The following is a 55,127-nucleotide window of genomic DNA, read 5'->3' as shown; positions in this document are numbered from 1 at the left end:
GACTGCCGCCCGGCTTTCAAGCATCAGGCCGAGCGCGCCTTGGCGACGGCTTGTCTCAGTTCGGACACCGGCATGCCGCGCCGGTAGAGGCTGCCGCCGATGACCAGAGCGGGGGTGCCACGCAGTTTAAAGGCGGTTGCCTGCGTATCGGTGCGCAAAAGCGCAGCGTCGATGTCGGGTTCACGGATGGCGAGATCGGCCCGCACCATCGCCACATCGACCCCGACCGAAGCCAGGATATCGTTGGTGCGGCGTTCCGAGAGGCCACGCTGATTGGTCATCAGCGCATCCACCGCCGCGGCATAATGTTCACCTGTCAAAAGCGCCACGCGCGCCGCGTCGCGCGAGACGTCGCCGAAGATCGGCCAGTCCTTCATCACCAGCCGGATGCCGCTGTCTTCCGCCATCAGTTTCTTCAGTTCGACGAAGACGAGCTTGCAGATCGGGCACTGATAGTCGACGAACTCGGCAATGGTGACGTCGCCATCGGGATTGCCGAGCGCTGGAATGACCGGATCGAAGGCGATTTCGGTGACGGTCGGCCCGGTGGCTGCCCAAGCGGACAATGGAGCCAGAAGTGCAAAGCTTGCCGCGCCCTTCAGCAAAAGGCGCCGGTCGATCGGCTGCTTGGACATGCTCGTCCCCTGGTTGCGCGAACGGGTCCCCACCCGTCCCCTACGATGCGCGCCCCGTCTTAAAGGATGCTTAAGCATGATCTTGTGGCACTTGCGTGGCAAATATTCGCGGTTGCTGAAACCGTGAGGCAGCGCCAAGCGTATGGTATGATGCGTCCTCAGACAGCGATCTGTTGGGGACAATGGAGACAGGCCATGCGCCGCATCGCATTCGCAGTCGTTTCATTGCTGTTCGCGTCAGCCCTGTTTGCGTCGGCAGCCCTTGCCGGCGATGCCGAAATCAAGGCCGGCCAGGCCGTCATCGATGGTCAGCTCAAGGCGCTCATCGCCAATGACGGCGCCAAGGCCTACAGCTTCGCCGCTCCAAACGTGAAGCAGATTTTCCCGACCGTTGACGCCTTCATGAACATGGTGACCAATGGCTACGCGCCCGTGCGCCAGCCAAGAAGCTATTCCTTCGGCAAGGTCGAGCAGACCGGCCCCGGTTCGATCATCCAGCAGGTACTGATCGTCGGCCCTGACGGCAAGGACTACGAGGCGGTCTATACACTGCAGCAACAGCCCGACGGCAGTTTTCAGATCACCGGCTGCAGCCTGCGGGCGTCGAATTCGCTGAGTACCTGAGCACAAGGTCTCAGTAGCGTGCCCTCCCGCCTGACATGTCAAATACCGCACCAGTGTTGAAGCTGCTCGCTTCGGAACACAGCCAGAGCACCAACCCTGCGACTTCATCGACGGATCCGAGCCGCTTCAAGGGGCTCGCACCGATCATGTCGCTGACGACTAGATTGCCAAGTCGTCTGATAAGGTCGGTATCGATCGGACCAGGCGCGACGCAGTTGACACGAATGCCGGTGTCGCAAACCTCTCTCGATAGTGCCTTGGTGAATGCGATGACGCCAGCGCTCGCCGCCGAGTAGGCAGCAAGGCTCGGCAAACCCTCTTTGCCGGCAAGTGATCCCATATTGACTATACAGCCGCTACCGGCCTTGCGCATGAGCGGCAGAACCTGATGCGTGACTTCCAACGTGCCCAGAAGATTGACGCCGACGATACGCTGCCATTCTGCCGGATCGAAGGTTTCGAAGTCGCGGTACGGGCCAAGATAGCCGGCATTGTTGACAAGGATATCGACTCGGCCGGTTCCGGCGGCGATCTGCGCCACGGCGGCCGCAATGTCGGCAGCTTTGGTCACGTCCACCGACCGGCCGCGGGTTCCCTCAATCGGTAGTGGATTGGCGTCCCATACCCACACGTCAGCTCCAGACCCAGCCAACTGTGTGACCACTGCTCTGCCGATGCCCCTTGAGCCACCGGTTACCACCGCCGTTTTGCCTGAAAAGTCGTATGTCACGGACATGGGCGATCCCTCGAGCACAAATCTGCGCGCGGACTGCCGTTACGTCAATTGCCGCGGACAGAGAGCTAAATCGCCGGAATATCGCCCCTCGCCCAGCCCTCTGAAATCTCGGCCGTGCGCGCGTCGAAGGCCTGCGCTTCGATCGCGGCGCGAATGTCCTGCATCAGCTTCTGATAGTAGGACAGGTTGTTCCAGGTCAGCAGCATCGCCCCCAGCGCCTCTTGCGAGCGCACGAGATGATGGAGGTAGGCGCGTGAATAGTCCCGCGCTGCCGGGCAGTCGCTTTCCTCGTCCAGCGGACGCGGGTCGTCGGCGTGGCGGGCGTTCCTGAGATTGACTTTGCCGCGCCTTGTATAAGCCAGGCCGTGGCGGCCGGCGCGGGTCGGCATGACGCAATCGAACATGTCGATGCCCCGCGCAACCGATTTGACTATGTCGTCGGGCGTGCCGACGCCCATGAGATATCTAGGCTTGTTCTCAGGCAGTTCCGGACAGGTGATGTCGAGCATCTCCAGCATCACGGCCTGCGGCTCGCCGACAGCCAGTCCGCCGACGGCATAGCCCTTCAGCTCCATCGCGCTCAGCGCCTGTGCCGAGCGCACCCTGAGCGCCGCGTTATCGCCGCCCTGCACGATGCCGAACATCGCCTTGCCCGGCTGGTCGCCGAACGCCGTCTTGCAGCGCTCGGCCCAGCGCAGTGACAGCTCCATGGCGCGCTCGATTTCCTTCAGCTCGGCGGGCAACGCGGTACATTCGTCGAGCTGCATCTGGATGTCGGAATCGAGCAGCCCCTGGATCTCGATCGAACGCTCCGGCGACATCTCGTAAGGCGCGCCGTCAATATGCGAGCGGAAGGTGACGCCCTTTTCCGTGAGTTTCCTGAGTTTTGACAGCGACATTACCTGAAAACCGCCGCTGTCGGTCAGGATCGGATGCGGCCAGCGGGCGAATTCATGCAGGCCGCCGAGCCGCGCCACGCGCTCGGCGCCGGGCCGCAGCATCAGATGATAGGTGTTGCCCAGGATGATGTCGGCGCCGACGCCGCGCACCTGGTCCATATACATGGCTTTGACAGTGCCGCCGGTGCCGACCGGCATGAAGGCCGGCGTGCGGATCTCGCCGCGCGGCATGTCGATGACACCGCGCCGTGCCTTGCCGTCAGTGGCGAGGACCTTGAAAGTGAACGTCTCAGCCATTGAATTCCTTGTCATGGACAGGCGCGTCCGGCACCTGTCTGTCGAGCGACTGGCGGTATTGGATGCAGCCGCGCATGAATTTGGGCCAAGGGGGCACGGCGATCGACGGCTCGGTCTTTTCCGGCAGCAGGTCCCAGAGATCAGGGTGGTGCCAGCAGAGATCGTGGCCGGTGGTGTCACGGTGCGCGCGGATGCCGGCACGCAGTTTCTTCACTTCGGCGATCAGGCTTTCGCGATCAAAGGCTTGCAGGTCATCATCCATCGCTCATCTCCGCTCGATAAAGCAGGCTTGCGTCTCCGTAGGAGTAGAATCTGTAGCTGTTCTCGATGGCATGCGCATAGGCCGCCCGCATCGTGTCGAGGCCGCTGAAGGCCGAAACCAACATGAACAGGGTCGAGCGCGGCAGATGGAAATTGGTCATCAGCAGGTCGGCGGTCTTGAACCGATAGCCGGGCGTGATGAAGATGTCGGTCGGGCCTGACCATGCCGCGAGCGTGCCATCCGGCCTTGCCGCGCTCTCCAGCAGGCGCAGCGAGGTCGTACCGACAGCGATGACGCGCCCGCCCGTCGCCTTGGCAGCATTGAGCGCGTCTGCGGTTGCTTCGCTGACGGAGCCGGTCTCGGCATGCATCTTGTGGTCGGCGGTGTCGTCCGCCTTGACCGGCAGAAAAGTGCCGGCGCCGACATGCAAGGTGACGAAGTGGCGTTCGATGCCCTTGGCGTCGAGCGCGGCAAACAGCTCGGGCGTGAAATGCAGGCCGGCAGTGGGTGCTGCGACCGCGCCCTCTTCCCTGGCGTAGATGGTCTGATAGTCCGTCAGGTCGCGCGCGTCGTCATCACGCTTGGAAGCGATATAGGGCGGCAGCGGAATGTGGCCGACGGCGCGCAGCGCTTCGTCGAGGAACGGGCCGGACAGGTCGAAGCCGAGCAGCGCTTCACCGGCCTCGCCCTTCTCGATTACCGTGGCGTCGAGCTGGCCGAGGAAGCAGGAATTGCCATCATGGCCGAAATGGATGCGGTCGCCGGCAGCAATGCGCTTGCCCGGCCGCATGAAGGCCAGCCAGCGGTCCGGCGCCATGCGCATGTGCAGCGTGGCCTCGACCTGCGCCTGCGCTTCGCCGCGCCGCCTGATGCCTTTCAGTTGCGCCGGGATGACCTTGGTGTCGTTGAAGACCAGCACGTCGCCGGCCTTGAGCAGGGACGGCAGGTCGCGCACCGTCCTGTCCGAAAGCCCCTGACCCGGCCTGACCACCAGCATTCTGGCGCTGTCGCGTGGCTCCGCCGGGCGCAGCGCGATGCGCTCTTCCGGCAGGTCGAAGTCGAAGAGATCGACGCGCATCAGAAAAGCCGGACGAGCAGCGCTCCGGCCAAGAGCAGCACCGCACCGGCGACGCGGCCGAGCGAAATCTCGCGCACCGCGACGCCGAGGAAGCCGATGCGGTCGATCAGCATGCCGGCCAGCAGCTGGCCGGCAACCAGGAACGCCATCAGGGCGGCCGCGCCAATGCGCGGTGTCAGAATGGTCGACAGCGTGACATAGAAGCCGCCGAGCATGCCGCCGGCGACGAACAGCCAGGGCGCCGGCGCCTTCCAGTCGAGCGAGATGTCGTTCAACTTCACCACGGCAACGGAGATGATGCCGAGCACGACCGCGCCCGACAGGAAGGAAAACGCCGCCGCCGCGACCGGAAGCCCCAGGCCGCGCGCCAGCTGCGAATTGATCGGTGCCTGAATGGCGATGAAGGCGCCGGACAGGATGCCGAGCAGCGACCAGACCACGCCCATCATCGCTGTCAGTCCTTACTTGACGTCGGCCGCGACCTTCAGCGACACGATCTTGTCGGGATCGACCACCGGCTCGCCGCGCTTGATCTTGTCGACATTGTCCATGCCTTCGATGACCTGGCCCCAGACCGTGTACTGGCGGTTGAGGAAGGCGGCATCGTCGAAGCAGATGAAGAACTGCGAATTGGCCGAGTTCGGGTTCTGCGAACGCGCCATCGAGCAGGTGCCGCGGCCGTGGTTGGCGTTGGAAAACTCGGCCTTCAGGTCGGACTTTTCCGAGCCGCCCATGCCGGCGCGGGAGGGGGCAAAGGTCGGCTTCGACGAGTTGCCGAACTTCACGTCGCCGGTCTGCGCCATGAAACCTTCGATGACGCGGTGGAAGACGACGCCGTCATAGGCGCCTTCGCGCGCCAGTTCCTTGATGCGGGCGACGTGGCCGGGGGCCAGATCGGGAAACAGTTCGATGACGACCTTGCCCTTGGTCGTTTCCATGATGAGCGCGTTTTCGCGGTCCTTGATCTCAGCCATGTCGGATATCCTTTATCTCAGAAAAACAGATTGATTTGATAGACTACTTGTCGGCGGCGATGCGCACTTTGATCATGCGGTCGGGGTTGCTGACGGTGCCATTGTCTGCCTCGTCGCCCTTCTTGATGTGATCGACCAATTCCATGCCGCTGACGACATTGCCGACGATGGTGTACTGGCCGTCGAGGTTCGGCGCCGGCGCGAACATGATGAAGAACTGCGAGTTGGCGGAGTTCGGATCCTGCGAGCGGGCCATGCCAAGCGTGCCGCGCTTGTAATGTTCGCTCTGCGAGAATTCGGCAGGCAGGTCAGGCAGGTCGGAACCGCCGGTGCCGACGGCCTCGGGGCTGAACCCCTTCTTCATGTTGCCGAACTTGACGTCGCCGGTCTGCGCCATGAAGCCATCGATGACGCGGTGGAAGGCGACATTGTCATAAGCGCCTTCGCGCACCAGCTTCTTGATCTGCGCGACATGCTTGGGTGCCAGGTCGGGCCGCAGCGCGATGGTGACGTCGCCATCCTTCAAGGTGACGATCATGGTGTTTTCCGCATCGGCGGCGAAGGCCGAAACGGATGCGGTCACGAGACCGGCAAGCACGACGAGGAACGAGGCGAGCTTCTTCAGCTGCATTTGAGTCTTTCTCCGGAACTTTATTTCGCGAATTTGGCGGTGAGCGCGCCGGCAACGGCGGCCGGCACGAAGGGGCGAATGTCGCCGCCCATCGAAGCTATCTGGCGTACAAGTGTGGCGGTAATGGTTCTGACTGACGGGCTGGCGGGCAGAAAAACCGTCTGCAATTCAGGCGCCATTGTCTCGTTCATACCGGCCATCTGCATCTCGTAGTCGAGGTCGGTGCCGTCGCGCAGGCCGCGGATCATGATCGAGGCGCCATGCTTGCGGGCCGCGTCGATGACCAGCCCGTCGAAGGCGACGACCTTGATGCGGGCCCCGTCGCGGCCGAACTCGGCCTTGGTCGCGGCCTCGATCAGCTTCACCCGTTCCTCGAAAGAAAACAGCGGTGTCTTGCCGGGATGGGTGCCGATCGCCGCATAGACAGTGTCTGCAACGGCCAGCGATGCCTTCAGGACATCGAGATGTCCGTTGGTCAGCGGGTCGAAGGAGCCGGCATAAAGGGCGGTGCGTTCGGTCATGGCAGGCTTCTAGCGGGCGAGCGATCGGAAGGCAAATGCGATTGGGAACATCTGCGTGAACCTTTTCGCAGACATGAACGACAGATGAATGCGTTGATCACGAAGACTTCACACAGCGTTCACTAGTTTGCACTTCAGAAGATGAAACCAAAACCCCATCTAACCGTTGTAAGGCGCAGGAGAACACGCAAATGCTGATCTACATGCTCGCCACCGCAATGACCGTCGCCATGCTGATTGCCACCGCATTCGGGCTGCATCAGGAAGCAGAGCGTGTCCGTGTCAGGACAAAGCGCTTCGAAGGCTTCGGCGCTCGCTGGCCCCACCGTCACCACTAGTCTTACCGGCCAAGTCTTGATCGCGCCGGCCCACCGGGCCGGCGTTGCTGTGTCTGAGCCTATCCGACCCTTTATTCGGCATTGCCCGGTGCGGCATCCCCGGCGTCCGGACCGGCCTCGGCCGTTCCCTCGCCGCTTTCTTCGACATCCTCGTCCGATTGCGGCTCCGAGATCCGCTCGACCGAGACCACCTTCTCGCCTTCGGCAGTGTTGAAGATGGTGACGCCCTTGGTGGCGCGGCTGGCGAAACGGATGCCGTTGACCGGCACCCGGATGACGGTGCCGCCGTCCGAAACCAGCATGATCTGGTCGTCATTGCCGACCGGGAAGGTCGCCACCAACTGCCCGATCTCGGCTGTTTTCGACACGTCGGTGGCGCGAATGCCCTTGCCGCCGCGCCCGGTCAGGCGGAAGTCGTAGGAGGACGAGCGCTTGCCGTAGCCATACTCGGTCACCGTCAGCACATACTGCTCATGCGCCTTGAGGAACTCGTAGCGGTCGTCGGAAAGCTCCGCCTCCTCGCCGATCTCCTCATTGGTCAGTGCGATCTCTTCTTCCTCGCCGGCCGTCTCCAGCCGCCGCTCCGCCGCCGCCCGCTTGAGGTAAGCGGCGCGCTCCGCCGGTGAAGCATCGACATGCTCGATCACCGACATGGAGATGATGCGGTCGGTATCGGCCATGCTTATGCCGCGCACACCGACCGAATTGCGGCTCTGGAAGACGCGCACGTCGCCGACGGAGAAGCGGATGCACTGGCCGGAATTGGCCGTGAGCAGCACGTCGTCATTGTCGGTGCAGGTCTCGACGCCGAGGATCTCGTCGCCTTCCTCCTCCAGCTTCATGGCGATCTTGCCGTTACGATTGACCTGGACGAAGTCGGACAGCTTGTTGCGGCGAACGGTGCCGCGCGTGGTGGCAAACATCACGTCGAGTTCGCCCCAGCTGTTTTCGTCCTCGGGCAGCGGCATGATGGTTGTGATGCGCTCGCCCTGCTCCAGCGGCAGCATGTTGATCAGCGCCTTGCCGCGCGACTGCGGATTGCCGATCGGCAGCCGCCAGACCTTTTCCTTGTAGACGATGCCGCGCGAGGAGAAGAACAGCACCGGCGTATGCGTGTTGGCCACGAACAGCCGGGTGACGAAATCCTCTTCCTTGGTCGACATGCCGGAGCGGCCCTTGCCGCCACGGCGCTGCGCCCGATAGAGCGACAGCGGCACGCGCTTGATGTAGCCGGAATGGCTGACGGTGACGACCATGTCCTCGCGCTGGATCAGGTCCTCGTCTTCCATGTCGGCGCCGCCGTCGGTGAGCTCGGTGCGGCGTGGCGTGCCGAACTCGTCGCGCACGGCGGCAAGCTCGTCCTTGACGATCTGCTGGATGCGCGCGCGGGACGACAAAATGTCAAGGTAATCAACGATTTCGGCGCCGATCGTGTTCAACTCGTCGGCGATCTCGTCGCGGCCGAGCGCGGTCAGGCGCTGCAGGCGCAGTTCAAGGATGGCCCGTGCCTGTTCCTCGGACAGATTGTAGGTGCCGTCCTCGTTGATGCGATGGCGCGGATCGTCGATCAGAAGGATCAGCGACTCGACATCGCCGGAAGGCCAGCGGCGCTCCATCAACTGCTCGCGCGCCGTCTGCGGATCGGGCGCGGTGCGGATCAGCTTGATCACTTCGTCGATATTGGCGACGGCGATGGCGAGACCGACCAGCACGTGGGCGCGGTCGCGCGCCTTGCGCAGCAGGAACTTCGTGCGCCGGCTAATCACCTCTTCGCGGAAGCCGACAAATGCCTTCAGCATGTCGGTCAGCGTCATCACTTCCGGCTTGCCGCCATTCAGCGCCACCATATTGGCGCCGAAGGAGGTCTGCAGCGGCGTGAAGCGGTAAAGCTGGTTGAGGATGACGTCGGCGACGGCATCGCGCTTCAGTTCGATAACGACCCGGTAGCCCTGGCGGTCGCTTTCGTCGCGGATGTCGGAAATGCCTTCGATGCGCTTGTCGCGCACCAGCTCGGCCATTTTCTCGATCATCGAGGCCTTGTTCACCTGGTACGGGACTTCGGTGATAATGATCGATTCACGGTCGTTGCCGCGCTGTTCGACATTGACCTTGCCGCGCATGACGATGGAGCCACGGCCGGTCGCATAGGCGCTGTAGATGCCGGAACGGCCAAGCACGATGCCGCCGGTCGGGAAATCGGGACCCGGAATGATCTCCATCAGCGCCGGCAGGTCGATCGCCGGATTGTCGATGATGGCGATGGCGCCGTTGCATACTTCGGCCAGATTGTGCGGCGGAATGTTGGTGGCCATGCCGACGGCGATGCCGCCGGAACCGTTGACCAGAAGGTTGGGGAAGCGAGCCGGCAGCACCTTCGGCTCGGTGTCGGAGGCGTCATATGTCTCCTGGAAATCGACGGTTTCCTTGTCGATGTCCTCGAGCAGCTCATGCGCGACCTTGGTGAGACGCGATTCAGTGTAGCGCATCGCCGCCGGCGGATCGCCGTCGATCGAACCGAAATTGCCTTGCCCGTCGATCAGCGGCACGCGCAGCGACCAGTCCTGCGCCATGCGCACCAAGGCGTCATAGATCGAGGCGTCACCATGCGGATGGTATTTACCCATCACGTCGGCGACCGGGCGGGCCGACTTCACATACTTGCGGTTCCAGTGGTAGCCGCTCTCATGCGCGGCATAGAGAATGCGGCGATGCACCGGCTTCAGGCCGTCGCGAACGTCCGGCAGCGCACGGCTGACGATCACGCTCATGGCGTAAGAGAGATAGGAGCTCTGCATCTCCTCGATGATGGAGATCGGCTCGATGCCGGTGGGGCCGCCGTCGGCGCCGCGCGGTGTCTTTTGGTCGGTCAAATTGGATCACAATCTAATCAGGAATCACTGACCGCTTATATAGGAAGCCGGCCAGAAACTCCAATGTCCGCAGCACTTTTCCAAAGACAATTTCGGTGGTAATTTCAAATGGATACCGCTGATTGCGACGATTTGGCAAAAGCATATTTCGCCGCCGCCAGAGCAAAAGCCTGCGATGGACCGTTTTCCCCGGCCGGGAGCCTCAAGCACGATGAACTGGACCCGGTGGCTGCCTTTGCGAGCGCTGAGCGGTTGGCGGCCCCGGGACCTCAATGGCGATCTGGCCGCTGGGTTGACGCTGGCGGCAATCGCCATTCCCGAACAGATGGCGACGGCGCGGCTTGGCGGCTTTGCCCCCGAGATCGGCTTCTTCGCCTTTGTCGCGGGATCGCTGGCCTTTGCCCTGTTCGGCGCCAACCGCCATCTGTCGTCCGGCGCGGATTCGACCATCACGCCGCTGTTTGCCGGAGGCCTGGCGCTCATCGCCGTTGCCGGCTCGGCGCATTACCTGGCGCTGGCGGCGATGCTGGCGCTGATGGTCGGGCTGCTGGTGGCTTTGAGCGGCATCTTCCGGCTCGGCTGGATCGCCGACCTGCTCTCGGTGCCGGTGACGACGGGATTTCTGGCCGGCATTTCGGTCCATATCATCGTCTCGCAACTGCCCGGATTGCTCGGCCTGCCGCCCGAAAGCGGCGAAACCCTGCGCCGCGTCGGTGAGATCGCCGCCAATCTCCACCTTACCAACCCGTGGAGCCTGACGCTCGGCCTTGGCGTCTTTGCCATCGTCTTCGGTGCCGAACGCATCAGCGCCCGCATCCCCGGCGCCCTGATCGGCATGGTGCTCGCCACGCTTGCGGTTGCCGTGTTCGACTTGAAGGCGCGCGGCGTCGAGGTGCTCGGCGCCCTACCCAACGGCCTGCCGCGGGCTGGCCTGCCGACAGTGAGCCTGAACGATGCGCAGGCGCTGCTGTCGCTGGCCCTGTTGATCGCTATCGTCGTCATGGTGCAGACGGCGGCCACCAGCCGCTCCTTTGTCGGCGAGGCGCCCGACATCAACCGCGACTTTGTCGGCGTCGGCGCCGGCAACATCCTGTCCGGCCTGTTCGGCGCCTTCGCGGTCAATGCCAGCCCGCCGCGCACTGCAATCGCCACCCAATCGGGCGGCCGTTCGCAGTTTTCAGGTCTGATCGCCGCGGCGATCGTCTTGGCGCTTGGCGCTTTCGGCGGCGGCCTGCTTGCCGATGTTCCGCAGGCAGCCCTTGCCGGTGTGCTGTTGTTCGTTGCCCAGCACATTTTGCGCTGGAAGGTGTTTGCCAGTGTCTACCGGCAGGCGCCGGTCGAATTCCTGCTGATCCTGGTCACCATGACGGCGATCGTCGTGCTGCCGATCGAAACCGGGGTGGCCGTCGGCATTGGCCTGTCGCTGCTGCATGGGCTGTGGAGCGCGACACGCACGCAGGCGATCGAGTTGGAGAAGGTTCCGGGCACGTCGGTGTGGTGGCCGCCCGGCACGCCAACGGCGGGCGAGCAGCTGCCCGGCGTGCTGGTCGCGGCATTCCAGGCGCCGCTCTCGTTCGTCAATGCCGACCGCTTCAAGCGCGGCGTCTGCGACCTGATCGATGCGAGGGCCGAAAACATCAAGCTGGTGGTGCTGGAGGCCAGCAACATCGCCGAGATCGACTACACTGCGGCACAGGCATTGATCGACACCATCGCCCACTGCCGCAAGGCGGGTGCGATCTTTGTCATTGCACGGCTGGAATCGCTGCGCGCCCAGGCAGCGCTGGCGCGTTTCGGTATTGCCGACATGGTCGGCAACGAGCGGATTTTTCACAGCGTCGACGCCGCCATCAAATCACTTGGTCCGGGCAAACAGCAGCAGCAGGAGCAGGATGGAGTGCCATGATTGACCCCCGAGAACCCATTGTCACGCCGGTCCCTGTCGAGGAACTGAGGCCGACGCAGATAACAGTCGGCATGAGGGAAGTTGCGCTGAAGCGCCAGATGATCCGGGCACAGGACGCCAAGAAGAAGACCGGCGCTTTTCTCGGCAAACACATGGTGCCGGTGGTTTTGGGTCCCAAAAATCGTAACTACGTTACCGATCACCATCACCTCGCCCGCGCCCTGCTCGAGGAAGGCGTCAAGGACGTGCTTGTGACCGTGATCAGCGACCTGTCCGCGCTCGACAAGGACGCGTTTCTTTTCGTGCTCGACAATCGCGGCTGGATGCACCCGTTCGACGAGAACGGCCGGCGCCGCGACTACTCGGCAATTCCCAAGACAATCGGCGAACTGGTCGACGATCCTTACCGCAGCGTGGCCGGCGAATTGCGCCGGCAAGGCGGCTTCGCCAAGGACACGACGCCGTTCAGCGAATTTTTGTGGGCAGATTTCCTGCGCCGGCGGATCGACCGGAACGCTGTGGCGAAAAACTTCGACAAGGCGATGAGGGAAGCATTGGCGCTCGCCAAGGGCAAGGATGCGGACTATCTGCCGGGCTGGTGCGGGCCAACCTCGGACTGAGGTCAGAAGGCTGCGAACGCTGATGGTGACGGCAAGGCGCTGCCTGACCGGCGCGCGCGATAGCCGCCCGGCGTCTCGCCCATGACGCGCCGAAAACGGCGATTGAAGGTGGACAAGTCGTTAAAGCCGGCCTCGAAGGCAATTGCCGAGATGGGCTCATCCGACATGCGCAGCCGCACCGCCGCGCGGTGCAGCCGGGTCCTGAGCAGGAACTGATAGGGCGTCATGCCGGCGACTTGCCGGAAGGTGCGCAGGAAGTGATAGGGGCTGGTCGCCGTCGAGCCGGCAAGCTCGGAAAGCGAGACCGGCCGGTCGGCATTGAGCTCGATCTGCCGCACCGCCTCGGCGACCCGCTTCTGGTCGCGCCGGCTTGGTGGGCGAGCGGCAGGCGCGGCCCCATTGGCGACCGCAAGGGCGGCGCCGCCGACGGCAAGAGCCGCGGCGGCAATGCGCAGGCCAAGCTCCTCGAAGGCATCGATATCCGCCGTCTCGCGTGCCGCTTCGGCCTCGGCCAGCAGCGCCGCCAGCGCCGGCAAGGGCGGCAGATGCGGCACCCCGAACGTCAGCTTCGTCGCGCCAGCCACGTCGCTGGCAATGCGGTCGAGATGGGCCGGAGCGAAGTGGAAGGACAGACAGCGGTCGCCGGCGCCATGCTCGTGCCCGCATTCATAGCAGGCGCCGACATTGCCGAGCAGGACGGACCCCGGCGCCAGCATGGCGGCGCCCTGGCTGGTGCGGTAGCGGAAGCTGCCGCTGGTGACGGCGGCAATGCAGACGCTGCGGTGCTCTTCCTCAAACGGGCGGTCGCCGGCGCCGGCGGTGCACAGCACGTCGGACACATACCAGTCCGGCCCCGAAGCCAGTTTTTGCTCGCTCGTCGTCATGGCTTGAAAGATAGCAATTTTTCCCAAGCGCAACACCCTGCCCCGGCCTATCGCTTGCAGCCTCCTGACACCACGAAGGCAGCAGCATGACCTATCAATCCTCATTCACAGAAGCCCTGCACAGTGACGGCCCCGTCCCCGACCTGGCTGAAAAGCTGGATCTCTACGGCCGTTTTGTCGGCGCCTGGACCTTCGACGCAACGCGCATCCTGGAAGACGGCAGCAAGCTCACCGGGCGCGGCGAGGTGCATTTCGGCTGGGTTCTGGAAGGCAAGGCGATCCAGGATGTGTGGATCCTGCCCGCGCGCGACGCCGACCCTTCGCCCTCGCTCGGCAAATGGACTTTCTATGGCACAACGCTGCGGGCCTATGATCCCGGCGCGGATGCCTGGCACATCTTCTGGAGCGACCCGCGCAACCAGTATTACAGCCGTCAGCTCGGTCGTGCCGAAGGCGACACGATTGTGCAGGTCGGCGCCGACGGTACCGGTTCCTCGGTCCGCTGGAGCTTTTCACGCATCACAAAAGACAGTTTCCGCTGGCTCGGCGAGCGTTCGCACGACGACGGGGCGACATGGCGGCTCGAAGTCGAGTTCCTAGCGCGCCGCGTCGCCCAGGGCTGACAGCGCAACATATTGTAAAAAAGGTGAAAAAACATGCTTGACCATGTCTCGATCGGTGTCCGCGACACCAATTTTTCGAAGCCCTTCTACGATGCCGCGCTGAAGCCGCTCGGCTATTCCTGCCTCAGCCAGTCGCCGGGCTCGCTGGGCTATGGCGCGCAAACCGCCGCGCTCTGGGTGAACCAGGCTGAGCAGCCGGTGCCATCAGACAAGAAGTCTGGCCTGCATTTCTGCTTTGCCGCGCCGACAAGGGCCAGCGTCGACGCCTTTCACGCCGGGGCCTTGCGCGGAGGCGGCAGCGACAATGGCGCGCCGGGCCTGCGTGCCGACTACGGCGAGAACTACTACGCCGCCTTCGTCATCGATCCCGATGGCTATCGCCTGGAGGCCTATTGCAGCGCTGCCGGCTAACCTGCCGGCTTCCAGAACTATCATCCTGGCAGTTCCCACCGACCGGGCTTTGCTCTACCACTATGGTGGCGCAGGGGTCCGGCCCGGCGGGAGGGGTCAGCGATGCCGAGTTTCGACAGCCTGTTCAACGCCTTCGTCACCATTCTGGTGACCATCGACCCGCCTGGTCTCGCGCCGCTGTTCCTTGCGGTGACACGCGGCATGAACCGCGAGGAGCGCCAGCAGGTTTCCGTGCGCGCCTCGATCATCGGCTTCCTGGTGATGGCGTTGTTTGCGGTGGCCGGCGCCTCGATCCTGTCGGTGTTCGGCATCACGCTGCCGGCCTTCCGCGTCGCCGGCGGGTTCCTGCTGTTCTTCATCGCTTTCGAAATGGTGTTCGAGCGCCGGCAGGACCGCAAGGAGAAGATCGGCGACGTCGCCATCACCAAGGACATGATCCACAACATCGCCGCCTTCCCGCTGGCGATCCCGCTGATCGCCGGTCCCGGCGCGATTTCGGCGACTGTGCTTCTGTCCGGCTCGTTCCAGGGTTTTACCGCACAGGCGGCGCTGGTCGGCATCATATTCGTCTGCCTTGCCATCACCTATCTGGTGTTCGTGCTGTCGGAACGCATCGACCGCATCCTCGGCCAGACCGGCCGCTCGATCCTGACCCGCCTGCTCGGCGTCATCCTGGCAGCACTCGCGGTGCAGTTCGTGGCCGATGGCATCAAGGCGCTGATGGCGGGGTGAACGGCTCCGCCTACTGCCTACTGCCTACTGCGCCGCCGTATCGACCACTTCGAAATCGTGGGTGATCACAGCGGTCTTGGCCATCATGGCACTGGCCGAGCAGTATTTTTCGATCGACAGGTTGATCGCGCGCTGGACCTTGTCGTGCGACAGAGCGCGGCCCTTGACGATGAAATGCATATGGATGCGGGTGAAGACTTTTGGGTCGGTCTCGGCCCGGTCGGCGTCGAGTTCGACGGTGCAATCCTCGATCGCCTCGCGACCTTTTTCGAGGATGTGGACGACATCATAGGCCGAGCAACCGCCGGTGCCGATCAGCACCAGTTCCATCGGGCTTGGGCCTGGCGTCTTGCCTTCAGGACCTGAGGCGGTTCCCAGCACCAGCTTGTGGCCGCTGCCGGACTCGCCGACGAAAGTGCGCTCTTCGACCCACTTGATCCGTGCTTTCACGGCAATCTTCCTTCTAGAAATGCGTCACTAGCCGAACACGACCGCATGCATGATCCGCCCCGGCAGCAGCGTGAACACGCCGGCGCCGATCAGCGCAAAAACATAGAGCGAAATCATGACCCTGCGATGTTTGGCGACGCGATGCATATGTGCGTGCCAGACCGCCAGCGGCACGGTGATCAACACGATGATCGACAAAATATGGATTGGGCTGAACGGGCCGATGAGGCGGATCTGCTGGATCCAGAAACTGGAGATGGCGATGACCAGCATCAGCGCCGCCCAGGCATAGCCCATCGCACGGTGGCGCGTCGTGCCTTTCGGCAGCGCCAGCTGGGCGCCGCCGATGACCAGCGCGGCAAGGGCCGCGAAGGCGTGCCAAGGAATGGGAGGGGGCGCCGATAGAAGCGGTCCGAGCGACATAGCGCCCTCTCCCTAGATGCTATCGCTCACTGCTCAGAACGGGATTTCGTCGTCCAGTTCACGCGACGAGCCGCCACCGCCGCCGCCCCGTGCGCCACCACCGTTGCCACCGCCGCGGTTGAAGCTTTCATTGGGGCTCGACTGGCCGAAATCCGAGCCACGGCTCGCGCCGCCGCCACCGGCATAGTTGCCGACCTGGCCGCCGCCCTCGCTGCGTGAATCGAGCATCTGCAGCTCGCCGCGGAATTTCTGCAGCACGACTTCCGTCGTGTATTTGTCGGCGCCGGTCTGGTCCTGCCATTTGCGTGTCTGCAGCTGGCCTTCGACGTAAACCTTCATGCCCTTCTTCAGATATTGCTCGGCGACCTTGGCGATCTGATCATTGAAAATGACGACGTTGTGCCACTCGGTCTTTTCCTTACGCTCGCCGGAATTCTTGTCGCGCCAGCTTTCCGACGTGGCGATGCGGATGTTGACGACCGGGTCACCGGAATTCAGGCGGCGGATTTCAGGGTCCGCGCCGAGGTTTCCGACCAGAATGACCTTGTTGACGCTACCCGCCATGACACTTCTCCGCGCTCATCCGAAACAAATTTTAAGTCGCTCACCTTACAGGCTGCGGTCAATGTCCGCCTGCTGTGGCTGCCTTTACCCACAAGGTTTTTGTTCTCTTTTCGTTCTATATCGCATCACCCTCATTTGTCAAGGAATGGCACCAATCGAGGGGATGCGGCAGGCAACTGATATGGGATGAAAAACACCGCTTGCCAAATCAATAAGTATCGACTTATGCTTTTGTCATGATCGAAGCAGAGATTTTCCGCGCCCTGGCCGATCCGACGCGCCGCGCCGTGTACGAGCGGCTCGCCGGCGGCGAGATGAGCGTGTCGGAATTGCGCACCGGCATGAGCGTGTCGCAGCCGGCAGTGTCGCAGCATCTGGCCGTGCTGCGCGGCGCCGGCCTCGTCAGCGAAAGGCGGGCCGGCCGTAACGCCTATTACCGCGCCGATCCGCAAGGGATCGAGCCGCTGCTCGGCTGGATCGAACGCTACCGTGCATTCTGGCCGGACCGCATCGAAAGGCTGAAGGCCGTTTTGAAGGACATGGACCAATGAACGATGAAAAGCAGGCGCAGACCGCCAAGGATACCCTCGCCTTCGAATGCGATCTGCCGGACGCACCGGAAAAGGTGTGGCGGGCGCTGACCGTGCCGGAGCTTTTGGCGGCCTGGATGATGCCGAACGACATCAAGCCGGAAACCGGCAGCCGCTTTGCCTTTGCAGGACCGGTGGCGCCGATCGAGTGCGAAGTGCTCGATGCCGAACCGGGACGCCTGCTGCGCTACTCCTGGCGCGAAAGGTCCCACACCGGCGATGCCAACAGGCTGGACAGCATCGTCACCTTCACGCTCGCCCGCACCGTTTCAGGCGGCACGCATCTGCGCATTGTCCATGACGGGTTTGTGCAGGCGGCAATGCCCGTTGCGATGGCGGGCGCCGGCTGCCGGCTTTCGCTCAACGCATACAAGCCCAAACCGCCGATCGCCGCCAACGCGCCATATTTACTGATGTGCGCGGCCTGAACCGAAAAAATCAAATGGAGACAATGAGATGAGCGGCTTTGCCAATCTGGTGCCGATGGTCATCGAGCAATCGAGCCGCGGCGAACGCGCCTTCGACATTTTCTCGCGGCTGCTGCGCGAGCGCATCATCTTCGTCAACGGCGAGATAAATGACGGCATGTCGGCGCTGGTCTGCGCCCAGCTGCTGTCGCTGGAATCGGACCATCCCGACAAGGAAATCTCGCTCTACATCAACTCGCCGGGCGGCGTGGTCAGCAGCGGCTTCGCCATCTACGACACGATGCAATATGTCAGTTGCCCGGTGTCGACGGTGTGCATGGGCTTTGCCGCCTCGATGGCTTCGTTCCTGCTGATGGCGGGAACGCCGGGACGTCGCATTGCGCTGCCCAATGCCAGCATCGTGCTGCATCAGCCCCTGGGCGGCTTCCAGGGCCAGGCCTCCGACATCCAGCGCCATGCCGAAGGCATTTTGCGCACCAAGCGGCATATGACGGAGCTCTACGCGCAGCATTGCGGCCGCACCTATGAAGAGGTCGAACGCACGCTCGACCGCGATTTCTTCATGACCGCGAAGGAAGCCAAGGACTGGGGCCTCGTCGACCATGTTTTCGATACCCGCAAGCAGGCGGCGGCCTAAGCTGATTTGAGCGGAATCCACACACGTCAATCGAATGCAGATGTACCAAATCAAGAAAGCAATTTTCATCACCTATCAATGAATTCGGCGTTAGTTGCCTCCGTTGAACTATGAATAGAGGCACAAATGCCAAATCCTGCCAATCCAAACAAACGAGCATTCCGCGCTATATTAGCTATAACGGGAATATGCATGGCATTTTTCTTACTCGTTAATGTTCCCGGGGGGTATGGATGTTGGGCACGTGGCGGCGACGTGCGAATCGAAGGCGTATCCATTCGCTGCTACATGGATTTTAGCAACTGGCAACCAGGCGAGCCGGCGCGTCCTGCGTCAAACTAATATGGAATCACTTGAAGCCAGAGGCGAGTATGCGGCCCAATTACCGCATTGAAGGCTGGCCGGCGGCGTGCCATTTCAATGCAGCGGGTCTGGCCTCGCATCGATCGCGACATTATAGTTCTGCAATGCGCTACCGCCTGAACAGACTGATGACAGCCATAGCGATCACCGCCGCGACCGCTAGCGGAGCTTTTGCCGGGGACAGCACGTCCCAGCCGCCGAAAGGCGCCCTGCCCGGAGTGACCAGCGACTACCGCATCGCCAAGCCGGCGCCGCAGCCCGAGCCCGACGACGCGCTGCCTGCCGGCGAGAACGGCACCTTCAAGATCGGCAACACTGATGTCAGGATTTCCGGCACCATCACTGTGGATGTCGGCACGGGTGGGATCAAGCCGTCGCGCCGGTAGGGCTCGATCCTTCCGGGCCAACGCAGCCGACGCCGAAGTTGGTGGCTTCCGGTAAAATCGGCAGGCGATACCCTCACGCCAAAGCCAGCCCCAAAGAGCAGCCCCGCCGTTGCTTCCGCAAACGGTCGGGGCTTTTTTTGGATTCCAGATCCAACTTGCCGGTAGTGTTATACCGACTTTTATCTCGGATGCTTCGCGGCATTCAGCCGACGATCCGACTATCCGTCTCTGATTTTTGTGGGATTCGGCAGGTCACGGTTTGTCGGGTGGTTTTTGCATTGAAGCAATGCGTTCTTTTGGACGCATACACTCTTATGGCTTGAAACTACCCTGGCACTTATGCCCGCCGCGGCTCCAACGAGATGTGGAGCCTCAAAGGACTATCCGGTGGCGTCATGCTCCGCTCCTATGTCCGTTGCGACTGTTGTCGTCCGAAGCGCTAATCGCACCTGCCTGCGGCGTCTCGCAGGCCGCCTCTGGGCGGCGAGGCCATCGAAAGACGGCCGGCTTCGTTTGACTTGTGGAGACTGCGCCCCTGAGTCGGCGACGTCAACCGTTGAATAGCCGGTTACCGAAAAATGTGATCGCCGGGAGCTTACGTCAGGGTCAGTTCTTGAAACACCCTTGTCAGGTTTCTGCACAGCTTTGTCAGGAGCGTGTTCGGCCTTTGTTCTTTCCGCTTGCCCCGTCGCGCGAAAGACGGTTAAACGGTTTTGGTCGAGAAGTGTGGCGTCTCTCGACGTGGCTGCAAAAATACCTACATAGGGGATTGGCCGGGAAAACCCGCCGATCCCATGAAATCCAGACTGAGGCGGCGACCGGCTATGGCCGACCATAAATACCTTTCCATTCGCGGGGCGCGCGAACACAATCTCAAGAATGTCGATCTCGACCTGCCGCGTGACAGCCTGATCGTCATGACCGGCCTGTCGGGCTCCGGCAAATCCTCGCTTGCCTTCGACACCATCTATGCCGAGGGCCAACGCCGCTATGTCGAGAGCCTGTCGGCCTATGCGCGCCAGTTCCTCGAAATGATGCAAAAGCCTGACGTCGACCAGATCGACGGCTTGTCGCCGGCCATCTCGATCGAACAGAAGACGACGTCAAAGAACCCGCGCTCGACGGTCGGCACCGTCACCGAGATTTACGACTATATGCGCTTGCTGTTCGCGCGCGTCGGCATTCCCTATTCGCCGGCCACCGGCCTGCCGATCGAGAGCCAGACGGTCAGCCAGATGGTCGACCGGGTGCTGGCGGTCGAGGAAGGCACGCGCCTGTTCCTGCTGGCGCCGATCGTGCGCGGCCGCAAGGGCGAGTACCGCAAGGAACTCCTGGAGCTGCAGAAAAAGGGCTTTCAGCGCGTCAAGGTCGACGGCGTCTTCTACGAGATCGCCGACGTGCCGGCGCTGGACAAGAAGTACAAGCACGACATCGACGTCGTCGTCGACCGCATCGTCGTGCGCGGCGATCTTGCCACGCGCCTCGCCGACTCCATCGAAACGGCACTGAAGCTTGCCGAGGGGCTCGCCGTCGCGGAATTCGCCGACAAGCCGCTCGACGCCAGCCAGACCGGCGAGGACTCGGTCAACAAGTCGAAGAACGAGACGCATGAGCGCATCCTGTTCTCGGAAAAGTTCGCCTGCCCGGTGTCCGGCTTCACCATTCCCGAGATCGAGCCCAGGCTGTTCTCGTTCAACAACCCGTTCGGCGCCTGCCCGACCTGCGACGGTCTCGGTAGCCAGCGCGCCATCGACGCCAGCCTGATCGTGCCGGACGAGAACGTCTCGCTGCGCGACGGCGCCGTCAGCCCGTGGGCGAAATCGACCTCGCCCTATTACGCGCAGACGCTGGAAGCGCTGGGCAAGGCCTACGGCTTCAAGCTCGGCGACAAGTTCAAGGATCTGACCGAAGAGGCAAAGGAAGCCGTCCTGCGCGGCACTGGCGAGCGCGAAGTCACCTTCCAGTATGATGACGGCTTGCGCTCCTACAAGACGACCAAGACCTTCGAAGGCGTCATTCCCAATCTGGAGCGGCGCTGGAAGGAAACCGAATCCGCCTGGATGCGCGAGGAGATCGAGCGCTTCATGTCGGCAACGCCCTGCCCGGTCTGCAAAGGCTATCGGCTGAAGCCGGAAGCGCTGGCGGTGAAGATCGCCGGAAAACACATCGGCGAAGTCACCGAACAGTCGATCCGCAGCGCCGACAAATGGTTCACCGACCTGCCGGCGCAGCTCAACGACAAGCAGAACGAGATCGCGGTCAGGGTGCTCAAGGAGATCCGCGACCGGCTGCGCTTCCTCAACGATGTCGGTCTCGACTATCTGACGCTGTCGCGCAATTCCGGCACGCTGTCGGGCGGCGAGAGCCAGCGCATTCGCCTGGCGTCGCAGATCGGCTCGGGCCTCACCGGCGTGCTCTATGTGCTCGACGAGCCGTCGATCGGCCTGCACCAGCGCGACAATGCCCGCCTGCTCGACACGCTGAAGCATTTGCGCGACATCGGCAATACGGTGATCGTCGTCGAGCATGACGAGGACGCCATCCTGCACGCCGACTATGTCGTCGACATGGGACCCGCCGCCGGCATTCATGGCGGCGAGATCATCGCCCAGGGCACGCCGCAGCAGGTGATGGCCAACCCCAATTCGATCACCGGCAAATACCTGTCGGGCGCGCTTGAAGTGGCCACGCCTGGTGTCAGGCGCGAGGCGAAGAAGAACCGCCGGCTGAAGATCGTCGGCGCGCGCGGCAACAATCTGAAGAACGTCACCGCCGAAATCCCGCTCGGCACCTTCACCGCCGTCACCGGCGTGTCGGGCGGCGGCAAGTCGACCTTCCTGATCGAGACTTTGTTCAAGGCGGCGTCGCGCCGCATCATGGGCTCGCGCGAGCATCCAGCCGACCACGACCGGATCGAGGGGCTGGAATTCCTCGACAAGGTCATCGACATCGACCAGTCGCCGATCGGACGGACCCCACGTTCGAACCCGGCCACCTATACCGGCGCCTTCACGCCGATCCGCGACTGGTTCGCCGGTCTGCCGGAAGCCAAGGCGCGCGGCTACCAGCCGGGCCGCTTCTCGTTCAACGTCAAGGGCGGCCGCTGCGAGGCCTGCCAGGGCGACGGCGTCATCAAGATCGAAATGCACTTCCTGCCCGACGTCTACGTCACCTGCGATGTCTGCCATGGCAAGCGCTACAACCGCGAGACGCTCGATGTCGTGTTCAAGGGCAAGTCGATCGCCGACGTGCTCGACATGACCGTTGAGGAAGGCGTCGATTTCTTTGCCGCGGTGCCCGGCGTGCGCGACAAGCTCGACACGCTGAAGCAGGTCGGCCTCGGCTACATCCATATCGGCCAGCAGGCGACGACGCTGTCGGGCGGCGAGGCACAGCGCATCAAGCTGGCTAAGGAACTGTCGCGCAAGGCGACCGGCAAGACGCTCTACATCCTCGACGAGCCGACCACCGGCCTGCATTTCCACGACGTCGCCAAGCTTCTCGAAGTGCTGCACGAACTGGTCGACCAGGGCAACACGGTGGTGGTCATCGAGCATAATCTCGAGGTGATCAAGACCGCCGACTGGGTGCTCGATCTCGGCCCCGAAGGCGGCGACGGCGGCGGCGAACTGGTCGCACAGGGTACGCCGGAGGCCATCGTGCGCGAAAAGCGCAGCTACACCGGTCAGTTCCTCAAGGAGCTGTTGGAACGGCGCCCCGGGGGCAAGCGCGAAGCGGCGGAATAGCAGACAGACCGGTCGAGCGCCTGGAGAGCTTTGAATGTCATTCCGAAAGGCGCTTGCCGGTGATCTCGCCGCGATCGTCTCGCTGACGGAAGCCGCCTATGGGCACTACACGCCCCTACTCGGCGCGCCCCCGATCCCGGTCACCGAGGATTATGCGCCGCGCATCGAACGCGGCGAGGTCTGGCTGTTGGAGAGCGGGGCGGAGCTCGCCGGGCTGATCGTTCTCGAAAAACACCCCGATCATGCGATGATCTTCAGCGTCGCCGTCTCGCCTGCCTTCCAGGGCAAAAAACTAGGCATCGCGCTGCTCGATTTCGCCGGCGTACAGGCGCTGAAATGGGGCGTGCCGGAGATACGGCTCTACACCAATGCGCGCATGGAACGGAACATAGCGCTCTACACCGCCTATGGTTTTCGCGAAACCGGTCGCAGGGAAAAGTCCTACAGACCGGGATGGATTGTGGTCGACATGGCCAAGCCGGTCTCGAAATAGCCGGACCGCATTTTTAAGAACTGGGAGGAAGACGATGACCAGCCAAGGAACAATCCGCTCAGGCATGGGCGGCTGGACTTTCGAGCCCTGGGATACGTCCTTCTATCCGGACAAGCTGTCGAAAGCCAAGCAGTTGCACTATGCCAGCCGCCAGGTGTCGAGCATCGAGGTCAACGGCACCTATTATTCCAGCTTCAAGGAGCCGACCTTCATCAAATGGGCAAGCGAGGCGCCGGACGGTTTCGTCTATTCGCTGAAAGGCAACCGCTTTGTCACCAACCGCCGCGTGCTCAGCGAAGCCGGCGAGTCCATGACGCGCTTCCTCAGCTCCGGCGTTGCAGCACTGGGCGACAAGCTGGGACCGATCCTGTGGCAGTTCGCGCCGACGAAAAAGTTCGATGCCGACGATTTCGAGGCCTTCCTGAAACTGCTGCCGGAAAAGCAGGACGGGGTGGCGCTGCGCCACGCGCTCGAAGTGCGCAACGACAGTTTCATCGTTCCCGAATTTGTGAGCCTTGCGCGCAAATACAAGGCGGCGATCGTCTACGCCGACCATGCCAAATACCCCGACATTGCCGACATCACCGGCGATTTCATCTATGCGCGGCTGCAGACCGGCTCGGACGACAATCCGGACTGCTACACGCCGAAGGGTCTGGACGAATGGGCGGCGCGGGTAAAAACCTGGGCGGAAGGCAAGCAGCCGGCCGATCTGCGGCGCGCCGACCCGGCTTTCGACGCGCCGGTGAAGCCGCGCGACGTGTTCGCCTACTTCATCACCGAGGGCAAGGTGCGCGCGCCGTTCGGCGCCATGGCGCTGATGAAGCGGGTGAGCTGATCGGTTCAGAGCAATTCCAGGAAAAGTGTGAAACGGTTTTCCCGGGGAAAGCGCTAAGCGTTTTTCCCGGGAATGCGTTTCAACCCAGAATTGCTCCAAATCAAGCGAAACGTGGTATCTTCCCCGCCGTCGTAACCTTATCGATACCTCCTTGCTGCATGAATCCGGTCCGGCCCGGTTGCAAGAGCCAGGTCGCCGCGGGCAAGGACGAGGGCATGTCGCTCGACTACAACTCCCTTCTTTTGGCTGTCGGTTTTTCCGCCGCTTGCCTCTGCATGACCTTGTTCGGAATCTGGCTTACCGCGCGTTCGGAAAAATTTCTGCTGACATGGGCGGTCAGCGTGCTTCTGATCGTCGCCGACGTCTTCGCCTACCAGGCCTATATCGACACGCCCGGACGCCTGCTCGGCCTCGCCACCTTCACCTTCCTGCTGCTCGGCTTCGCGACCATGCTGGGCGCCGCCCACCAATTCACCACCGGCCGCTCGCCGCTGCCGCGCATCGTCATCGGCGCCGGCGCCTCGCTGGCGATCGCCTTGCCGCCAATGGCGCTTGGCTATGACGGGCTGGGCTTCATGCTGGAAAATGCCTTTGCCGCGCTGCTCTTGTTTGCGACGGCCTATGAGTACTGGAAGGGGCGCACCGAATTCCCTGCCCCGATCATCGGCATTGCCGGGCTTTATACGGCCACTGCCATATCCTTCGTGTTGTGCTCCGGGGTGCTGGTCTGGGATGGCAGGCTGGTGCTCGGCCATGCGCCGAGCAACTGGGCCGAAGATCTCAGCCTCATCGTCGTCATCGCCTGCATGACCGGCATCGGCGCGCTGTCGCTGGCGCTCAACCAGGGGCGCCTGGCACAGCATCACCGCCGCGAAGCGCTGACCGACCCGTTGACCGGCCTGCTCAACCGACGCGCTCTGTTCGACCTGCATGGCAAAACGCCGGTCGGGGTGTTCACCGCCGTGATCGTGTTCGATCTCGATGGCTTCAAGGCCATCAACGACGAGTTCGGCCATGCCACCGGCGACGAGGTGCTGAAACTGTTCGCCAAGGATTTGACCGCCAATCTCCAGCCGGGCGACGTCGCCGCGCGCATGGGCGGAGAGGAATTTGCGCTGGTCCTCGATCGCATTCTGCCTGAGAAGGTGGAATTCATAGCCGAGCGCATTCGGGCCAGTTTTGCCTCGCGCCGCATCGACACCGAGACCCGGCTGCTCGCCTGCACGGTCAGCGCCGGCTACGCCTTCGGCAGCGAGGGCGGCAGCAAATTCGACAAGGTGCTCAGCGCCGCCGACAAGGCGCTCTACGGCGCCAAGCGCGGCGGCCGCAATCGTGTGCTCGCCTTCCGGCGCGCCGGGTAGGCTGAACGGTCAGGCCGCCAGGACGATCTCGTTGTAGGTATCGAGATCGACGTAGAAAACCTTGGTGATTTCGCCGATCAGCTCATCCGGCTGGTAGCCCTGCGAGCGCAGAATGTTGATGGCGGTGATGATGTCGACGCGCTCTGTCAGCCGTCGTTTCTGGTGGTCCTCGACGAACCGTTCCATAGCCTATTCTCCTGGCAAGATTATCTGGACGCATTGACCGACAATCAGAACTGCGAGGGAAAGCTAGGATGGCTTGCTTGCGTGGAACTTGCAGGCTGAGCCAGCGCATTCCCCCGATCTGCTACAGACTGATACGGAAGCGGCCGACTCACCGAGGCCTGACAAAGACTAGCATGCAGTATTGCGGGTGCCAGTGTTGAGTATGGCGCTGTGCGCGTCGCTCCGCTCCTTGCTGCGCCCTGGGAATGACGAGGGGCTCCTGAGCGATTGGTGCAGTCGTTCGACCTGCGCTACACCGTCAGAAACTTTCTGACATCCGCCCTGTCCAGATCTTCGGCCGGGCCGGTGTGGACGATCTGGCCGCGGTCCATGATGTTGACCTCGTCGGCGAGTTCGCGGCAGAAATCGAGATATTGCTCGACCAAAAGCACGGCGATGCCGGCCTGGTCGCGCAAATAGCGGATGGCGCGGCCGATATCCTTGATGATCGACGGCTGGATGCCTTCGGTCGGCTCGTCGAGCACCAGCAGTTTCGGCCGCATCACCAGCGCCCGACCGATGGCGAGCTGCTGCTGCTGGCCGCCGGAGAGATCGCCGCCGCGGCGGCCCAGCATCTGCTTCAGCACCGGGAACAATTCGAAGACATGCGCCGGCACGTTGCGGTCGGCGCGCTTCAACGGCGCAAAGCCGGACTCCAGGTTTTCGCGTACCGTCAGCAGCGGGAAGATCTCCCTGCCCTGCGGTACGAATGCGATGCCCGACCGGGCGCGATCATACGCCGCGCTCCGGTCGAGCGCCTTCCCCTCGAAGGCAACGCTTCCGCTCGTCAGCCGGTGGTGGCCGACGATCGATCTCATCAAACTGGTCTTGCCGACGCCGTTGCGGCCGAGCACGCAAGTGATCTTGCCGGCTCCCGCCTTCAACGATACGCCGCGCAGCGCCTGGGCGGCGCCGTAGTGGAGCGTGGCGTTGGAAACTTCGAGCATGTCAGCGCCTCTTCCAGAAGCGAAGGAAAGACAGATCGAAGCGATGGAATTGTACCCGCCACACCATGCTCATCTCCCCAGATAGACTTCAACGACGCGCTCGTCGGCCGAGACGAAATCGAGCGTCCCTTCCGACAGCACCGAGCCCTCGTGCAAGCAGGTGACCTTGACGCCGAGCTCGCGCACGAAATGCATGTCGTGCTCGACGACGATCACCGAATGGTCGCGCGCTATATCCTTGAGCAGGCGTGCGGTTTCCTCGGTCTCGGCATCGGTCATGCCGGCAACCGGCTCGTCGACCAAAAGCAGCTTCGGGTCCTGCGCGAGCAGCATACCGATCTCCAGCCATTGTTTTTGGCCGTGGCTGAGGTTGGCCGCGAGATCGTGACGCTTGTCGCCGAGCCGGATGACACCGAGTATGTCGTCGATCTGCCGCGCTTCGGCGACTGAGCGGCGATGGAACAGCGCCGGGAAGATGGAGCGCGGCCCCTTCAGCGCCAGCATCAGATTGTCTTCGACGCTGTGGCTTTCGAAAACGGTCGGCTTCTGGAATTTGCGGCCGATGCCCATCATGGCGATCTCGGCCTCGTCGTGCCGGGTGAGATCGACCTGACCATCGAAGAACACCTCGCCCTCGTCGGGCCGTGTCTTGCCGGTGACGATGTCCATCATCGTCGTCTTGCCGGCGCCGTTGGGGCCGATGATGGCGCGCATCTCGCCCTTGTCGAGCACCAGCGACAGATTGTTGATGGCGCGAAAACCATCGAAGGAGACAGAAACGCCGTCGAGATAAAGGATGGTGTTGGACTTCGACATCGCTCTACTCCGCCGGCTGCGGTTCGGGGCCGGACGCGGGCCAGGCACCGGGCGTTGTCGCGGCGCTGCGGACGATCTTTGGCGGCGGAGCATCGGCATCGCTGCCGGCTTCCTCGGCGATCGCGGCAGCGCGCATCGCCTTGGCGTTGCCGCGCCAGGAATCCCACATGCCGATGATGCCCTTGGGCAGGAACAAAGTGACGGCGACAAACAGGCCGCCCAGCGCAAACAGCCAGAATTCCGGCAGCACGCCGGTGAACCAGGATTTGCCGGCGTTGACGAGAAGCGCGCCGACGATCGGGCCAACGATGGTGCCGCGGCCGCCGACGGCCGCCCAGATCACCACTTCGATCGAGTTGGATGGCTCGAACTCTCCGGGATTGATGATGCCGACCTGCGGCACGTAGAGCGCGCCGGCGATGCCAGCCATGACGGCCGAGACGGTGAAGGCGAACAGCTTCACATTCTCGGCCCGCCAGCCGAGGAAGCGCGTGCGGCTTTCGGCATCGCGCACAGCCATCAAGAGCTTGCCGTATTTGGAACCGACGATGGCCCAGGTGACAAAGACGGCCAGCGCCAGCGTCACCGCGCTGGCGGCGAACAGCGCCGAGCGCGTCGCGTCGGCCTGAACGTTGAAGCCCAAAATGTCCTTGAAATCGGTCAGGCCGTTGTTGCCACCAAAACCCATATCGTTGCGGAAGAAGGCGAGCAGCAGCGCATAGGTCATCGCCTGGGTGATGATGGAGAGATAAACGCCGGTGACGCGGCTGCGGAAGGCGAACCAGCCAAAGACGAAGGCGAGCAGGCCGGGTACGGCCAGAACCATGAGTGCGGCGAACCAGAAATGGTCGAAGCCGGTCCAGAACCACGGCAATTCCTTGTAGTTCAAGAACACCATGAAATCGGGCAGGACCGGGTTGCCATAAACGCCGCGCGAGCCGATCTGGCGCATCAGATACATGCCCATCGCATAGCCGCCGAGCGCGAAGAAGGCGCCGTGGCCGAGCGAGAGGATGCCGCAATAGCCCCAGACGAGATCGAGCGCCAAGGCAAGCAGCGCATAGCAGAGATATTTGCCGGTGAGCGCGACGATATAGGACGGGATGTAGAAGGCGCTGGTCGGCGACACAGCGAGGTTGAGCAGCGGCACGACGATGGCGGCGGCCAACAGGATGAAGATGGTAATGGCGATGCGACGGTCGGCGCCCGCGGCGAAGAAGCGTCCGGTGATCATGCTTCCACCGCCCTGCCCTTGAGCGCGAACAGGCCGCGCGGGCGTTTCTGGATGAACAGGATGATCAGGACGAGCACGACGATCTTGCCGAGCACGGCGCCGGCATAGGGCTCAAGCACCTTGTTGACGATGCCGAGCGAGAAGGCGCCGACCAGCGTGCCCCAGAGATTGCCGACGCCGCCGAAGACGACGACCATGAAACTGTCGATGATGTAGCCGCGGCCGAGATTGGGCGAGACATTGTCGATCTGGCTGAGCGCGACGCCCGCAATGCCTGCAATGCCGGAGCCCAGCGCAAAGGTCAGCGCATCGACCCAGGGCGTGCGGATGCCCATGGAGGCGGCCATGCGGCGGTTGGCGGTGACGGCGCGCATCTGCAGGCCCCAGGGCGTGCGCTTCATGACATAGTGCAGCACGCCGAAGACGGTGAGCGCGAAGACCAGGATCCACAGGCGGTTCCAGGTGATGGCGAGCTGGCCGACATCGAACGAACCAGACATCCAGAAGGGGTTGCCGACCTCCTGGTTGGTCGGGCCGAAGATCGAGCGCACCGCCTGCTGCAGGACCAGCGAGACGCCCCAGGTCGCGAGCAGCGTTTCCAGCGGCCGGCCGTAGAGAAAACGGATGATGCCGCGCTCGATGATCAGCCCGACGGTAGCGGCAACCAGGAAGGCGAGCGGCAGCGCGATCACCAGCGACCAGTCGAACAGACCGGGGAATGAGGTGCGGATCACCTGCTGGACGACGAAGGTGGTGTAGGCGCCGAGCATGACCATCTCGCCATGCGCCATGTTGATGACGCCCATGACGCCGAAGGTGATGGCAAGGCCGATGGCCGCGAGCAGCAGCACTGAGCCGAGCGAAATTCCGTACCAGATGTTCTGGCCGGCATCCCACAGCGCCAGGCTCGAATTGATGCTGGAGATCGCCGCCGTCGCCGCGTCCTTGACCGTGCCTTGCGCATTGGCCTCGACCGACGTGAGCAGGGACAGCGCGTCGCGGTCACCCCGCGCACCGATGAGCGCGATGGCCGCGAGCTTGTCGGCCTCGGGCTTGTCGGAGACCAGAACCGATGCCGCGCGCGCCTGTTCGAAGAGCGCCTTGACCTTGGCATCGGTCTCGGCGGCGATTGCGGCGTCGAGCGGCTCGATGTTGGCGGCATCGGGCGTCTTGAACATGGTGTCGGCGGCAGCGATGCGGACAGCCGGATCTTTCGCACGCAATGTCAGCGTGCCCAATGCATCGCGGATCACGCGGCGCAGCGTGTTGTTGACCTTGATCTTGGTGATGTCGGCCTTGGCGGCGTCGCCTTCGCTCTCGCCGCTCAGCGGGTCGAGCAGCGTGACACTGTCGCCGGCCTCATTGCCGACGAAGACGCCTGAATCGGCCTTGCGGATGTAAAGATTACCCTCGGCAAGTGCGGCTAGCGGCCGTTCGACCAGCGGATCGCCGGTGGCGGCAAGCTCGCGCACCACGGCCTCCGTGGCGGCAAAACCGGTGCCCGCGGCAAATTTGGCGATGATGGCGCGCAGATCGGATTCGGCTGCGTTCGACGGCAACAGACTTGCCATAAGGAACACCAGCATGAGGCCGAAAGCGCGCAACAGGATCATCCGTTCAGATACTTTCCGGGTGGTGGATGGCGTCCGGGCGGGCTGAAGCGCCCGGACGCCTTGCGGTCTCTGGCCGTGGAACCGGCCAGTCCCGGGAGGGATCAGTTCGTACCCTTACCGCCGCACCTGCCGGTGGCGACGTTGAAGTTGCCGCAGGACAGAGGCGCGCGCCAATCGGAGATCAGATCCTTGGAGTCAGGCAGATAGTCGGACCACTCGTCGCCCATCACCAGGCCGGGCGTCTGCGACACAGTCTCGAACTGGCCATCGGCCTGGATCTCACCGATCAGCACCGGCTTGGTGATGTGATGGTTCGGCATCATCGTCGAATAGCCGCCGGTGAGGTTCGGCACGGACACGCCGACCATGGCGTCGATGACCTTGTCCGGATCGGTGGTGCCGGCCTTCTCGACCGCCTTCACCCACATGTTGAAGCCGATATAGTGGGCCTCCATCGGGTCGTTGGTGGTGCGCTTGTCGTTCTTGATGAACTTGTGCCAGTCGGCGATGAACTTCTTGTTCTCGGGCGTATCGACGCTCTCAAAGTAGTTCCAGGCGGCGAGATGGCCGACCAGCGGCGCGGTGTCGAGACCGGCCAGTTCTTCCTCGCCGACCGAGAAGGCCATGACCGGGATGTCCTCGGCCTTGATGCCCTGGTTGCCGAGCTCCTTGTAGAAGGGAACGTTGGCGTCGCCATTGACGGTCGAGACGACGGCGGTCTTCTTACCGGCCGAGCCGAACTTCTTGATCGCCGAGACTTCGGTCTGCCAGTCGGAGAAGCCGAACGGCGTGTAGTTGACCATGATGTCTTCAGCGGCGACGCCCTTGGCCTTCAGATAGGCCTCGAGGATCTTGTTGGTGGTGCGGGGATAGACATAGTCGGTGCCTTCCAGCACCCAGCGCTTCACCGAGCCGCCATCCTCGCTCATAAGATAATCGACGGCCGGAATAGCCTGCTGGTTGGGAGCCGCGCCGGTGTAGAACACGTTGCGCTCGCTTTCCTCGCCCTCATACTGGACGGGATAGAACAGGATGTTGTCGAGCTCCGAGAACACCGGCAGCACCGATTTGCGCGACACCGATGTCCAGCAGCCGAACACGGCGGCAACCTTGTCCTTGGAGATCAGCTCGCGCGCCTTTTCGGCAAAGAGCGGCCAGTTGGACGCCGGATCGACAACGACCGCTTCCAGCTTCTTGCCGAGCAATCCGCCCTTGGCGTTTTGCTCTTCGATGAGCATCAGCATGGCGTCTTTCAACGTCGTCTCCGAAATCGCCATGGTCCCCGACAGCGAATGCAGAATGCCGACCTTGATCGTGTCTTCGGCGGCCTTGGCCGGAGACGACATCGACAGGCCGGCAGCGACCACGCCGGCCGAAAACATTTTTGTTATTGTAGAGAAATTACCCCTCATACCGAAGACTCCCCGAGCTGGTTGATTGCACCGCAACACTGCAATGCAACAGCCGTGCCAAATGCAAAGGCACCGCCCGGAAAGGAGGAATAGACCAACGTTATCAACCTGTTATTATATTAGCCTAAAGAAAACAAAGGCAGCCGGTTAAAGATTGATTGAGGGAAATTTGCGCAGCGCACAAGGCTTTTGCCTAATTTTCGCCCAAGTATGGCAAGTGCCTAGTTTTTGAACTCCAGCAGCGGCATGCGGATGAACAATATTGCGGCACGGCGCAAAAATGGGGCAAGCTCATTCCGCAAACGAGTGACCCGATGACATCCCGCATCTCCTGCATTTCCGGTATCCTGCTGCTGATGGCAACGAGCGGCGCGGCGCGCGCCGATTTCAGCGACGGCAAGCTGCCGGACGGCACCTATCACTGCGAAGTCTATCTGCTCGGCGCCTTCCTCAATCTTGGCGACATCACCATCAAGGGCAATGTCTATAGCGGACCGGTGACGTTCGGCACCGCGCTGCAAAGCTACAACTACCAGATGAACGCCAATGGCGAGATCACCTGGCTGGGCCCGCTGGGCGGCTACACCAGCGGCGGCAATTCCGTCTCGATGACGCAAGCGACACTGGATGGCGAGACCACCCCCTCCTTCGACATCATCCTGAAGCAGCCCGACGGCGCCTTCACCGCCTCGACCTGCACCAAGGGCTGAGCAGGCCGACCATTTGCCGCGCTCGCTTGAGGCGGAACCTTCCTCTCCTGTCATGCGGATGTTGCCGAAGCAGACTAGGGCAGCGGTGCGCCGTAACATCCACCCTGAGAGGCAGACACCATGGCCAACGCACCGTCTTCATCCTCGCCCGTCATCCGCGACATCATCGCCGAGCGCGTCTCGCGCCGGTCTCTTTTGAAAGGCGGCCTTGCCTCCGGCGCGCTGCTTGCCGGCGGCAGCTTCGTCGGCTCCTTGTTTGCCGGCGAAACGCATGCAGCGGCAGCGCAGTCGACGCTCGGCTTTCCCGAACTGAAGCGGGTCTACGACAAGACCCATGCCGCCGCCGAAGGCTATGAGACAACCATCGTCGCGCGCTGGGGCGATCCGCTTGCAGCCGGCCTCGCCGAATTCGACGGCAACAAGGTCGCTGCGGACGAGCAGGAAAAGCGCTTCGGTTACAACTGCGACTACATCGCCTTCATGCCGCTACCCAAGGGCACGGTGAATTCCGACCATGGCCTGCTCTGCGTCAACAACGAGTACATCTCGCCCAATGTGATGTTTCCGGGCACGACCGAGGACGACGCCGGCAAGACGATGACCAAGGAGCAGGTCGATCTCGGCATGGCGGCGATGGGCCATTCGATCGTCGAGGTGCAGCTGAAGGACGGCAAGTGGGAAACCGTGGCCGACAGCCCGCTCAACCGCCGTATCACCGCCAACACAGAAATGACCGTTTCCGGACCAGTGGCCGGCCATGCCTTGATGAAGACCACGGCCGACGCGACCGGCACCAAGGTGCTCGGCACCAGCTACAACTGCAGCGGCGGCTTCACCCCCTGGGGCACGGTGCTGACCTGCGAGGAAGGCGTGTCCGACATCTTTGGTGGCGACCCGAAGAAGGCGCCGACCGCTGAACTGCTCGACCGCTATGGTTTCGACGGCTCCGACATCTATGGCCGCGGCCGCTTCCACGACCGCTTCAACCTCGACAAGGAACCAAACGAGGCCAACCGCTTCGACTGGGTGGTCGAGATCGATCCCTACGACCCGCAGTCCAAGCCGGTGAAGCGCACCGCACTCGGACGCATGTCGCATGAGGCCTCGACCGTCGTCCTCAACAAGGACGGCCGGGTCGTGGTCTACATGGGTGACGACGATTATTTCGAGTACATGTACCGCTTCGTCTCGGCCAAGGCCTATGACAAGGCCAACCCGGCCTCCGGCGCCGATCTGCTCGACGACGGCGTGCTGTCGGTCGCCCGCTTCGACGCCGACGGGTCGATGACATGGCTGCCGCTGGTGCACGGCCAGGGCAAGCTCACCACTGAAAACGGTTTTGCCGACCAGGCCGAAGTGCTGCTGAAGACGCGGTTTGCCGCGGATGCGCTCGGCGCCACGCCGATGGACCGGCCGGAGGACATCGAGACCAATCCGGTGACCGGCCGCGTCTATGCGGTGATGACCAAGAACAAGAAGCGCGACCAGTCGAAGGTAAATCCGGCCAACACCCGTCCCGAAAACCTCTGGGGCCACATTGTCGAGCTGATCCCGCCCGGCGGACGCGGCGCGGACGCCGACCATACGGCGGAAAAGTATGCCTGGGACCTGTTCGTGCTCTGTGGCAATCCCAGGGATGCCAAGGTCGGCGCCACCTTCCATCCCGATACGTCGGACAATGGCTGGTTCGTCTGCCCCGACAACATCACCTTCGATCCGGCCGGCCGGCTGTGGGTGGCGACCGACGGCGCCAATGATTTCGACCTGCCGGACGGCGTCTATGGCGTCGATACGGAGGGTGCTGCGCGCGGCCTGCCCAAACTGCTGTTCACCTGCCCGCATGGCGCCGAAGCGACCGGCCCGTGCTTCACGCCGGACGGCACCACGCTGTTCCTGTCGGTACAGCACCCTGCGGAAGACGCCGAGACGCTCGACAAGGTGCAGACGCTGTGGCCCGATTTTAGGGATGGCCAGTTGCCGCGGCCGTCTGTCGTCGCCATCCGCCGCAAGGACGGACAACCGGTCGGCGCTTGATCCTGAGAAAAAGGCGGAACGCTTGCGCGTTCCGCCTTTACGTCCGGGAGGACGGTTTGGTCTGACATCGCCCCGGTACCGGGGCGATGCATAGGGCTCAGATCGTCTTGGCCGACATTTGCGAGGCGATGTATTCGGCCTGGCGAATCGCCAGCGACACGATGGTCAGCGTCGGGTTTTCCGCCGCACCGGTGGTGAACTGGCTGCCGTCCGACACGAACAGGTTCTTGATGTCGTGCGCCTGGCCATGCTTGTTGACGACACCGTCTTCCGCCTTCTCGCTCATCCGGTTGGTGCCGAGATTGTGGGTCGAGGGATAGGGCGGCGTCGGGAACGAGCGCGTGGCACCGACTGCATCATAGAGCGCTGTCGCCTGCTTGTAGGCATGGTTGCGCATCGCCGTGTCGTTGGGGTGATCGTCGAAATGGACGTCGGCGATCGGCATGCCGTGCGCGTCCTTCTCGTCCTTGTGCAGGGTGATGCGGTTTTCCGCGCGTGGCATATCCTCGCCGACGATCCACAGGCCGGCCATGTGATCATAGTGGTCGAGCGCGGTGGTGAAGGAACGGCCCCAGCCGCCGGGATTGAGGAAGGCGGCCATGAAGGGCAGGCCGAGCGACAGCGTCTCGAACTCGTAGCCGCCGACAAAGCCGCGTGATGGGTCGTGGCGCGCCTCGTCGCGGATGATGCCGGCCATGGTGGTGCCGCGATACATGTGCACCGGCCTGTCGAAGATGGCGTAGACAGAGCCGGTGGTGTGGCGCATGTAGTTCTTGCCCACCTGCCCTGACGAATTGGCGAGGCCGTGCGGGAATTTGGATGACTCCGAATTGAGCAGCAGGCGCGGGCTTTCGATCGAATTGCCGGCGACGGCGACGATGCGGGCCTTCTGCTCCTGCAGCTTGCCGTCCTTGTCGGCATAGACGACGCCGATCACCTTGCCCGAGGCGTCGTGGTTGATCTTGATCGCCATGGCGTTCGGCCGGACTTCGAGATGGCCAGTCGCCTCGCCTTTGGGGATCTCGGTGTAGAGCGTCGACCATTTGGCGCCCCATTTGCAGCCCTGGAAGCAGAAGCCGGTCTGCTGGCAGGAGTTGCGGTCGTCGCGCTGGACGGAATTGATGGCCATGTTGCCGGTATGGCATTCCTTGTAGCCGAGCTTGTCGGCGCCGGCCTTGAGCACCTTGAAGTTGTTGTTGCCCGGCAGCCGCGGCCAGTCATTGGTGCCGGTGACGCCCATCTTGGCTTCGGCCTTGGCGTAGTAGGGTTCCATCTCGGCCAGCGTGACCGGCCAGTCCAGAAGGGTCGCGCCCTCCACTTTGCCGTAGTTCGTAAGTGCCTTGAACTCATGCTCCTGAAAGCGCAGCGAGGCGCCGGCCCAGTGCGTGGTCGAGCCGCCGACCGATTTGACGATCCAGGCCGGCAAATTGGGAAAATCCTTCGACACCCGCCAGTCGCCGGACGTCGTGCGCTTGTCCGTCCAGGCGAGCTGGCTGAATGAGGCCCACTCGTCGTTGATGAAATCCTCATATTCGTGGCGGGCGCCGGCCTCCAGGATGACGACATCGACGCCTTTTTGGGCAAGTTCGTTGCCGAGCGTGCCGCCGCCGGCGCCCGAGCCGATGATGACGACCACATTTTCGTTCTTGAGATCAAATGGTGCTGCCATGGTTTCCTCCCATGAGTTCCTGTTTGCGGGGCTTCAAAACGACAGAGGGCTCAAAGCCACTCGATGTCGTCGAAACCGCGCGCGATGTAGCCGCCCTTGGAATAGGATTCGCCCTCGTAGCCGAAGATCGGCCACACCTCCTGCTGGTTGTAGAGGCTGACGACGAGGCCGCCGCGGATGGACTGGAAGAACGGTGTCGCTTCGATCTGCTGCAGCACGGCGACGCGCTGCTCCTCCCAGCCGAGACCGCGATAGCCGCCCTCGCCCGACTTCTTGTCGAGGTCGGCAATGCCGTCTTCGATCATCGTCTTGTAGGCGGCGTCCTTGCCGGCCTGCTCGTCATGTCCCTTGACGGCGATGGCGTAATATTTGTCCGGGACCTGATCGTGCGGATAGATGTCGCGCGCCATCTGGATCAGCGTCGCCATGGTTTCGGGCTTGAGTGCGGATGTCTCAAGGCCCCAGGCATTTTCGGGGCTGATGACCGCACTGCCGGAGACGACGAGCAGCGCGCCGATGCCGCCGCGTTTGAGAAGCTCACGACGTGAGAGCCCAGGCTTCGCGTCATAGATCGTGACCATTTGTTCCTCCCTGCTTGCTATTTGCGCCCTTTAAGAGCGCCGTTGCTGGCGGCCGCGCAGCTGACGCGGCCGGATAGTCCCCTACTGGAAGCGCCCTCCACGCTGCAGAACCTCGATCTTGTAGCCGTCGGGGTCCTCGATGAAGAAAAAGCGGGCGATCAGCGACCCATCGCGGTTGAACTCGACGATCTTCTTCGGGTTGAGGCCGAGCGCGCCGATCCGGTCGTGCTCGCTGTCGAGATCGGCAACCGAGACCGCCAGGTGGCCGTAACCGTCGCCAAGCCCATAAGGCTCGGTGCGGCCCTTGTTCACGGTGAGTTCGAGTTCGAATCCGGTTTCGGGGTTGGCGAGGTAAATCAGCGTGAAGGTCTCGAAATCCAGCCTGTCGGCGATATCGAGCCCGAAGGCGTTTCTGTAGAAATCGACGGACCGGGCCTCCTCGAGAACCCGGATCATGGAATGGATCGCCTTCGCCAAATCAGTCTCCGTGGCTGCATGTTGGAGACGATTATGAGCGGTGCGTATAAAAGGTGGTGGCAGCCCGTTACCACGCCTGAATTCACAATTTGCGTAATCTGCGGCTCAACGACGAAAGTCCGATTGCCGATTCGGCCCACAAGGCCGAAAATGCAGGGACAAGCACAAACGTGAAGGCGCGATCGAGGCGCCCAAAACCAACAATATCGGGAGGTAAGGATGTGCAGGGTTTTTGCCGGCCAGGATCCGGAAGGCTACCGACAGATCAATCGGTCGATCCGCATCGACGGGCATTCGACCAGCATCCAGCTTGAAGCGACCTTCTGGGCGCTGCTCGACGAGATCGCCGACAGCCAGGGCCTGACAACGCCGAAATTCATCTCAAAACTCTACGACGAGGCGATCGAGATCAACGGCGCCATTCCCAACTTCGCCTCGATGCTGCGCACCACCTGCGCGCTGTATCTGCGCGGTCACCGGCCCGACATGGATGAGCTGACGCCGAAGCGCGAAGCCGCCTGAAGCCTATGCCTCGGCCGCGACGTCGAGCCCGAGCCGGACCATGTCGGTGAAAAGCGCCTGACGTTCGGAATAGGCGGTTAGCTCGTCGGTCACGATATTGTCGACGACGGTCAGCAGCGACAGCGCGCGGGCGCCGAAATGCGCCGCGAGGCGGTAGAGCGCGCTGGTTTCCATGTCGACGGCGAGCGCGCCAAGCGCCTGTGCTTCAGCGAATCGAGCGCGCCCTTCCGGGTGATAGAACACATCGCTGCAGATGGTCAGCCCTGCCTGATGGTCGATGCCGAGTTGGGCGGCGCAGGCCAACGCGTGGGCGAACAGGCCGGGATCTGGCCCGGCGGCGGCATCGTATAGGCCGAAGACCTGGCCGCTTCGCTCGCTTTCGGCGCGCACCGATTGCGAGATCACCACGGAACGCAGCGGCACATCGGTGGTCAGGCCGCCGCAGGTGCCGGTGCGGATCAGCGTCTTGACGCCGTGGAAATCCAGGAGCTCATGCACATAGACCAGGAAGGACGGGACACCGATGCCGGTGGCCTGGATGCTGACGGGACGACCGCGGTAGAGGCCGGTGAAGCCCAGCGCGCCCCTTCGGCGGTTGACGCAGCGCGGCGCCTCCAGAAAGGTTTTCGCCATCCACTCGGCGCGCTGCGGGTCGCCCGGCAACAGCACCGTTGCGGCATAGTCACCCTTGGCTGCCTCGTTGTGCGGCGTCACGACATGCTCCCCAAAACCCGCCGCCCGTTTCGCCTGTAATCATGGCAGCGTCACGTCATTGCGCAAGCGGTGAATTAGGGTGGCCTAAAGCGCGTCGCCAGCGACGCACTTTAGGCTTTTGTTTTATGCATGTCGTTTTCTCAAAAGCGGGCCACTTTTGAGCGACATGCATCAGGATTCAAGCACGTCCTTGACGACGGTGGCCAGTTGCTTGAGCGAAAACGGCTTCGGCAGGAAGCCGAATTGCGCGTCAGGCGGCAGGTTCCGGGCGAACGCATCTTCGGCATAGCCGGACACGAAGACAAATTTGATGTCGGGCTGGCGCTTGCGCAATTCGCCAAGCAGCGTTGGGCCGTCCATTTCCGGCATCACTACGTCGGACACGACGATATCGACCTTGCCGCCGAGCGCTTCGAAGACTTCCAGCGCCTCGACGCCCGAGGACGCCTCATGCACGGTGTAGCCGCGCGAGGTCAGCGCCCGCGAGCCGCCCATGCGCACCGCGTCCTCATCCTCGACCAGCAGCACCGTGGCCGAGCCCGAGAGGTCCTTGCCGGGATCGGCGGCCTTCACCGGTGCAACCGGCGCCTCGCTGACGTCGCCGGGCTTTTTCGCCTCGACGATGTGGCGCGGCAGGAAGATGCGGAAGGTCGAACCCTTGCCGACTTCGGAATCGCAGTAGATGAAGCCGCCGGTCTGCTTGATGATGCCATAGACCATCGACAGGCCAAGGCCGGTGCCCTTGCCGACCTCCTTGGTGGTGAAGAACGGCTCAAAAATCTTCTTCAGCACGTCGGGTGCGATGCCTGAGCCGGTATCCTCGACCTCGACCAAGACATAGTCGGCCGGGGTGAGTTCGCGGTAGGCAAAGCTCTTGCACTCGTCCGCCGTGACGTTTCGGGTGCGCACAGTGAGGTCGCCACCCGCCGGCATTGCGTCGCGCGCATTGACCGCGAGATTCACCACCACCTGCTCGAACTGGCCGATGTCGACCTTCACCGGCCACAGGTCGCGGCCGTGGTCGACCTTGAGCTTGATGTCGTTGCCGACCAGGCGCGCAAGCAGCATCCTGAGATCGGCAAGCACGTCGGTCAGGTTCAGCACTTCCGGCCGCAGCGTCTGCTTGCGCGAGAAGGCGAGCAGCTGCCGCACCAGCGAGGCCGCGCGGTTGGCGTTCTGCTTGATGTTCATGATGTCGGGGAAGGATGGGTCCGACGGGCGGTGATTGGTCAACAAAAGGTCCGACGCCATGATGATGGCGGTCAGCACATTGTTGAAATCGTGGGCGATGCCGCCGGCGAGCTGGCCGACCGCCTGCATTTTCTGGCTTTGCGCCATCTGGCCCTCGAGCGCCTTCTGCTCGGTGGTGTCGACGGCATAGACGATCGCCGATTCCTCGGCCCCCTCGCCGCCGGTGCCGTCGGCAACCGCGTTGACGTAGAAGCGGATGTGGCGCTCCTCATTGCCGGGCAGCAGCGTGTCGATCGGATCGATGTCGGCCTGCCTGAGCCGCGCCTTTTCGAAGGCGGCGGCAAAGGCTGGACGGTCGCGCTCGTGGATGACCGTATCCAGCCGCACGCGGCGGTCGACGGCATCGCGGTCGACGACGGAGGCAAACAGCGACAGGAACGGCGCGTTGGTGCGCAGGATGCGGCCGCTGGCGTCGACGCCGGCAATCGCCATCGGCGTCGAGTTGAAGAAGCGGGTGAAGCGCACTTCCGAGGCGCGAAGGTCGGCGGACGCGTCCTCGCCTTGCGTGCGGTTGAGCACGATGGTTCGGGTCGGACCGTTGGTCCCCTCGCGACTGGCCGAGACGCGGTGCATGAAGCGCACAGGCAGCGCCTCGCCGGTTGTCGTCGTCAGATCGAGATCGATGACGGCGTTGCGGGTGGTGCCGGGATCGGCCTTGACCGAGCGCACCAGCGCCATGCCGTCGCCGGCGACGATTTCCGGCAGCGTGACCGCGCCAGGCGTGAAGCTCGCGAGATCAATGCCCAGCCATTCGGCGAGCGTGGCGTTGATGTAGGTGACGCGACCCTCCTGGTCGGCCGAGAAGAAGCCGGCCGGGGCGTGGTCGAGGTGGTCGATGGCCTTTTGCAGGTCGAGGAAGAAACGCTCCTGCTCGGCCCGTTCCTGCGAGATATCGGCTAGCTGCCAGGCAAGCATCGGCAGGCGCTGGCCGGGAACGCTGAAGGTGCGGGCCCGCGCCCGGTACCAGCGTGCGCCTGGTTCGGCGCCCGGCCGGATCGACTGCGCCAGCCGGAATTCGCCGTCGCCGGCCTGGCCGTCGCGCAGACCCGAGGCCAGCCGGTATATGGTCACCGAGGCTTCGGGAACATCGGAAAGCAGGCCTTCGACCGTCTTCAGATCGGCGGCCGACGCGGCACCGGTCATCTCGGCATAGGCCCGATTGGCGTAGACGACGCGGCCCTTGGTATCGGTGACGATCAGGCCCTGCGACATCGAATCGACGAAGGCCTTCGACAGCTCATCGCCGGTCGAACGCGGCGCGATCTGCACGAAGCCGATGGCCGTGGCGAACAGGAAGCCGACGCCGATCATGGCAAGCACGCCCAGCATGCCGAGCAGGAAGGGATCGCCAAGCCGCTCGCGGAAAAGGCCGAAAACGACCGCGGCCCCGGTCAGGACGATGATGAAGACGATGAGCCGGGTAACCGCGCCTGGCCGCGTGTTCTGGTCGACGATCGGTACCGGATAGAAATCGCCGCGCGTTTCCCTGGCCATATGCCCCCTGCTCGTGAGTTTGTCCGACACCGCCCCCGGCCGGTTGAATCACATTCTCCTAATCCGGAAAAGGCCTTGGCGGCAAATGTCGGATAAAAATGACGCGCCGGTGTTTCAAGCTGTTCATGAAGCGTGAAGGCAACTTGCGGTGGCCGGTCGCAACAGTCTAGTGTCGCCTCCACTTCAAAACCGATTTGGGGGCACCGATGCAGTGGCTGGATAGCGTGGCGGGTCCTGGATATGCCGCAGCGCTGCTGTGGACGTTTGCCGCCCTTGTCCTGCTGGTCATCGTGCTTGTCATCATCAGGCTGGTCCGCAACCTGACTTTCGGCACCTTCGTTGCCGGCGGCAGGAACCGCAAGACGCGGCTGGCGGTCATGGACGCCACCGCGGTCGACAGCCACCGCCGGCTGGTGCTGATCCGTCGTGACGATATCGAACACCTGATTTTGATCGGCGGCCCGACCGATGTCGTCGTCGAGCGCGACATCAGGCTGGCAGCGCCGCGCCGTCCGGCATTGACCGGCGATGGCGGTGGTGGCCAACAGCAACAGGCGCCGCGTCCGCGCGCAGCACAACCCGCCGCACCCGCAAGGCAGGCGCCGCCGCCGCAACCGGTAAGGGCGGCCCCTGCCGCCGTTCCGCCACGCCAGGCCGCGCCGGCGCCGAAACCAGCCCAGATCTACCAGGCCAGCAATGTGACACCGCTGCCGGCCTATGGCGCTGCCGCCAATACCGCCCGGCAGGCGCCGCCGCCACCGAAGCGCGAGTCCATCGACGACACGCTGATGCGGGAGCTCGAGGTCTCGCTCGATGATTCGCACGCCAGCAAGCCGGCGGCAAAAGCGCCGGCTTCGCTCGACGACGAGATGACCAAGCTGCTCGGCGAGTTGGCCAGCCAGAAGCGCTAGCGGCAATCGAGATCGTCGACGGCCTAGAGCGTTTCACCGTTCCACTGAAAACGGCGAACTGCCCGCACTGGCGAGATGATTTCGCTCCTATTTGCTGGATCAGCCTCCAATACAGATTCGAATTTTACACTCACGGATGAGCGTTTTTGCCGAAAAGGGCTTCCGCCCATTGCCGCAAGTCCAAAACCAAAACAGAAATGGCCGGGAAACCCGGCCATTTCTAATGAAGCAGTTCTGCCCTGCGGCTGCGGCTCAATCGTCGCGATAGACCTTCTCGCGGCGCTCGTGGCGCTCCTGCGCTTCGATCGACAGGGTCGCGATCGGGCGTGCGTCGAGACGCTTGAGCGCGATCGGTTCGCCGGTTTCCTCGCAGTAGCCGTAAGTGCCTTCATCGATGCGCTGCAGCGCCGAATCGATCTTTGAAATGAGCTTGCGCTGGCGGTCGCGGGCGCGGAGCTCAATAGCGCGGTCGGTTTCCGAAGAAGCCCGATCGGCAAGATCGGGGTGGTTGGCGTTTTCCTGCTGCAGGATTTCGAGAGTTTCGCGCGCTTCGCGCAGTATGTCGTTCTTCCAAGTGACGAGCTTCAGGCGGAAGTATGATTTCTGCCGTTCGTTCATGAACGGCTCGTCTTCGGAGGGTACGTAATCGGCGGTAGAGATATCGTTCATTCGACTCACCCAACAACCCCAAATTTGGGGCCTATATATTCGCGCAGACAAGGCTGCACAAGCGTAATCGGCGCGCGTTTCACGCAATTGTTAATGCCGTATGCAGCACCCCCCGGCAAAGCCTTCCACAGCAAGGGCGCGGGCGAATTCGCACATGATTCGTTGCGCTTGGGTGCCTCCGCCCATTGTGCGGTGGGCCGTTCTCGTGGCTAATCCGATTGTGTCATTTGATGGACAGCACACCATGGGGGTCCGGTGAGCACACTGTATCTGTTGAGGCATGCCAAGGCCGGCTGGGCCCTGCCCGGCGTACGCGACTTCGACCGCCCGCTCGATGCATCCGGCATTGCCGATGCCGAAATGATGGGGACGGCGATGCGTGCCCGCAACTACATTCCTGATATTACGCTCTGCTCCAACGCCAAGCGCGCGCGCCAGACGCTGGAGGGCATTGCCGGCCACACCGATACCGGCCGGGTGCTGTTCTTCGACACGCTCTACAGCGAGGATGCCGCCGGCTATCTCGCCATCATCCGTGGCAATGGCGGGCCGGGCTCGCTGCTGGTCATCGGCCACAATCCGATGACGGAAGACCTTGCCATGGCGGTTTCGGGCGACGGCGACGAGGCGGCGCGGGCCATCATGAACCACGGTTTTCCGACTTCGGGCCTGGCGGTCGTGCGCTTCGAGGGCACCCTCAACCAAGCCGCGCAAGGTGCCGGCTATCTCGAAGCCTTCCTGACGCCCGCCGATCTCTGAGCGGAGCCGGCCAAGGCCGGACGCCATTTCAAACTGCGGATGCAAAGCCTATATCGGGGCGGACCGAGACCCGAGAGAACAGATTTTGGCATCATCGCTGACGACATTCACCGACGAAGCGAGAATTGCCCTGGATACGCTGTCGGGGCGGGCAAGCGGGCTGTTTTCGCCATCGCTGCGGCTCGGCGTCACCGGCCTGTCCCGTGCCGGCAAGACGGTGTTCATCTCGGCTCTCGTCCACAATCTGATCCATGGCGGGCGCCTGCCGCTGTTTGAGGCGCAGAAGTCCGGACGCATCGCGCGCGCCTTCCTCGAGGAACAGCCGGATGACGCCGTGCCGCGTTTTCAATACGAGGATCACATCGCCGCTTTGGTCAACGACCGCATCTGGCCGGATTCGACGCGCGCCATTTCCGAACTCAGGCTCACCATCGAATACGAATCTGCCTCCGGCTGGAACCGCATGTTTTCCAGCGGCCGGTTGTCGGTCGACATCGTCGACTACCCCGGCGAATGGCTGCTCGACCTGCCGCTGCTCGGCAAATCCTTCGCCGATTTCTCGCACGAAGCCTTCGATATGGCGATGCTGCCGGTGCGCCACGACCTCTCTCAGGACTGGCGGGCGCTGGCGGCGACGATCGATCCCAATGCCGACGCAGACGAGATGACGGCGCGACGCCTCGCCGAGAGCTTTGCGGCCTATCTCAAGGCCTGCAAGCTCGACGAACGGGCGCTGTCGACCTTGCCGCCCGGCCGTTTCCTGATGCCGGGCGACCTCGAGGGTTCGCCGGCGCTGACCTTTGCGCCGCTGCTGCTCAAGGGCGAGCGGCGGCCGCGCTCCGGCTCGCTGCAGGCGATGATGGAGCGACGCTACGAGGCCTACAAGACGCATGTGGTGAAGCCGTTCTTCCGCGAACACATCACCCGCCTCGACCGCCAGATCGTGCTGATAGACGCCATGCAGGCGCTGAATGCCGGCCCCGGCGCGATGGCCGATCTCGAGCGCGCGGTGACCGAGATCCTCTGCTGTTTCCGTCCCGGCCGGGGCAATTTCCTCACCGACCTGTTTTCGCGCCGCATCGACCGCATTCTGGTGGCCGCGACCAAGGCCGACCATCTGCATCACGAAAGCCATGACCGGCTGCAGGCGATCGTGCGCAGGCTTGCCGACCGCGCCGTGGCGCGAGCGAATTTTACCGGCGCCGATGTCGACGTGGTCGCCATGGCGGCGGTGCGCGCGACACGCGAAGGCACGGTCAAGCAGGGCCGCGAAACGCTGCCGGTGATCATCGGCACGCCGCTGAAGGGCGAGAAGATCAACGGCGAAACCTTCGACGGCAAAACCGAAACCGCTATATTTCCCGGCGACTTGCCGGAGAAAATTGACGCGGTTTTCGATGTTTCCCAAGCCGACCACCGGCAAAGCAGCGACGATCCGGCGATCCGTTTCGTGCGCTTTCGGCCGCCAAAGCTCGAACGCACCGCCGAAGGCGTCACGCTGTCGTTGCCGCATATCCGGCTCGACCGCGCCTTGCAGTTCCTGATCGGAGACCATCTGGCATGACCGCGCCCCGCAGACCGGCAGCTTTCCGCATCGAGCCGGAGGCCGAACCGAAGCAGGCCCGCAGCCATGCCGAGCCGCAGCCGCCGCGCAAGCCGCGCGCCGTCGTCGTGCCGGCCGAGATCGATGTCTTCGACGAACCCGACATCGTCGCCGCCGAACCGCCGCCGGCGACCGCGCCGCGCAAGCGCTCGCTATTTGCCAGCCTGTTTTTCGGCGCGGTCGGCGTGCTGGTTTCGCTGACCGTCGGCCTGTGGACCGACCAGCTCATTCGCGATCTGTTCGAGCGCGCAGAGTGGCTGGGCTGGCTGGCGGCTGCCATGGCCGCAATCGCCGTGCTGGCGCTGGTGGTGGTGCTGGTGCGCGAATTCCTGGCTATTGCCCGGCTGGCCGAGGTCGAAAAGCTGCAGAAACGGGCGCTCGATGCCGTGGCGCGCGACGATCCGAAGGCCGCAAGGGCCGTCGTCGACGAACTCTCGGCTTTTGTCGCGGCAAAACCCGAAACAGCGGCCGGCAGGCGCTCGCTGGCCGAACTGCGGGGCGAGATCATCGACGGCGGCAATCTGGTGCGGCTGGCCGAAACCGAGATTCTCGGGCCGCTCGACGCCAGGGCAAAGGTGATGATCCTGGAAGCCGCCAAACGCGTGTCGCTGGTCACCGCCGTCAGCCCGCGAGCACTCGTCGACGTCGCCTATGTCGTGTTCGAGGCGGGGCGGCTCATTCGCCGCCTGTCCGAGCTTTATGGCGGCCGCCCGGGCACGCTGGGCTTTTTCCGGCTGGCGCGCAGCGTTCTCGCCCATCTGGCGGTGACCGGGTCGATCGCCGTCGGCGACAGCTTTGTCCAGCAGATCGTCGGCCATGGCCTTGCCGCGCGGCTTTCGGCGAAACTCGGCGAAGGCGTCGTCAACGGCATGATGACAGCGCGCATCGGCATTGCTGCGATGGAGACGGCGCGGCCCCTGCCCTTCATTGCCGCCAGGCGGCCGGGCATGGGCGATTTCCTGTCGGCGCTGACCTCGTTCGCGACCAAAAAAGAAGGCGAGACTGCGGCCACGACCAAGTGAAGTTCTGCTTCGCGGTCACCAAGCATTAACCAATCTTGTTCATGGTCGTCCAACAACAGCCTCCTTGTTGCCGGGTGTCGTCTATGAAAAGCGTAATCTTGTCCTGCGTCCTGCCCATGGTCGCGCTTGCAGCACCTCTGGGCCTGGCCGGGAAAGCCTCTGCCGCCGAACCCGACAAGCAGTTCTTCCGCACCGTCGAAGGCAAATGGGTCGGCCCGGGCGAGATCGTTGCCGGCAAGTACAAGGGTACGAAATTCACCTGCAGCTTCGACGGCTCGACGCCTGACGACAAGACCGGCATGACGCTGGACGGCGACTGCCGGGTCGGTGTTTTCACCCAAAAAATGTCGGCCACGGTCGAGCGCAAGGGCCGCGACTACAAGGGCAATTTCATGGGTGGCGCGGCAGGCACCGGCCTCGACATCATCGGCGGCAATGTCGTCGATCCGCGCAAGGTGGTCTTCACCATCAACCGCAACCAGCTGCGCGGCGTCATGCAGGCCCGCATCCCCGACGACAATTCGATGACGGTGACCATCGCCGTGCGCGTCGACCAGCAACTGGTGCCGGTGATCGGCATGAGCCTCAAGCGCGTCGATGCCGTCGAAGTCGGCTCCATCGCCAAGAACTGACCTTCAAGCCGTTCCCCGGAAAGCAACGGACAGTTTTACGCGCCGCGATAGCTTTGCGAGTCACGCTCAGATCAATGTCGGGAAGTGACAGGCCACCTTGCGGCCGGGTTTACGCTCCTCGAGCACGGGTCGTTCGGTGCGGCACCTTTCCACCGCTATCGGACATCTAGGATGGAAGCGGCATCCGGGTGGCGGGTTGAGCGGGCTCGGCACATCGCCAGTCAGGATAACGCGCTTGCTCGTCCCGCTCGGCGTCGTCTCAACGACGGGGACCGCCGAGATCAGCGCCTGGCTGTAAGGGTGGGATGGTGTCGCAAACAATTCTTCCGCCGGTCCTTCCTCGACGATCGAACCAAGATACATGACCGCGATGCGGGTCGAGACCTGACGCACCACTGACAGGTCGTGAGCGATGAAGATATAGGTGAGCTTCAGCTTCTCCTGGAGGTCGGCAAGCAGGTTGACGATCTGCGCCTGCACCGACACGTCGAGCGCCGAGACGGGTTCGTCCAGCACGACCAGATCGGGATTGAGGGCAATGGCGCGCGCAATGCCGACACGCTGGCGCTGTCCACCGGAGAATTCGTGGGGATAGCGCATGACATGATCCGGCAGCAGTCCGACGAGGTCGAACAGTTCCGCGACGCGCTGGGTGATTTCGCGTGACGAAAGCTTGCCGTGGATACGCAGCGGCTCGGCCACCAGGTCGCCAACGCGCCGGCGCGGATTGAGCGAGGCCGATGGATCCTGAAAAACCATTTGCAGACGGCGCCGCAGCGGCCTGAGTTCGGACAGCGACTTTGTGGTGATGTCGTCGCCTTCGAAGAGAAGCTTGCCGTCCGATATGTCGTAGAGCCTCACCAGACAGCGCGCCAGCGTGGACTTACCACATCCGGATTCGCCGACCAACCCGACTGTCTCGCCGCGCCACACCGTCAGCGAAACATTGTCGACGGCATGGACGGTTCGCTTGCCCTCCGCGGAAAAACGAGTGCCGATTGCAAAACGCTTGCCGAGCGAACGCGTCTCGAGGATCGGAAGGTCTTTGCTGGTCATCGGTCCGCTCATGCCTGCGCCACCCGGAAGCACGCCGCGGCATGGGTGCTGGCGCCAAGGTCGGGCTTGCCGGACACACAGGGCTCATACTGAACCGGGCAACGCGGGCCGAAAGCGCAGCCTTGCGGCAAGCGCAGCAGCGATGGCGGCGAGCCCGGAATGGCCGGCAGGCGGCGTGGTTTCTCGCCGGTCAGCGGCGGGATCGAACCGAGCAGCGCGCGCGTATAGGGGTGTCGCGGGTCGGAGAACAGCTCCATGCGGCTGCCGCGCTCCACCACCCGGCCGGCATACATGACCATCACCCGGTCGGCGAGTTCGGAGACCACGCCCATGTCATGGGTGATGAAGACAACCGCCGATTTGTGCGTCGCGCGCAGCTTGCGCACGAGGTCAAGAATGCCGGCCTGTACCGTCACGTCGAGCGCCGTGGTCGGCTCGTCCGCGACCAGCAGCGCCGGGTTGCAGGACAGCGCCATGGCGATCACCGCCCGCTGGCGCATGCCGCCGGAAAGCTGGTGCGGATAACGCGACATGGCCTCGTGCGGGTTGGGAAAATTCACCTCGGCCAGAAGTTCTTCGACGCGCGCCATCGCCTTGGATTTACTGACGTTGCGATGGGCGCGGATCTGTTCGGCGATCTGCCAGCCAATCGTGTAGACCGGCGTCAGCGCCGTCATCGGGTCCTGGAAGATCATGGCGATCTCGTTGCCGCGCAGGCGCCTGAGTTCGCGCGCCGGTAGTCCCACCAGTTCGCGGCCCTTGTAGCGGATAGACCCCTCGATGATGGCGTTGGGGTCGGTGATGAGGCCCATCACCGCCAGCAGCGACACCGTCTTGCCCGAACCGGATTCGCCGACGACGCCGAGGATCTCGCTCTCTTCGAGGTCGAAGGAAACGCCATCGATGGCGCGCACCAGGCCGTCATTGGTGCGGAAGGATACTCTGAGGTCGCGCACCGACAGTATCATGATGTCCTCAGGCGCGGATCGAGAAGGATGTAGACGAAATCGACGACCGCGTTGGCGATGACAACGAACATGGAGGCATACATCACCGTTGCCATGATCATCGGTAGATCAAGGTTCTGCAGCGCGTCATAGGTGAGCTTGCCGATGCCATGCAGTCCGAACACCACCTCCGTCAGCAACGCGGAACCGCCCACCAGCGCGCCGAAATCCAGGCCGAACAGGGTGACGAAGGCAATCAGCGAGGTGCGCAAGGCATGGCGCAGCAGGATGCGCGTTTCCGACAGGCCCTTGGCACGGGCGGTGCGGATATAGTCTTCCTGCATGGATTCGATGATGGCCGCGCGCAGGACGCGCCCGTAAATGCCGATGTAGAGGATGGCCAACGTGATCCAGGGAATGACCAGGGTCAGGAACCAGCCCTTCGGATCGTCGGAGAAATTCTTGTAGCCGAGCGGCGGCACCCAGGAGAACGCCCAGCTGTCGTGGTAGCGGCTCTGGGTGATCAGGTTCATCACCTCGCCCAGCCAGTAGACTGGCATGGAAATGCCGAGAAGCCCCAGCGCCATCAGAAGCTTGTCCAGCCAGCTGCCGCGGGTGGCGGCGGCAACGATTCCGATGATGATGGAGACAACCACCCACAGGATCGCCGCCCCAAACACCAGCGAGAGCGTGACGGGAATAGAATCCATGACCGCCGGCACCACCTTCCAGCCGCGGTTGACGAAGGAGGTCAGGTCGCCGGTCACGAAGATCTTCTCCATCATCTTCACGTATTGGACGTAGAGCGGCTGGTCGAAGCCGAAGCTGTGCCGCACCGCTTCCAGCACCTCGGGCGATGCATTACGGCCGGCAATGCGCGCCGCCGGGTCGGCGCCCGGCGTGGCAAAGAAAATCAGGAAGACGATGACCGAGATGCCGAACATCACGAACAGCATCTGACCGAAGCGGCGCAGGATGGCGTAGATCATCAATCGCGCCCCAGCCGTACCTTGGAGCGCGGGTCGAGCGCGTCGCGCAGGCCGTCGCCGAAGACGTTCAGCACCATGACGGACACCGCGATCGCCAGGCCCGGCACCAGCGCCACCAATGGGCGGGTGTAAAGCAGCGCCTGTCCGTCCTGGATGATGGTGCCCCAGCTTGCGGCCGGCGGCTGGACACCGATCGACAGGAAGGAGAGCGCCGATTCCGTCAGCATGTTCAGCGCCATCATAAGTGGCACGAAGACGATCAGCGTGGTGGTGATGTTGGGCAGGATGTCGCGCCACAGGATGCGCCATCCCGGCACACCCAGATTGATCGCGGCGAACACGAATTCGCTGTGTCGAAGCGACAGAACCTGGCCGCGTATGGGGCGCGCCACATAAGGCACGTAGACGATGCCGATGATGATGACCGGCAGCCACAGACTGCCGGACTCGATCTCGATCGGCCCGATCGAGATGCCCTGCGCGATGGTAACGATGGAAAGCGATATCGCCAGCAGATAGATCGGAAATGCCCAAAGCACATCCAGAAAGCGCGACAGCACGGTATCGGTGATGCCGCCGAAATAGCCGGCGATCAGCCCTGCCAGCGTGCCGATGATCAGCGTGAAGATGGTGGCTGCGCCGGAGATCAGCAGCGAACTCAGCCCGCCATAGAGCATACGGGCCATGACATCGCGGCCCTGGCTGTCGGCGCCAAGGAAATAGTTGCCGAGCCGCCAGGTCGGACCGATCGGCGTGTAGCCAAGACCAAGCCCCTCCGTCGACTGCTCCATCACGGGGACGTCGACGCCGTCGATCTGGATGACGGCGTCGAGCGTCGAGGCGAAGGGGTCCGTGCCCGCCCATTTCGCGTAGAGAGGCGCGCTGAGGCAGGCAAGGACGATGAGGAGGAATACGGCCAGGGATGCCATCGCAGCCCTGTCCGTTGCCAGCTTCGCAAACGCGACGGCCCAGGGCCCTCGCGTCTTGCGCGGCATGGCGATGGCTTGGTTCGACACGGCCGTGCCTCTCCGCAGTTCGTTACTGCACCCAGGACTGGGTGATCATCCAGTTGAACTGCCGGTTGAACTTGAAATTGCCAACCCGTTTGCTGACGAAGTCAAGTCGCTTCGGCGTGAAGAGGCCAACGGCCGGCGCCTTATCGGTGACCTCCCGGTCGATTTCGGCCCACAATTTGTCGGCAGCCTTCTGATCGGTCACACCGAGATCGAGCGCCTTCTGCATCTTGGCGTCGATATCCTTGTCGCAGAAGCCGGCGATGTTGATCGAAGCGTCCGACCCTTCACGGAAGGAAGCGCAGGAGAACAAGATGTTCAGGAAGTCGGAAGCCGCGGGATAGTCCTTGTACCACTGGGTGATGGACATCTGCACCTTGTTGTTGGTGTTCTGGATGTAGGTGAACTGGATGTTGGACGAGATCGGCTTGACGTCGGCGACATAGCCGATGCTGGTCAGCACGCTCTGCAGATAGACACCGATGGAGCGTGAGATGGCGGTGTCCTCGGCGATGATGGTCACCTTCTGGCCCTTGGTGCCGGATTCCTCGACGAGCTGCTTTGCCTTGTCGAGATCGGGCGCCGACCATTTGGCGCCGGGGTTCTTGGTGAAGGGGCAATAATCCTCATGGCCGGGGAAATCCGGCGGCAGGACCTGGCAGACCGGCGAGGCCAGCACCTTGCCGCCGAACAGCTTGACCAGCGTGTTGCGGTCGACTGCATAGGCAACCGCCTGGCGCGCTTTTTCGTTGTCGAAGGGTGCCAGTCGGTTGTTCAACGGCGCATACCACCATGCTGACAGCGGCGAGATGTGCAACTGGTCCATGGACTTGCTGCCAAGTTCGCCGAGGCGATCGCTCGGCAGCGCGTCGAACATCCAGTCCGCCTCGCCGTTCTGGATCGCCGAGACCGCTGCTTCCTCGGACAGGCCGAAATCATATTGTACGACATCCGGGTAACCGTCGGGCTGGGCTTCCTCGCTCCACTGCTTAAAATTGGGATTGCGCGACACCGTCATGCCCTTGTTGGGGTCGAAGGCGGCGATCATATACGCACCGGTGCTGGGGATGGGCTTGGAGCCCATGTCTTCGGCGGGCGTGTCGGCCGGCAGAACCACTGCGTGAGGCAAAGCGAGCTTGTAGAGCAGCTCGGCATCCGGCTTGGTGATGTTGATGGTGATGGTACCGGCGGCTTCGTCACCGACAACGCCGCCTTCCAGCGTGCAGCTCTTGGTGTCGGCCAGGCATTTGTCGGCGCCGACGATGCCGGCATAGAAGGTGCCTGAGGTCGGTCCGGAAATCTTGAAGATGCGCTGGAAGGAGGCAACGACGTCCTTGACGCCAAGATCCTGGCCGCTGGAGAACTTGATGCCCTTGCGCAGTTTGAAGGTGAAGGTCTTGCCGTCATTCGTAACCTCAGGCAGCGCCTCGGCCAGATCGGGCACGATGGTGAAGCCGTCCATGCCTTCGGCTTTGCGGAAGGCCACCAGGCCGTCATAGATCGGCTGGTACATCTGCCAGCCTTGGTCGGTGTAGTTGATGTGCGGATCGAGCGTTCCCGCCGCCGAGCGGGCGAGAAGGCGAATAGTGCCGCCTCGGTGCTCCTTGAGATATTCGGCCTGCGCCGGGGCCAGCCATGTGCCGGCCAGCAATGAAGCGGCTGACGCCGCCAAGAGCAGTTTCTTCATGTTTTATTCCCCTTTTTCTCAGTTGTCGTTGTCGTCCAGAAAGTCTCCCACCACCCGCATGCACGCCTCTTGCTCCTCGACATGCGGCATGTGGCTGGAATGCTCGAATATCTCCCAGTGCGATCCTTTGATGCCGTCCTTGAAGGGCTGCACCGTCGCAGGCGTCGCCTCGTCGTAGCGGCCGGAAATGATCAGCGTCGGAACATCGATGGCCGGGAGGCGCTCGATGATGCTCCAGCTCTTCAGCGTTCCGATGACGTGAAACTCGTTTGGCCCGTTCATGACATGATAGACGGTCGGATTGCGTGCGATCTGGGCGAAGGTCTCCGTCACTTCGGGCGGAAAAGGCACGCGGCGGCAGACATGCCGTTCGTAGAACCGCATCGTCGCTTCCTGGTAGGCCGGATCGTCCGTCGTGCCGGCCTGCTCGTGGCGGGTCAGCGTCTCCTGGACATCCACGGGCAGGTCGGCGCGCAGCCGGTTGGCTTCTTCGACCCACAGCTTCATGGAAGCCGGCGAGTTGGCGATGGTCAACGACTTCAGGCCTTTCGGTCGCGTTACCCCATATTCGGCGCCCAGCATGCCGCCCCAGCTCTGACCGAGGACGTGGAAGCCGGACCGGATGCCGAGATGGTCGACAAGGTTTTCAAGCTCGTCGATGAAAAGCTTGGGCGTCCAGAAATCGGCGCCTTTTTCGGGCAGCAAGGTGGAATTGCCGCAGCCCAACTGGTCATAGTGGATAACGGCGCGGCTGCGCCGGGCAAGAAGCTTGTAGGCATCGACATAGTTGTGGGCGGCGCCCGGGCCACCATGCAGGATCACCACCGGGGCTTTGTCGGCGTCGAGGTCGCCGGAGATCCGATACCAGGTTTCGTAGCTGCCAAAGGCGGCCCGCCCTTCCCGACCATTGATCTCAGACGACATCCCGGCTCCTGCGTGTTTGAAGGCATCTTGTTGTTGGGCCTAGTTCACCTTGCGGCTGGTTTGCACCCATTCTTCCAGCATCTGCACGCCGAACGCCGTGGCGCCTTCCCGGCCGAGCAGCTGATCCTTGTCGGCCATTTCCTTGCCGGCTATGTCGAGATGCACCCAGGACCGATCCTCGGTGAAGTGGCGCAGGAACGCCGCCGCATAGGGCGCGTCGCCATCTTCCATGTCCTTGGCGTGGTGCCGGATATCGGCGAATGGCGATTGCAAGCCCTCATCGTAGGCGCGGTCGAGCGGCAACTGCCAGAACCGCTCACCGACCGTTTCTCCTGCGGCGATCATCTGCGTCGCGATGGCGTTGTCGGTGCTGAACAGGCCGGCGAATATCGATCCGAGGCCACGCATCACCGAATAGGTCAGCGTCGCCAGATCGACGATCACGGAGGGGTTGAAGCGCGTAGCTGCATAGTAAAGGCAGTCGGCTAGGATCAGCCGTCCTTCCGCGTCGGTGTCGAACACTTCCACGGTCTGTCCGGAGGCCGTGGTGATGATGTCGCGCGGCTTGAGCGCGGTGCCGGACGGCATGTTCTCGGCGATGCCCAGAACGCCGACGGCATGCACCGGACTGCCTTGCCGGGCAAGCGCGATCAGCAGGCCAACCACTGCGGCCGCGCCACCCATGTCGGCCTTCATGTCGAACATCTGCTCGCCGCGCTTGATGCAGAGGCCGCCGGAGTCAAAGCAGACACCCTTGCCTACGAAAGCCATCGGCTGTGCGGGAGCACCCTTGCCGCGATAGCGAAGGACCGCAACGCGCGGCGGCCGCACTGAACCTGACCCGACGGCCAGGATGGCATTCATTCCGAGTTCCCTGAGCTTCGCCGTATCGAGGATATCGACGTCGATGCCGGCTTCGCGCAGCGGCTCGAGGTGATCGTGGAAATTGTCGGGATGGAGATGGTTCGGCGGCAGGTTGACCAGGGTGCGCGCATATTCGACGCCGTCGGCGATGGCATTGGTCCGCGTCAGCGCCGGGGCGAGCTCCGCGCCGCTTGCGCCGACCAGTTGTACCCGCAAGGTTCGATCCGCGCCTGCTCCCTGGCGTTGGTTGCGCATGTCGAAACGATAGCGCCGAAGCCGCATGCCGAGCGCCACGCGCGCCAGGATTTCCGCACCGGGCATATCGACGCCGGCGATCGGGTCCAGGACCAGGGTGGCGGCGCACTCGCTCTTGTCCTCGAGATGCGCGGCAAGCAGACCCCCGGCGCGTGCCAGTGAGAGTGTCGTAATGGCCTCAGCCTTGCCTAGGGCGAGAACGATGACGCGCCGGGTCGATACGGCCTGGGGAGCGATCACATCGATGCAGGTGCCGGATTCGGCCAGAGCGTCCGTATCGGAGCAGGCACGGGACAAAATCCCGCTCAGCTCAACATCCAGTGCCGCTGCCCGGGGACCAAAGCGTGTCTGGGCAGTTTGCAGGATCACGACGACAGAGGTTTCCGCGGAAATCTCGTCGGCCGCTTCAAACACCGGCACTGGCGATTGAGGCATAAGCAGTCATTCTCCCATTTTTCCCCGGCCTTAGCGCAGCTTTGCGCAAAGCTTCGCCCGCCAGCGGTGAAAACCGATCAGGCCGGTCTCTGCCGTTGGTGGAATGGTGCCGGAGGCCCCAAATAATCGTTTTCTGATGGCGACTTGGTCGCTCTTGTCTCTTGCGTATCCCCGAACCGGCCAGGTGATCAAACGCCAATTTTGCCCAAGTCGATTGACAAAAACTCAACTGACAATTCATGATCGGGCGATGGCGCTACCCTCACTCAACGGCATGCGCGCTTTCGAGGCTGCCGCACGCCTCGGCAGCATCAAGGATGCAGCGGAGGAATTGCACCTGAC

General features: G+C 63.0%; 57 protein-coding genes (1 of these 57 only partly in view). 24 read left to right on the top strand and 33 right to left on the bottom strand.

Annotated elements, in window-relative coordinates:
- Nucleotides 1-23: 23 nt before the first annotated feature.
- Nucleotides 24-635, bottom strand: a complete 612-nt coding sequence (locus AC1DZ8_RS17245) for a DsbA family protein (RefSeq protein ID WP_477304161.1) — start codon at nt 633-635, stop codon at nt 24-26.
- Between the two features lie 195 nt (nt 636-830).
- Here AC1DZ8_RS17245 and AC1DZ8_RS17240 point away from each other — a divergent pair, with 195 nt between their 5' ends.
- Entirely contained in the window at nt 831-1,259 is a 429-nt protein-coding gene (locus AC1DZ8_RS17240; protein WP_477304159.1) for a DUF4864 domain-containing protein, read from the top strand.
- A gap of 10 nt (nt 1,260-1,269) precedes the next feature.
- On the opposite strand, the gene AC1DZ8_RS17235 is transcribed toward AC1DZ8_RS17240, so the two are convergent.
- The 8 genes from AC1DZ8_RS17235 to coaD form a co-directional block, all read right to left on the bottom strand.
- Nucleotides 1,270-1,995: an SDR family NAD(P)-dependent oxidoreductase gene (locus tag AC1DZ8_RS17235; protein WP_477304157.1), complete on the bottom strand. Its 726-nt coding sequence runs from the start codon at nt 1,993-1,995 to the stop codon at nt 1,270-1,272.
- A gap of 65 nt (nt 1,996-2,060) precedes the next feature.
- Nucleotides 2,061-3,191: a tRNA guanosine(34) transglycosylase Tgt gene (tgt, locus tag AC1DZ8_RS17230; RefSeq protein ID WP_477304155.1), complete on the bottom strand. Its 1,131-nt coding sequence runs from the start codon at nt 3,189-3,191 to the stop codon at nt 2,061-2,063.
- Complete coding sequence (locus tag AC1DZ8_RS17225; RefSeq protein ID WP_477304153.1) at nt 3,184-3,453, bottom strand: hypothetical protein; 270 nt, start codon at nt 3,451-3,453, stop codon at nt 3,184-3,186. The genes tgt and AC1DZ8_RS17225 overlap by 8 nt, the downstream gene beginning before the upstream one ends.
- The gene (queA, locus tag AC1DZ8_RS17220) at nt 3,446-4,531 is read right to left on the bottom strand and encodes a tRNA preQ1(34) S-adenosylmethionine ribosyltransferase-isomerase QueA (RefSeq protein ID WP_477401268.1); all 1,086 of its coding nucleotides are present in this window, start codon (nt 4,529-4,531) and stop codon (nt 3,446-3,448) included. The genes AC1DZ8_RS17225 and queA overlap by 8 nt, the downstream gene beginning before the upstream one ends.
- On the bottom strand, nt 4,531-4,980 hold the full coding sequence (locus tag AC1DZ8_RS17215) for a DMT family transporter (RefSeq protein WP_477401266.1): 450 nt from the start codon (nt 4,978-4,980) through the stop codon (nt 4,531-4,533). Before AC1DZ8_RS17215 ends, queA begins: the two co-directional genes overlap by 1 nt.
- Before the next feature lie 12 nt (nt 4,981-4,992).
- Nucleotides 4,993-5,505 (bottom strand): peptidylprolyl isomerase, encoded by a 513-nt coding sequence (locus AC1DZ8_RS17210; protein WP_477304148.1) that lies wholly within the window; start codon nt 5,503-5,505, stop codon nt 4,993-4,995.
- A 43-nt stretch (nt 5,506-5,548) separates the two neighbouring features.
- Entirely contained in the window at nt 5,549-6,043 is a 495-nt protein-coding gene (locus tag AC1DZ8_RS17205; RefSeq protein WP_477304352.1) for a peptidylprolyl isomerase, read from the bottom strand.
- A 113-nt stretch (nt 6,044-6,156) separates the two neighbouring features.
- On the bottom strand, nt 6,157-6,657 hold the full coding sequence (gene coaD / locus AC1DZ8_RS17200; RefSeq protein ID WP_477304146.1) for a pantetheine-phosphate adenylyltransferase: 501 nt from the start codon (nt 6,655-6,657) through the stop codon (nt 6,157-6,159).
- Nucleotides 6,658-6,848: 191 nt separating this feature from the next.
- Here coaD and AC1DZ8_RS17195 point away from each other — a divergent pair, with 191 nt between their 5' ends.
- Nucleotides 6,849-6,995, top strand: coding sequence for a hypothetical protein (locus AC1DZ8_RS17195; protein WP_192253752.1), 147 nt, complete (start codon nt 6,849-6,851; stop codon nt 6,993-6,995).
- Between the two features lie 71 nt (nt 6,996-7,066).
- On the opposite strand, the gene gyrA is transcribed toward AC1DZ8_RS17195, so the two are convergent.
- Nucleotides 7,067-9,865 (bottom strand): DNA gyrase subunit A, encoded by a 2,799-nt coding sequence (gyrA, locus tag AC1DZ8_RS17190; protein ID WP_477304144.1) that lies wholly within the window; start codon nt 9,863-9,865, stop codon nt 7,067-7,069.
- A 211-nt stretch (nt 9,866-10,076) separates the two neighbouring features.
- Here gyrA and AC1DZ8_RS17185 point away from each other — a divergent pair, with 211 nt between their 5' ends.
- Nucleotides 10,077-11,771: a SulP family inorganic anion transporter gene (locus AC1DZ8_RS17185; RefSeq protein WP_477304142.1), complete on the top strand. Its 1,695-nt coding sequence runs from the start codon at nt 10,077-10,079 to the stop codon at nt 11,769-11,771.
- The gene (locus tag AC1DZ8_RS17180; protein WP_477401263.1) at nt 11,768-12,391 is read left to right on the top strand and encodes a ParB-like protein; all 624 of its coding nucleotides are present in this window, start codon (nt 11,768-11,770) and stop codon (nt 12,389-12,391) included. The genes AC1DZ8_RS17185 and AC1DZ8_RS17180 overlap by 4 nt, the downstream gene beginning before the upstream one ends.
- 2 nt (nt 12,392-12,393) lie before the next feature.
- Here the strand turns inward: AC1DZ8_RS17180 and AC1DZ8_RS17175 are convergent, their stop codons facing one another.
- On the bottom strand, nt 12,394-13,275 hold the full coding sequence (locus AC1DZ8_RS17175; protein ID WP_477304350.1) for a helix-turn-helix transcriptional regulator: 882 nt from the start codon (nt 13,273-13,275) through the stop codon (nt 12,394-12,396).
- Between the two features lie 86 nt (nt 13,276-13,361).
- On the opposite strand from AC1DZ8_RS17175, the gene AC1DZ8_RS17170 reads away from it, so the two are divergent.
- The 3 genes from AC1DZ8_RS17170 (at nt 13,362) to AC1DZ8_RS17160 (ending at nt 15,041) form a co-directional block, all read left to right on the top strand.
- The gene (locus tag AC1DZ8_RS17170) at nt 13,362-13,898 is read left to right on the top strand and encodes a hypothetical protein (RefSeq protein ID WP_477304138.1); all 537 of its coding nucleotides are present in this window, start codon (nt 13,362-13,364) and stop codon (nt 13,896-13,898) included.
- A 33-nt stretch (nt 13,899-13,931) separates the two neighbouring features.
- Nucleotides 13,932-14,309, top strand: a complete 378-nt coding sequence (locus tag AC1DZ8_RS17165) for a VOC family protein (protein ID WP_477304136.1) — start codon at nt 13,932-13,934, stop codon at nt 14,307-14,309.
- A gap of 102 nt (nt 14,310-14,411) precedes the next feature.
- The gene (locus AC1DZ8_RS17160) at nt 14,412-15,041 is read left to right on the top strand and encodes a MarC family protein (protein WP_023822237.1); all 630 of its coding nucleotides are present in this window, start codon (nt 14,412-14,414) and stop codon (nt 15,039-15,041) included.
- Between the two features lie 24 nt (nt 15,042-15,065).
- Here AC1DZ8_RS17160 and AC1DZ8_RS17155 read toward each other — a convergent pair whose 3' ends face one another.
- The 3 genes from AC1DZ8_RS17155 to ssb are packed head-to-tail and all read right to left on the bottom strand — an operon-like array spanning nt 15,066 to nt 16,478.
- A complete protein-coding gene (locus tag AC1DZ8_RS17155) occupies nt 15,066-15,491 on the bottom strand; it encodes an OsmC family protein (protein WP_477304134.1) in 426 nt (141 codons plus the stop codon).
- Nucleotides 15,492-15,518: 27 nt separating this feature from the next.
- Nucleotides 15,519-15,914 (bottom strand): DUF2306 domain-containing protein, encoded by a 396-nt coding sequence (locus AC1DZ8_RS17150; RefSeq protein WP_477304132.1) that lies wholly within the window; start codon nt 15,912-15,914, stop codon nt 15,519-15,521.
- Nucleotides 15,915-15,947: 33 nt separating this feature from the next.
- Nucleotides 15,948-16,478 (bottom strand): single-stranded DNA-binding protein, encoded by a 531-nt coding sequence (ssb, locus tag AC1DZ8_RS17145; RefSeq protein ID WP_477304130.1) that lies wholly within the window; start codon nt 16,476-16,478, stop codon nt 15,948-15,950.
- A gap of 236 nt (nt 16,479-16,714) precedes the next feature.
- Between ssb and AC1DZ8_RS17140 the strand changes: the two genes are divergently transcribed.
- From AC1DZ8_RS17140 to AC1DZ8_RS17105, 8 genes are all read left to right on the top strand, one after another.
- Entirely contained in the window at nt 16,715-17,029 is a 315-nt protein-coding gene (locus tag AC1DZ8_RS17140; RefSeq protein ID WP_477304128.1) for an ArsR/SmtB family transcription factor, read from the top strand.
- Nucleotides 17,026-17,496 (top strand): SRPBCC family protein, encoded by a 471-nt coding sequence (locus AC1DZ8_RS17135; protein WP_477304126.1) that lies wholly within the window; start codon nt 17,026-17,028, stop codon nt 17,494-17,496. Before AC1DZ8_RS17140 ends, AC1DZ8_RS17135 begins: the two co-directional genes overlap by 4 nt.
- A gap of 28 nt (nt 17,497-17,524) precedes the next feature.
- Entirely contained in the window at nt 17,525-18,133 is a 609-nt protein-coding gene (locus AC1DZ8_RS17130; RefSeq protein ID WP_477304124.1) for an ATP-dependent Clp protease proteolytic subunit, read from the top strand.
- Nucleotides 18,134-18,624: 491 nt separating this feature from the next.
- Entirely contained in the window at nt 18,625-18,882 is a 258-nt protein-coding gene (locus AC1DZ8_RS17125) for a hypothetical protein (RefSeq protein WP_477304122.1), read from the top strand.
- Nucleotides 18,883-19,706: 824 nt separating this feature from the next.
- Nucleotides 19,707-22,628 carry an excinuclease ABC subunit UvrA gene (gene uvrA / locus AC1DZ8_RS17120; RefSeq protein ID WP_477401259.1) on the top strand — a complete coding sequence of 974 codons (2,922 nt, stop codon included), beginning with the start codon at nt 19,707-19,709 and terminating at the stop codon, nt 22,626-22,628.
- Nucleotides 22,629-22,662: 34 nt separating this feature from the next.
- Nucleotides 22,663-23,121 (top strand): GNAT family N-acetyltransferase, encoded by a 459-nt coding sequence (locus tag AC1DZ8_RS17115; protein ID WP_477304118.1) that lies wholly within the window; start codon nt 22,663-22,665, stop codon nt 23,119-23,121.
- A 34-nt stretch (nt 23,122-23,155) separates the two neighbouring features.
- Complete coding sequence (locus AC1DZ8_RS17110) at nt 23,156-23,959, top strand: DUF72 domain-containing protein (RefSeq protein WP_477304116.1); 804 nt, start codon at nt 23,156-23,158, stop codon at nt 23,957-23,959.
- Nucleotides 23,960-24,174: 215 nt separating this feature from the next.
- Complete coding sequence (locus AC1DZ8_RS17105) at nt 24,175-25,320, top strand: GGDEF domain-containing protein (RefSeq protein ID WP_477304114.1); 1,146 nt, start codon at nt 24,175-24,177, stop codon at nt 25,318-25,320.
- Nucleotides 25,321-25,329: 9 nt separating this feature from the next.
- Here AC1DZ8_RS17105 and AC1DZ8_RS17100 read toward each other — a convergent pair whose 3' ends face one another.
- The 6 genes from AC1DZ8_RS17100 to urtA all read right to left on the bottom strand — a co-directional run bounded on the left by AC1DZ8_RS17100 (nt 25,330) and on the right by urtA (nt 31,567).
- Complete coding sequence (locus tag AC1DZ8_RS17100) at nt 25,330-25,506, bottom strand: hypothetical protein (RefSeq protein ID WP_477266637.1); 177 nt, start codon at nt 25,504-25,506, stop codon at nt 25,330-25,332.
- Between the two features lie 290 nt (nt 25,507-25,796).
- The gene (gene urtE / locus AC1DZ8_RS17095; RefSeq protein WP_013895283.1) at nt 25,797-26,492 is read right to left on the bottom strand and encodes an urea ABC transporter ATP-binding subunit UrtE; all 696 of its coding nucleotides are present in this window, start codon (nt 26,490-26,492) and stop codon (nt 25,797-25,799) included.
- Between the two features lie 69 nt (nt 26,493-26,561).
- The gene (urtD, locus tag AC1DZ8_RS17090) at nt 26,562-27,308 is read right to left on the bottom strand and encodes an urea ABC transporter ATP-binding protein UrtD (RefSeq protein ID WP_477304111.1); all 747 of its coding nucleotides are present in this window, start codon (nt 27,306-27,308) and stop codon (nt 26,562-26,564) included.
- Between the two features lie 4 nt (nt 27,309-27,312).
- The gene (gene urtC, locus AC1DZ8_RS17085) at nt 27,313-28,542 is read right to left on the bottom strand and encodes an urea ABC transporter permease subunit UrtC (RefSeq protein ID WP_477304109.1); all 1,230 of its coding nucleotides are present in this window, start codon (nt 28,540-28,542) and stop codon (nt 27,313-27,315) included.
- Nucleotides 28,539-30,155: an urea ABC transporter permease subunit UrtB gene (urtB, locus tag AC1DZ8_RS17080; protein WP_477304107.1), complete on the bottom strand. Its 1,617-nt coding sequence runs from the start codon at nt 30,153-30,155 to the stop codon at nt 28,539-28,541. Before urtB ends, urtC begins: the two co-directional genes overlap by 4 nt.
- A gap of 101 nt (nt 30,156-30,256) precedes the next feature.
- Complete coding sequence (urtA, locus tag AC1DZ8_RS17075; RefSeq protein WP_477304105.1) at nt 30,257-31,567, bottom strand: urea ABC transporter substrate-binding protein; 1,311 nt, start codon at nt 31,565-31,567, stop codon at nt 30,257-30,259.
- A 314-nt stretch (nt 31,568-31,881) separates the two neighbouring features.
- Here urtA and AC1DZ8_RS17070 point away from each other — a divergent pair, with 314 nt between their 5' ends.
- Entirely contained in the window at nt 31,882-32,277 is a 396-nt protein-coding gene (locus AC1DZ8_RS17070; RefSeq protein WP_477304103.1) for a hypothetical protein, read from the top strand.
- 120 nt (nt 32,278-32,397) lie between these two features.
- Nucleotides 32,398-34,311, top strand: a complete 1,914-nt coding sequence (locus AC1DZ8_RS17065; RefSeq protein WP_477304101.1) for a PhoX family protein — start codon at nt 32,398-32,400, stop codon at nt 34,309-34,311.
- A gap of 97 nt (nt 34,312-34,408) precedes the next feature.
- Here the strand turns inward: AC1DZ8_RS17065 and AC1DZ8_RS17060 are convergent, their stop codons facing one another.
- The 3 genes from AC1DZ8_RS17060 to AC1DZ8_RS17050 form a co-directional block, all read right to left on the bottom strand.
- Nucleotides 34,409-35,980: a GMC family oxidoreductase gene (locus AC1DZ8_RS17060; protein ID WP_477304099.1), complete on the bottom strand. Its 1,572-nt coding sequence runs from the start codon at nt 35,978-35,980 to the stop codon at nt 34,409-34,411.
- Between the two features lie 50 nt (nt 35,981-36,030).
- A complete protein-coding gene (locus tag AC1DZ8_RS17055; protein ID WP_477304097.1) occupies nt 36,031-36,561 on the bottom strand; it encodes a gluconate 2-dehydrogenase subunit 3 family protein in 531 nt (176 codons plus the stop codon).
- An 81-nt stretch (nt 36,562-36,642) separates the two neighbouring features.
- On the bottom strand, nt 36,643-37,038 hold the full coding sequence (locus AC1DZ8_RS17050; protein ID WP_477304095.1) for a VOC family protein: 396 nt from the start codon (nt 37,036-37,038) through the stop codon (nt 36,643-36,645).
- A 219-nt stretch (nt 37,039-37,257) separates the two neighbouring features.
- Between AC1DZ8_RS17050 and AC1DZ8_RS17045 the strand changes: the two genes are divergently transcribed.
- Nucleotides 37,258-37,560, top strand: coding sequence for a ribbon-helix-helix domain-containing protein (locus tag AC1DZ8_RS17045; RefSeq protein WP_181057146.1), 303 nt, complete (start codon nt 37,258-37,260; stop codon nt 37,558-37,560).
- Between the two features lie 3 nt (nt 37,561-37,563).
- Here AC1DZ8_RS17045 and AC1DZ8_RS17040 read toward each other — a convergent pair whose 3' ends face one another.
- A complete protein-coding gene (locus tag AC1DZ8_RS17040) occupies nt 37,564-38,274 on the bottom strand; it encodes a purine-nucleoside phosphorylase (RefSeq protein WP_477401255.1) in 711 nt (236 codons plus the stop codon).
- 171 nt (nt 38,275-38,445) lie between these two features.
- Entirely contained in the window at nt 38,446-41,019 is a 2,574-nt protein-coding gene (cckA, locus tag AC1DZ8_RS17035; RefSeq protein ID WP_477304091.1) for a cell cycle histidine kinase CckA, read from the bottom strand.
- A gap of 206 nt (nt 41,020-41,225) precedes the next feature.
- On the opposite strand from cckA, the gene AC1DZ8_RS17030 reads away from it, so the two are divergent.
- Nucleotides 41,226-41,930 (top strand): hypothetical protein, encoded by a 705-nt coding sequence (locus AC1DZ8_RS17030; protein WP_477304089.1) that lies wholly within the window; start codon nt 41,226-41,228, stop codon nt 41,928-41,930.
- Nucleotides 41,931-42,182: 252 nt separating this feature from the next.
- Here AC1DZ8_RS17030 and dksA read toward each other — a convergent pair whose 3' ends face one another.
- Nucleotides 42,183-42,599, bottom strand: coding sequence for an RNA polymerase-binding protein DksA (dksA, locus tag AC1DZ8_RS17025; protein ID WP_112395407.1), 417 nt, complete (start codon nt 42,597-42,599; stop codon nt 42,183-42,185).
- Nucleotides 42,600-42,854: 255 nt separating this feature from the next.
- Between dksA and AC1DZ8_RS17020 the strand changes: the two genes are divergently transcribed.
- The 4 genes from AC1DZ8_RS17020 to AC1DZ8_RS17005 all read left to right on the top strand — a co-directional run bounded on the left by AC1DZ8_RS17020 (nt 42,855) and on the right by AC1DZ8_RS17005 (nt 46,615).
- Entirely contained in the window at nt 42,855-43,358 is a 504-nt protein-coding gene (locus AC1DZ8_RS17020; RefSeq protein ID WP_477304086.1) for a SixA phosphatase family protein, read from the top strand.
- Between the two features lie 85 nt (nt 43,359-43,443).
- Nucleotides 43,444-44,922: a YcjX family GTP-binding protein gene (locus AC1DZ8_RS17015; protein ID WP_477304084.1), complete on the top strand. Its 1,479-nt coding sequence runs from the start codon at nt 43,444-43,446 to the stop codon at nt 44,920-44,922.
- The gene (locus AC1DZ8_RS17010) at nt 44,919-45,983 is read left to right on the top strand and encodes a YcjF family protein (RefSeq protein ID WP_477304082.1); all 1,065 of its coding nucleotides are present in this window, start codon (nt 44,919-44,921) and stop codon (nt 45,981-45,983) included. The genes AC1DZ8_RS17015 and AC1DZ8_RS17010 overlap by 4 nt, the downstream gene beginning before the upstream one ends.
- An 83-nt stretch (nt 45,984-46,066) precedes the next feature.
- Nucleotides 46,067-46,615 carry a hypothetical protein gene (locus AC1DZ8_RS17005; RefSeq protein WP_477304080.1) on the top strand — a complete coding sequence of 183 codons (549 nt, stop codon included), beginning with the start codon at nt 46,067-46,069 and terminating at the stop codon, nt 46,613-46,615.
- A gap of 66 nt (nt 46,616-46,681) precedes the next feature.
- Here the strand turns inward: AC1DZ8_RS17005 and AC1DZ8_RS17000 are convergent, their stop codons facing one another.
- From AC1DZ8_RS17000 to AC1DZ8_RS16970, 7 genes are read right to left on the bottom strand one after another with little or no spacing between them, the layout of a single operon-like run.
- Complete coding sequence (locus AC1DZ8_RS17000) at nt 46,682-47,671, bottom strand: ABC transporter ATP-binding protein (protein ID WP_477304078.1); 990 nt, start codon at nt 47,669-47,671, stop codon at nt 46,682-46,684.
- An 8-nt stretch (nt 47,672-47,679) separates the two neighbouring features.
- Nucleotides 47,680-48,639, bottom strand: coding sequence for an ABC transporter ATP-binding protein (locus tag AC1DZ8_RS16995; RefSeq protein ID WP_477304076.1), 960 nt, complete (start codon nt 48,637-48,639; stop codon nt 47,680-47,682).
- Nucleotides 48,636-49,607, bottom strand: a complete 972-nt coding sequence (locus AC1DZ8_RS16990) for an ABC transporter permease (protein ID WP_477401251.1) — start codon at nt 49,605-49,607, stop codon at nt 48,636-48,638. The genes AC1DZ8_RS16995 and AC1DZ8_RS16990 overlap by 4 nt, the downstream gene beginning before the upstream one ends.
- Nucleotides 49,607-50,623, bottom strand: a complete 1,017-nt coding sequence (locus AC1DZ8_RS16985; protein ID WP_477401249.1) for an ABC transporter permease — start codon at nt 50,621-50,623, stop codon at nt 49,607-49,609. Before AC1DZ8_RS16985 ends, AC1DZ8_RS16990 begins: the two co-directional genes overlap by 1 nt.
- Nucleotides 50,624-50,645: 22 nt before the next feature.
- Nucleotides 50,646-52,307 (bottom strand): ABC transporter substrate-binding protein, encoded by a 1,662-nt coding sequence (locus AC1DZ8_RS16980; RefSeq protein WP_477304070.1) that lies wholly within the window; start codon nt 52,305-52,307, stop codon nt 50,646-50,648.
- A gap of 18 nt (nt 52,308-52,325) precedes the next feature.
- The gene (locus AC1DZ8_RS16975) at nt 52,326-53,231 is read right to left on the bottom strand and encodes a proline iminopeptidase-family hydrolase (protein ID WP_477304068.1); all 906 of its coding nucleotides are present in this window, start codon (nt 53,229-53,231) and stop codon (nt 52,326-52,328) included.
- A gap of 39 nt (nt 53,232-53,270) precedes the next feature.
- Nucleotides 53,271-54,785: a leucyl aminopeptidase gene (locus AC1DZ8_RS16970; RefSeq protein WP_477304066.1), complete on the bottom strand. Its 1,515-nt coding sequence runs from the start codon at nt 54,783-54,785 to the stop codon at nt 53,271-53,273.
- A gap of 103 nt (nt 54,786-54,888) precedes the next feature.
- On the opposite strand from AC1DZ8_RS16970, the gene AC1DZ8_RS16965 reads away from it, so the two are divergent.
- Nucleotides 54,889-55,127, top strand: partial view of a LysR family transcriptional regulator gene (locus tag AC1DZ8_RS16965; RefSeq protein ID WP_477401246.1) — the beginning only. 811 nt of this gene lie beyond the right edge of the window; the window shows 239 of its 1,050 coding nt (coding positions 1-239); the start codon lies at nt 54,889-54,891; its stop codon lies beyond the right edge, outside the window.

It is taken from the genome of Mesorhizobium sp. P2_F7 (assembly GCF_056403695.1).
The sequence above is the reverse complement of the archived record's forward strand: the minus strand, read 5'-3'. Positions and strand labels throughout refer to the sequence as shown.

What these genes read in the sequence shown, in the direction of transcription:
- AC1DZ8_RS17010 (WP_477304082.1), top strand. Translation starts at nt 44,919, where the DNA reads ATGACCGCGCCCCGCAGACCGGCAGCTTTCCGCATCGAGCCGGAGGCC.
- AC1DZ8_RS17160 (WP_023822237.1), top strand. Translation starts at nt 14,412, where the DNA reads ATGCCGAGTTTCGACAGCCTGTTCAACGCCTTCGTCACCATTCTGGTG.
- AC1DZ8_RS17185 (WP_477304142.1), top strand. Translation starts at nt 10,077, where the DNA reads ATGAACTGGACCCGGTGGCTGCCTTTGCGAGCGCTGAGCGGTTGGCGG.
- AC1DZ8_RS17130 (WP_477304124.1), top strand. Translation starts at nt 17,525, where the DNA reads ATGAGCGGCTTTGCCAATCTGGTGCCGATGGTCATCGAGCAATCGAGC.
- AC1DZ8_RS17000 (WP_477304078.1), bottom strand. Translation starts at nt 47,671, where the DNA reads ATGACCAGCAAAGACCTTCCGATCCTCGAGACGCGTTCGCTCGGCAAG.
- AC1DZ8_RS17240 (WP_477304159.1), top strand. Translation starts at nt 831, where the DNA reads ATGCGCCGCATCGCATTCGCAGTCGTTTCATTGCTGTTCGCGTCAGCC.
- AC1DZ8_RS17225 (WP_477304153.1), bottom strand. Translation starts at nt 3,453, where the DNA reads ATGGATGATGACCTGCAAGCCTTTGATCGCGAAAGCCTGATCGCCGAA.
- AC1DZ8_RS16975 (WP_477304068.1), bottom strand. Translation starts at nt 53,231, where the DNA reads ATGTCGTCTGAGATCAATGGTCGGGAAGGGCGGGCCGCCTTTGGCAGC.
- AC1DZ8_RS17205 (WP_477304352.1), bottom strand. Translation starts at nt 6,043, where the DNA reads ATGATCGTCACCTTGAAGGATGGCGACGTCACCATCGCGCTGCGGCCC.
- AC1DZ8_RS17210 (WP_477304148.1), bottom strand. Translation starts at nt 5,505, where the DNA reads ATGGCTGAGATCAAGGACCGCGAAAACGCGCTCATCATGGAAACGACC.
- AC1DZ8_RS17235 (WP_477304157.1), bottom strand. Translation starts at nt 1,995, where the DNA reads ATGTCCGTGACATACGACTTTTCAGGCAAAACGGCGGTGGTAACCGGT.
- urtA (WP_477304105.1), bottom strand. Translation starts at nt 31,567, where the DNA reads ATGAGGGGTAATTTCTCTACAATAACAAAAATGTTTTCGGCCGGCGTG.
- AC1DZ8_RS17215 (WP_477401266.1), bottom strand. Translation starts at nt 4,980, where the DNA reads ATGATGGGCGTGGTCTGGTCGCTGCTCGGCATCCTGTCCGGCGCCTTC.
- AC1DZ8_RS17245 (WP_477304161.1), bottom strand. Translation starts at nt 635, where the DNA reads ATGTCCAAGCAGCCGATCGACCGGCGCCTTTTGCTGAAGGGCGCGGCA.
- AC1DZ8_RS17005 (WP_477304080.1), top strand. Translation starts at nt 46,067, where the DNA reads ATGAAAAGCGTAATCTTGTCCTGCGTCCTGCCCATGGTCGCGCTTGCA.
- AC1DZ8_RS16980 (WP_477304070.1), bottom strand. Translation starts at nt 52,307, where the DNA reads ATGAAGAAACTGCTCTTGGCGGCGTCAGCCGCTTCATTGCTGGCCGGC.
- AC1DZ8_RS17135 (WP_477304126.1), top strand. Translation starts at nt 17,026, where the DNA reads ATGAACGATGAAAAGCAGGCGCAGACCGCCAAGGATACCCTCGCCTTC.
- AC1DZ8_RS17065 (WP_477304101.1), top strand. Translation starts at nt 32,398, where the DNA reads ATGGCCAACGCACCGTCTTCATCCTCGCCCGTCATCCGCGACATCATC.
- ssb (WP_477304130.1), bottom strand. Translation starts at nt 16,478, where the DNA reads ATGGCGGGTAGCGTCAACAAGGTCATTCTGGTCGGAAACCTCGGCGCG.
- AC1DZ8_RS17060 (WP_477304099.1), bottom strand. Translation starts at nt 35,980, where the DNA reads ATGGCAGCACCATTTGATCTCAAGAACGAAAATGTGGTCGTCATCATC.
- AC1DZ8_RS17140 (WP_477304128.1), top strand. Translation starts at nt 16,715, where the DNA reads ATGATCGAAGCAGAGATTTTCCGCGCCCTGGCCGATCCGACGCGCCGC.
- urtC (WP_477304109.1), bottom strand. Translation starts at nt 28,542, where the DNA reads ATGATCACCGGACGCTTCTTCGCCGCGGGCGCCGACCGTCGCATCGCC.
- AC1DZ8_RS16990 (WP_477401251.1), bottom strand. Translation starts at nt 49,607, where the DNA reads ATGATCTACGCCATCCTGCGCCGCTTCGGTCAGATGCTGTTCGTGATG.
- AC1DZ8_RS17175 (WP_477304350.1), bottom strand. Translation starts at nt 13,275, where the DNA reads ATGACGACGAGCGAGCAAAAACTGGCTTCGGGGCCGGACTGGTATGTG.
- AC1DZ8_RS17125 (WP_477304122.1), top strand. Translation starts at nt 18,625, where the DNA reads ATGACAGCCATAGCGATCACCGCCGCGACCGCTAGCGGAGCTTTTGCC.
- uvrA (WP_477401259.1), top strand. Translation starts at nt 19,707, where the DNA reads ATGGCCGACCATAAATACCTTTCCATTCGCGGGGCGCGCGAACACAAT.
- AC1DZ8_RS17180 (WP_477401263.1), top strand. Translation starts at nt 11,768, where the DNA reads ATGATTGACCCCCGAGAACCCATTGTCACGCCGGTCCCTGTCGAGGAA.
- tgt (WP_477304155.1), bottom strand. Translation starts at nt 3,191, where the DNA reads ATGGCTGAGACGTTCACTTTCAAGGTCCTCGCCACTGACGGCAAGGCA.
- AC1DZ8_RS17100 (WP_477266637.1), bottom strand. Translation starts at nt 25,506, where the DNA reads ATGGAACGGTTCGTCGAGGACCACCAGAAACGACGGCTGACAGAGCGC.
- AC1DZ8_RS16970 (WP_477304066.1), bottom strand. Translation starts at nt 54,785, where the DNA reads ATGCCTCAATCGCCAGTGCCGGTGTTTGAAGCGGCCGACGAGATTTCC.
- dksA (WP_112395407.1), bottom strand. Translation starts at nt 42,599, where the DNA reads ATGAACGATATCTCTACCGCCGATTACGTACCCTCCGAAGACGAGCCG.
- AC1DZ8_RS17030 (WP_477304089.1), top strand. Translation starts at nt 41,226, where the DNA reads ATGCAGTGGCTGGATAGCGTGGCGGGTCCTGGATATGCCGCAGCGCTG.
- AC1DZ8_RS17115 (WP_477304118.1), top strand. Translation starts at nt 22,663, where the DNA reads ATGTCATTCCGAAAGGCGCTTGCCGGTGATCTCGCCGCGATCGTCTCG.
- AC1DZ8_RS17110 (WP_477304116.1), top strand. Translation starts at nt 23,156, where the DNA reads ATGACCAGCCAAGGAACAATCCGCTCAGGCATGGGCGGCTGGACTTTC.
- coaD (WP_477304146.1), bottom strand. Translation starts at nt 6,657, where the DNA reads ATGACCGAACGCACCGCCCTTTATGCCGGCTCCTTCGACCCGCTGACC.
- AC1DZ8_RS17055 (WP_477304097.1), bottom strand. Translation starts at nt 36,561, where the DNA reads ATGGTCACGATCTATGACGCGAAGCCTGGGCTCTCACGTCGTGAGCTT.
- AC1DZ8_RS16995 (WP_477304076.1), bottom strand. Translation starts at nt 48,639, where the DNA reads ATGATACTGTCGGTGCGCGACCTCAGAGTATCCTTCCGCACCAATGAC.
- AC1DZ8_RS17150 (WP_477304132.1), bottom strand. Translation starts at nt 15,914, where the DNA reads ATGTCGCTCGGACCGCTTCTATCGGCGCCCCCTCCCATTCCTTGGCAC.
- queA (WP_477401268.1), bottom strand. Translation starts at nt 4,531, where the DNA reads ATGCGCGTCGATCTCTTCGACTTCGACCTGCCGGAAGAGCGCATCGCG.
- AC1DZ8_RS17165 (WP_477304136.1), top strand. Translation starts at nt 13,932, where the DNA reads ATGCTTGACCATGTCTCGATCGGTGTCCGCGACACCAATTTTTCGAAG.
- AC1DZ8_RS17070 (WP_477304103.1), top strand. Translation starts at nt 31,882, where the DNA reads ATGACATCCCGCATCTCCTGCATTTCCGGTATCCTGCTGCTGATGGCA.
- urtB (WP_477304107.1), bottom strand. Translation starts at nt 30,155, where the DNA reads ATGATCCTGTTGCGCGCTTTCGGCCTCATGCTGGTGTTCCTTATGGCA.
- cckA (WP_477304091.1), bottom strand. Translation starts at nt 41,019, where the DNA reads ATGGCCAGGGAAACGCGCGGCGATTTCTATCCGGTACCGATCGTCGAC.
- AC1DZ8_RS17045 (WP_181057146.1), top strand. Translation starts at nt 37,258, where the DNA reads ATGTGCAGGGTTTTTGCCGGCCAGGATCCGGAAGGCTACCGACAGATC.
- urtE (WP_013895283.1), bottom strand. Translation starts at nt 26,492, where the DNA reads ATGCTCGAAGTTTCCAACGCCACGCTCCACTACGGCGCCGCCCAGGCG.
- urtD (WP_477304111.1), bottom strand. Translation starts at nt 27,308, where the DNA reads ATGTCGAAGTCCAACACCATCCTTTATCTCGACGGCGTTTCTGTCTCC.
- AC1DZ8_RS17195 (WP_192253752.1), top strand. Translation starts at nt 6,849, where the DNA reads ATGCTGATCTACATGCTCGCCACCGCAATGACCGTCGCCATGCTGATT.
- AC1DZ8_RS17105 (WP_477304114.1), top strand. Translation starts at nt 24,175, where the DNA reads ATGTCGCTCGACTACAACTCCCTTCTTTTGGCTGTCGGTTTTTCCGCC.
- AC1DZ8_RS17170 (WP_477304138.1), top strand. Translation starts at nt 13,362, where the DNA reads ATGACCTATCAATCCTCATTCACAGAAGCCCTGCACAGTGACGGCCCC.